53 protein-coding genes (2 of these 53 cut by a window edge) are annotated in these 54,701 nt (G+C 75.1%); 21 read left to right on the top strand and 32 right to left on the bottom strand.

The genetic code is table 11. From position 1 onward, the window contains the following. Nucleotides 1–1,267, bottom strand: partial view of a biosynthetic arginine decarboxylase gene (gene speA, locus EDC57_RS01025; protein ID WP_123399372.1) — the 5' portion only. Its footprint begins 611 nt before the window's first position; 1,267 of the gene's 1,878 nt are visible here — the first part of the coding sequence; it begins with the start codon at nt 1,265–1,267; its stop codon lies beyond the left edge, outside the window. Between the two features lie 103 nt (nt 1,268–1,370). On the opposite strand from speA, the gene speE reads away from it, so the two are divergent. Continuing rightward, on the top strand, nt 1,371–2,228 hold the full coding sequence (gene speE, locus EDC57_RS01020; protein WP_123399370.1) for a polyamine aminopropyltransferase: 858 nt from the start codon (nt 1,371–1,373) through the stop codon (nt 2,226–2,228). Between the two features lie 9 nt (nt 2,229–2,237). Here speE and EDC57_RS01015 read toward each other — a convergent pair whose 3' ends face one another. Continuing rightward, nucleotides 2,238–3,197 (bottom strand): LysR family transcriptional regulator, encoded by a 960-nt coding sequence (locus tag EDC57_RS01015; RefSeq protein WP_170165001.1) that lies wholly within the window; start codon nt 3,195–3,197, stop codon nt 2,238–2,240. A 79-nt stretch (nt 3,198–3,276) separates the two neighbouring features. Further along, nucleotides 3,277–4,293 carry an oxygen-dependent coproporphyrinogen oxidase gene (hemF, locus tag EDC57_RS01010; RefSeq protein WP_123400869.1) on the bottom strand — a complete coding sequence of 339 codons (1,017 nt, stop codon included), beginning with the start codon at nt 4,291–4,293 and terminating at the stop codon, nt 3,277–3,279. 44 nt (nt 4,294–4,337) lie between these two features. Between hemF and EDC57_RS01005 the strand changes: the two genes are divergently transcribed. The 4 genes from EDC57_RS01005 (at nt 4,338) to EDC57_RS00990 (ending at nt 8,641) form a co-directional block, all read left to right on the top strand. Then, nucleotides 4,338–5,432 carry an NHL repeat-containing protein gene (locus EDC57_RS01005; RefSeq protein WP_123399366.1) on the top strand — a complete coding sequence of 365 codons (1,095 nt, stop codon included), beginning with the start codon at nt 4,338–4,340 and terminating at the stop codon, nt 5,430–5,432. 180 nt (nt 5,433–5,612) lie between these two features. Beyond that, nucleotides 5,613–6,536 carry a cytochrome c3 family protein gene (locus EDC57_RS01000; RefSeq protein WP_211331847.1) on the top strand — a complete coding sequence of 308 codons (924 nt, stop codon included), beginning with the start codon at nt 5,613–5,615 and terminating at the stop codon, nt 6,534–6,536. 153 nt (nt 6,537–6,689) lie between these two features. Next, complete coding sequence (locus tag EDC57_RS00995; protein ID WP_123399364.1) at nt 6,690–7,250, top strand: TRAP transporter small permease subunit; 561 nt, start codon at nt 6,690–6,692, stop codon at nt 7,248–7,250. A gap of 2 nt (nt 7,251–7,252) precedes the next feature. Next, nucleotides 7,253–8,641 (top strand): TRAP transporter large permease, encoded by a 1,389-nt coding sequence (locus EDC57_RS00990; RefSeq protein WP_123399361.1) that lies wholly within the window; start codon nt 7,253–7,255, stop codon nt 8,639–8,641. A 75-nt stretch (nt 8,642–8,716) separates the two neighbouring features. Here the strand turns inward: EDC57_RS00990 and EDC57_RS00985 are convergent, their stop codons facing one another. Next, the gene (locus EDC57_RS00985; RefSeq protein ID WP_123399359.1) at nt 8,717–9,802 is read right to left on the bottom strand and encodes a TRAP transporter substrate-binding protein; all 1,086 of its coding nucleotides are present in this window, start codon (nt 9,800–9,802) and stop codon (nt 8,717–8,719) included. Nucleotides 9,803–9,942: 140 nt separating this feature from the next. Further along, nucleotides 9,943–12,090, bottom strand: a complete 2,148-nt coding sequence (gene uvrD / locus EDC57_RS00980) for a DNA helicase II (protein ID WP_123399357.1) — start codon at nt 12,088–12,090, stop codon at nt 9,943–9,945. Nucleotides 12,091–12,167: 77 nt separating this feature from the next. Between uvrD and EDC57_RS00975 the strand changes: the two genes are divergently transcribed. From EDC57_RS00975 to EDC57_RS00965, 3 genes are read left to right on the top strand one after another with little or no spacing between them, the layout of a single operon-like run. Next, on the top strand, nt 12,168–12,782 hold the full coding sequence (locus EDC57_RS00975; protein WP_211331846.1) for a class I SAM-dependent methyltransferase: 615 nt from the start codon (nt 12,168–12,170) through the stop codon (nt 12,780–12,782). Then, on the top strand, nt 12,779–13,672 hold the full coding sequence (locus EDC57_RS00970) for a fructosamine kinase family protein (protein ID WP_245995092.1): 894 nt from the start codon (nt 12,779–12,781) through the stop codon (nt 13,670–13,672). Before EDC57_RS00975 ends, EDC57_RS00970 begins: the two co-directional genes overlap by 4 nt. Beyond that, nucleotides 13,669–14,637 carry an RsmB/NOP family class I SAM-dependent RNA methyltransferase gene (locus EDC57_RS00965; RefSeq protein WP_123399353.1) on the top strand — a complete coding sequence of 323 codons (969 nt, stop codon included), beginning with the start codon at nt 13,669–13,671 and terminating at the stop codon, nt 14,635–14,637. The genes EDC57_RS00970 and EDC57_RS00965 overlap by 4 nt, the downstream gene beginning before the upstream one ends. Here the strand turns inward: EDC57_RS00965 and EDC57_RS00960 are convergent. From EDC57_RS00960 to hemH, 4 genes are read right to left on the bottom strand one after another with little or no spacing between them, the layout of a single operon-like run. Beyond that, nucleotides 14,624–15,241: a LutC/YkgG family protein gene (locus EDC57_RS00960; RefSeq protein WP_123400866.1), complete on the bottom strand. Its 618-nt coding sequence runs from the start codon at nt 15,239–15,241 to the stop codon at nt 14,624–14,626. The genes EDC57_RS00965 and EDC57_RS00960 overlap by 14 nt on opposite strands. Further along, nucleotides 15,238–16,650, bottom strand: a complete 1,413-nt coding sequence (locus tag EDC57_RS00955) for a LutB/LldF family L-lactate oxidation iron-sulfur protein (protein WP_123399352.1) — start codon at nt 16,648–16,650, stop codon at nt 15,238–15,240. The genes EDC57_RS00960 and EDC57_RS00955 overlap by 4 nt, the downstream gene beginning before the upstream one ends. Beyond that, nucleotides 16,647–17,399: a (Fe-S)-binding protein gene (locus EDC57_RS00950; protein WP_123399349.1), complete on the bottom strand. Its 753-nt coding sequence runs from the start codon at nt 17,397–17,399 to the stop codon at nt 16,647–16,649. Before EDC57_RS00950 ends, EDC57_RS00955 begins: the two co-directional genes overlap by 4 nt. Before the next feature lie 29 nt (nt 17,400–17,428). Beyond that, nucleotides 17,429–18,427, bottom strand: a complete 999-nt coding sequence (gene hemH / locus EDC57_RS00945) for a ferrochelatase (RefSeq protein ID WP_123399347.1) — start codon at nt 18,425–18,427, stop codon at nt 17,429–17,431. 105 nt (nt 18,428–18,532) lie between these two features. On the opposite strand from hemH, the gene EDC57_RS00940 reads away from it, so the two are divergent. Both EDC57_RS00940 and EDC57_RS00935 read left to right on the top strand, forming a co-directional pair. Continuing rightward, entirely contained in the window at nt 18,533–19,489 is a 957-nt protein-coding gene (locus tag EDC57_RS00940) for a 2-hydroxyacid dehydrogenase (protein ID WP_123399345.1), read from the top strand. Nucleotides 19,490–19,589: 100 nt separating this feature from the next. Next, on the top strand, nt 19,590–19,970 hold the full coding sequence (locus tag EDC57_RS00935) for a DUF2914 domain-containing protein (RefSeq protein ID WP_170165000.1): 381 nt from the start codon (nt 19,590–19,592) through the stop codon (nt 19,968–19,970). On the opposite strand, the gene EDC57_RS00930 is transcribed toward EDC57_RS00935, so the two are convergent. Continuing rightward, nucleotides 19,949–20,404, bottom strand: a complete 456-nt coding sequence (locus tag EDC57_RS00930; RefSeq protein ID WP_123399341.1) for a bis(5'-nucleosyl)-tetraphosphatase — start codon at nt 20,402–20,404, stop codon at nt 19,949–19,951. The two genes, EDC57_RS00935 and EDC57_RS00930, sit on opposite strands and share 22 nt — an antisense overlap. Before the next feature lie 56 nt (nt 20,405–20,460). Between EDC57_RS00930 and EDC57_RS00925 the strand changes: the two genes are divergently transcribed. From EDC57_RS00925 to mdh, 4 genes are all read left to right on the top strand, one after another. Further along, nucleotides 20,461–21,282, top strand: a complete 822-nt coding sequence (locus EDC57_RS00925; RefSeq protein WP_123399339.1) for an arginase family protein — start codon at nt 20,461–20,463, stop codon at nt 21,280–21,282. 14 nt (nt 21,283–21,296) lie between these two features. After that, nucleotides 21,297–22,490 (top strand): ornithine--oxo-acid transaminase, encoded by a 1,194-nt coding sequence (rocD, locus tag EDC57_RS00920; protein WP_123399337.1) that lies wholly within the window; start codon nt 21,297–21,299, stop codon nt 22,488–22,490. A 19-nt stretch (nt 22,491–22,509) separates the two neighbouring features. Beyond that, nucleotides 22,510–23,517: a pyridoxal-phosphate dependent enzyme gene (locus tag EDC57_RS00915; RefSeq protein WP_211331845.1), complete on the top strand. Its 1,008-nt coding sequence runs from the start codon at nt 22,510–22,512 to the stop codon at nt 23,515–23,517. A 94-nt stretch (nt 23,518–23,611) separates the two neighbouring features. Next, entirely contained in the window at nt 23,612–24,553 is a 942-nt protein-coding gene (gene mdh / locus EDC57_RS00910) for a malate dehydrogenase (protein WP_123399335.1), read from the top strand. 11 nt (nt 24,554–24,564) lie between these two features. Here the strand turns inward: mdh and EDC57_RS00905 are convergent, their stop codons facing one another. The 6 genes from EDC57_RS00905 to EDC57_RS00880 all read right to left on the bottom strand — a co-directional run bounded on the left by EDC57_RS00905 (nt 24,565) and on the right by EDC57_RS00880 (nt 29,106). Continuing rightward, entirely contained in the window at nt 24,565–25,068 is a 504-nt protein-coding gene (locus EDC57_RS00905) for a gamma-glutamylcyclotransferase family protein (RefSeq protein ID WP_123399333.1), read from the bottom strand. Next, nucleotides 25,065–26,558, bottom strand: coding sequence for a GGDEF domain-containing protein (locus tag EDC57_RS00900; protein ID WP_123399331.1), 1,494 nt, complete (start codon nt 26,556–26,558; stop codon nt 25,065–25,067). The genes EDC57_RS00905 and EDC57_RS00900 overlap by 4 nt, the downstream gene beginning before the upstream one ends. 40 nt (nt 26,559–26,598) lie before the next feature. Next, a complete protein-coding gene (locus EDC57_RS00895) occupies nt 26,599–27,402 on the bottom strand; it encodes an endonuclease/exonuclease/phosphatase family protein (RefSeq protein ID WP_245995091.1) in 804 nt (267 codons plus the stop codon). Nucleotides 27,403–27,415: 13 nt separating this feature from the next. Then, on the bottom strand, nt 27,416–28,033 hold the full coding sequence (locus EDC57_RS00890) for a thiol:disulfide interchange protein DsbA/DsbL (RefSeq protein WP_123399329.1): 618 nt from the start codon (nt 28,031–28,033) through the stop codon (nt 27,416–27,418). Nucleotides 28,034–28,168: 135 nt separating this feature from the next. Continuing rightward, a complete protein-coding gene (locus EDC57_RS00885; RefSeq protein WP_123399327.1) occupies nt 28,169–28,777 on the bottom strand; it encodes a c-type cytochrome in 609 nt (202 codons plus the stop codon). A gap of 26 nt (nt 28,778–28,803) precedes the next feature. Beyond that, complete coding sequence (locus EDC57_RS00880) at nt 28,804–29,106, bottom strand: c-type cytochrome (protein ID WP_123399325.1); 303 nt, start codon at nt 29,104–29,106, stop codon at nt 28,804–28,806. A 171-nt stretch (nt 29,107–29,277) separates the two neighbouring features. Here EDC57_RS00880 and yihA point away from each other — a divergent pair, with 171 nt between their 5' ends. Further along, nucleotides 29,278–29,994 (top strand): ribosome biogenesis GTP-binding protein YihA/YsxC, encoded by a 717-nt coding sequence (gene yihA, locus EDC57_RS00875; protein ID WP_123399323.1) that lies wholly within the window; start codon nt 29,278–29,280, stop codon nt 29,992–29,994. A 66-nt stretch (nt 29,995–30,060) separates the two neighbouring features. On the opposite strand, the gene polA is transcribed toward yihA, so the two are convergent. Then, nucleotides 30,061–32,772, bottom strand: coding sequence for a DNA polymerase I (gene polA / locus EDC57_RS00870; protein ID WP_123399321.1), 2,712 nt, complete (start codon nt 32,770–32,772; stop codon nt 30,061–30,063). A gap of 102 nt (nt 32,773–32,874) precedes the next feature. Here polA and EDC57_RS12710 point away from each other — a divergent pair, with 102 nt between their 5' ends. Both EDC57_RS12710 and EDC57_RS00860 read left to right on the top strand, forming a co-directional pair. Further along, nucleotides 32,875–33,207 (top strand): DUF2782 domain-containing protein, encoded by a 333-nt coding sequence (locus tag EDC57_RS12710; protein WP_170164999.1) that lies wholly within the window; start codon nt 32,875–32,877, stop codon nt 33,205–33,207. Between the two features lie 4 nt (nt 33,208–33,211). After that, nucleotides 33,212–34,156, top strand: a complete 945-nt coding sequence (locus EDC57_RS00860) for a homoserine kinase (RefSeq protein WP_123399319.1) — start codon at nt 33,212–33,214, stop codon at nt 34,154–34,156. Between the two features lie 6 nt (nt 34,157–34,162). On the opposite strand, the gene mutM is transcribed toward EDC57_RS00860, so the two are convergent. From mutM to EDC57_RS00820, 8 genes are all read right to left on the bottom strand, one after another. Beyond that, nucleotides 34,163–34,993, bottom strand: coding sequence for a bifunctional DNA-formamidopyrimidine glycosylase/DNA-(apurinic or apyrimidinic site) lyase (gene mutM, locus EDC57_RS00855; protein ID WP_123399317.1), 831 nt, complete (start codon nt 34,991–34,993; stop codon nt 34,163–34,165). Nucleotides 34,994–34,998: 5 nt separating this feature from the next. Next, on the bottom strand, nt 34,999–35,790 hold the full coding sequence (locus tag EDC57_RS00850; RefSeq protein WP_123399315.1) for a MipA/OmpV family protein: 792 nt from the start codon (nt 35,788–35,790) through the stop codon (nt 34,999–35,001). Between the two features lie 27 nt (nt 35,791–35,817). Then, nucleotides 35,818–36,309: a GlcG/HbpS family heme-binding protein gene (locus tag EDC57_RS00845; RefSeq protein WP_123399313.1), complete on the bottom strand. Its 492-nt coding sequence runs from the start codon at nt 36,307–36,309 to the stop codon at nt 35,818–35,820. A 90-nt stretch (nt 36,310–36,399) separates the two neighbouring features. Then, the gene (locus EDC57_RS00840) at nt 36,400–37,314 is read right to left on the bottom strand and encodes a DUF4340 domain-containing protein (RefSeq protein WP_123399311.1); all 915 of its coding nucleotides are present in this window, start codon (nt 37,312–37,314) and stop codon (nt 36,400–36,402) included. Then, nucleotides 37,293–38,684 (bottom strand): GldG family protein, encoded by a 1,392-nt coding sequence (locus EDC57_RS00835; protein ID WP_123399309.1) that lies wholly within the window; start codon nt 38,682–38,684, stop codon nt 37,293–37,295. Before EDC57_RS00835 ends, EDC57_RS00840 begins: the two co-directional genes overlap by 22 nt. A 13-nt stretch (nt 38,685–38,697) precedes the next feature. Beyond that, nucleotides 38,698–39,453 (bottom strand): ABC transporter permease subunit, encoded by a 756-nt coding sequence (locus tag EDC57_RS00830; protein WP_123399307.1) that lies wholly within the window; start codon nt 39,451–39,453, stop codon nt 38,698–38,700. After that, nucleotides 39,450–40,409 carry an ATP-binding cassette domain-containing protein gene (locus EDC57_RS00825; protein ID WP_123399305.1) on the bottom strand — a complete coding sequence of 320 codons (960 nt, stop codon included), beginning with the start codon at nt 40,407–40,409 and terminating at the stop codon, nt 39,450–39,452. The genes EDC57_RS00830 and EDC57_RS00825 overlap by 4 nt, the downstream gene beginning before the upstream one ends. Nucleotides 40,410–40,568: 159 nt before the next feature. Further along, nucleotides 40,569–41,768: an EAL and HDOD domain-containing protein gene (locus tag EDC57_RS00820; protein ID WP_170164998.1), complete on the bottom strand. Its 1,200-nt coding sequence runs from the start codon at nt 41,766–41,768 to the stop codon at nt 40,569–40,571. A 164-nt stretch (nt 41,769–41,932) separates the two neighbouring features. On the opposite strand from EDC57_RS00820, the gene EDC57_RS00815 reads away from it, so the two are divergent. Beyond that, a complete protein-coding gene (locus EDC57_RS00815) occupies nt 41,933–43,099 on the top strand; it encodes a DesA family fatty acid desaturase (RefSeq protein ID WP_425454788.1) in 1,167 nt (388 codons plus the stop codon). 100 nt (nt 43,100–43,199) lie between these two features. On the opposite strand, the gene rpmG is transcribed toward EDC57_RS00815, so the two are convergent. From rpmG to EDC57_RS00790, 5 genes are all read right to left on the bottom strand, one after another. Continuing rightward, complete coding sequence (rpmG, locus tag EDC57_RS00810) at nt 43,200–43,355, bottom strand: 50S ribosomal protein L33 (protein WP_123399297.1); 156 nt, start codon at nt 43,353–43,355, stop codon at nt 43,200–43,202. 13 nt (nt 43,356–43,368) lie between these two features. Then, a complete protein-coding gene (rpmB, locus tag EDC57_RS00805) occupies nt 43,369–43,605 on the bottom strand; it encodes a 50S ribosomal protein L28 (RefSeq protein WP_123399295.1) in 237 nt (78 codons plus the stop codon). A gap of 84 nt (nt 43,606–43,689) precedes the next feature. Further along, nucleotides 43,690–44,628, bottom strand: coding sequence for a dimethyl sulfoxide reductase anchor subunit family protein (locus tag EDC57_RS00800; RefSeq protein WP_123399293.1), 939 nt, complete (start codon nt 44,626–44,628; stop codon nt 43,690–43,692). Nucleotides 44,629–44,632: 4 nt separating this feature from the next. Next, nucleotides 44,633–45,364 (bottom strand): 4Fe-4S dicluster domain-containing protein, encoded by a 732-nt coding sequence (locus tag EDC57_RS00795; RefSeq protein WP_123399291.1) that lies wholly within the window; start codon nt 45,362–45,364, stop codon nt 44,633–44,635. Beyond that, nucleotides 45,361–48,258 (bottom strand): molybdopterin oxidoreductase family protein, encoded by a 2,898-nt coding sequence (locus EDC57_RS00790; RefSeq protein WP_123399289.1) that lies wholly within the window; start codon nt 48,256–48,258, stop codon nt 45,361–45,363. The genes EDC57_RS00795 and EDC57_RS00790 overlap by 4 nt, the downstream gene beginning before the upstream one ends. Nucleotides 48,259–48,445: 187 nt before the next feature. On the opposite strand from EDC57_RS00790, the gene EDC57_RS00785 reads away from it, so the two are divergent. The 3 genes from EDC57_RS00785 to pap are packed head-to-tail and all read left to right on the top strand — an operon-like array spanning nt 48,446 to nt 51,940. Further along, a complete protein-coding gene (locus EDC57_RS00785) occupies nt 48,446–49,006 on the top strand; it encodes a YfaZ family outer membrane protein (protein WP_170164997.1) in 561 nt (186 codons plus the stop codon). Nucleotides 49,007–49,031: 25 nt separating this feature from the next. After that, complete coding sequence (locus EDC57_RS12620; protein WP_170164996.1) at nt 49,032–50,468, top strand: CYTH and CHAD domain-containing protein; 1,437 nt, start codon at nt 49,032–49,034, stop codon at nt 50,466–50,468. 2 nt (nt 50,469–50,470) lie between these two features. After that, nucleotides 50,471–51,940 (top strand): polyphosphate:AMP phosphotransferase, encoded by a 1,470-nt coding sequence (pap, locus tag EDC57_RS00775; protein ID WP_123399285.1) that lies wholly within the window; start codon nt 50,471–50,473, stop codon nt 51,938–51,940. Between the two features lie 9 nt (nt 51,941–51,949). On the opposite strand, the gene ppk1 is transcribed toward pap, so the two are convergent. Together ppk1 and hemB are read right to left on the bottom strand one after the other, a co-directional pair. Continuing rightward, nucleotides 51,950–54,094: a polyphosphate kinase 1 gene (gene ppk1, locus EDC57_RS00770; RefSeq protein WP_123399283.1), complete on the bottom strand. Its 2,145-nt coding sequence runs from the start codon at nt 54,092–54,094 to the stop codon at nt 51,950–51,952. A 4-nt stretch (nt 54,095–54,098) separates the two neighbouring features. Next, nucleotides 54,099–54,701, bottom strand: the 3' portion of a protein-coding gene (gene hemB / locus EDC57_RS00765) for a porphobilinogen synthase (RefSeq protein WP_123400861.1). The gene runs 369 nt beyond the window's last position; the window shows 603 of its 972 coding nt (coding positions 370–972); the start codon falls outside the window, past its right edge — the gene reads right to left on this strand; its stop codon occupies nt 54,099–54,101.

The following is a 54,701-nucleotide window of genomic DNA, read 5'->3' as shown; positions in this document are numbered from 1 at the left end:
CGTGATAGATGCGCTCGGCGCGGGCCCGCTGGGGCAGGTCGAGGACGCCGTGGGCGTAGAGGGTGTGGGCCTCGCCGAGCCAGAAGACGGCGTCGTGGTAGCGCTCCACCGGCGAGCGGCCGCTCCCCTCGGCGAGGCAGCGCCACAGCTCCTGGATCGCCAGCGGCTCGTCCGGCGCCGGGGCGGCGAGGCCGTCGCCCTCCGGCACCCGCCCCACGTCCACCACCTGGGTCACGAGCACGGCGTGATGCGCGGTCATGGCGCGGCCGGACTCGGTGATCAGGTCCGGGTGGGGCAGGTCCTCGGCCTCGCAGGCGGCGGCGAGGGTGCGCACCACGTGCTCGGCGTACTCGCCGATGCCGTAGTTGACCGAGCAGAAGCTGCGCGAGCGCGTGCCCTCGTAGTCGACGCCGAGGCCGCCGCCCACGTCGACGCAGTCCACCGGCGCGCCGCGCCGGCGCAGCTCCACGTAGAAGCGCGCCGCCTCGGCCAGGCCGCGCTGGATGTCGCGGATGTTGGGGATCTGGGAGCCGAGGTGGAAGTGGAGCAGGCGCAGCCAGTGCAGGCGGCCGGCCCGGCGCAGGGTCTCCACCGCGTCCAGCAGCTCGTGGGCGGCGAGGCCGAACTTGGAGCGCTCGCCGCCGCTGTTCTGCCACTTGCCGGCGCCGATGGTGGCGAGGCGCACGCGCACCCCGAGGCGGGGCTCGATCCCCAGCGCCGCCGCCTCCTCCAGGACGCGGCCGAGCTCCGACGGCTTCTCCAGCACGATGTGGACGCGGTGGCCGAGGCGGGTGCCGAGCAGCGCCAGGCGCACGTACTCGCGGTCCTTGTAGCCGTTGCAGACGATGGCGCCGTCGCCGGGGCGGGCCAGGGCCAGCACCGCCGTCAGCTCCGGCTTGCTGCCGGCCTCGAGGCCGACGCCGGGCACCGCGGCGATGGCCTCCACCACCGAGCGCTGCTGGTTGACCTTGATGGGGTAGACGGGGGTGTAGCTCCCCCGGTAGCCGTGCCGGGCCATGGCCTCGGCGAAGGCCCGGCGCAGGGTCGCGAGGCGGTGGCGGAGGATGTCCGGGAAGCGCAGCAGCACCGGCAGGGCCAGGCCCTCCCCGCGCAGGCTGCAGGCAAGGGCATGGAGATCCAACGCCGGCCCCTCGGGGCCGAGCGGGCGCACCACCAGGTGCCCCCGCTCATCCACGTCGAAGTAGCCCTCCCCCCAGTGGGCGAGGTTGTAGGTGCGGCGCGCCGCGGCGATGTCCCAGCCCGTCATGGGCGCCAAGTTTCGCCGCCGGCGCGCCGCGGCACAAGCGCGGCGCCGCCCTTGCCGCTACAATGCACGCCCCTTGTTGGACCTTGCGGCGGGAGGCGGATCCATGACCCTCGATGGCCAGTGGTTCACGGAGCGGTGCAAGGAGGGCGGCTCGGCCTTCTCCTTGAAGGTGCGGGCGAAGCTGCACGAGGAGCAGACGCCTTACCAGCGGATCGAGATCTACGACACCGAGGCCTTCGGTCACCTCATGGTGATCGACGGCTTCGTCATGCTCACCGCGCGCGACAACTTCGTCTATCACGAGATGATGGCGCACCCGGTGCTCTACACCCACGAGGCGCCGCGGCGGGTGCTGGTGATCGGCGGCGGTGACTGCGGCACCCTGCGCGAGGTGCTGCGCCATCCCGAGGTGGAGCGGGTGGTGCAGGTGGAGATCGACGAGCGGGTCACGCGGCTTGCCGAGCGCTACTTCCCGGAGCTGACCGAGGCGAACGGCGATCCGCGCGCCGAGCTGGTCTTCGCCGACGGCATCCGCTGGGTCGCCGAGGCCCCGGAGGCGAGCCTCGACGTCATCATCGTCGACAGCACCGACCCCATCGGTCCCGCCGAGGGGCTGTTCAACGAGCCCTTCTACCGCGACTGCCTGCGCGTGCTGGGCGAGGGCGGGCTGCTGGTGCAGCAGAGCGAGTCGCCGCTCTACCACCAGCGCATCCTCACCGCGATGCGGCGGGCCATGCGCGCGGCGGGCTTCGCCGACCTCGCGACCCTGCACTTCCCCCAGCCCACCTATCCCTCGGGCTGGTGGAGCGCGACCATGGCGCGCAAGGGCCGGCCCATCGACGGCTTCCGCGAGGCCGACGCCGCGGCGCGGCCCTTCCCCACGCGCTACTACACGCCCGGGACGCACCGCGGCGCGCTGGCCCTGCCGCCGTTCCTCGCCGCGGCCCTCGAGGGGACCTGAGGGGCGGGCTCAGCCGCCGCCGGACTCGGCCGCGGGCTTGGACGCGGCCGGCGGGACGAGCTCCGCGGCGCGCTCGCTGGCCGGCATCCGCACCAGCTCCTTGAGGATGTTGGCGAGCTCGGTGACCGCGCTCTTGGGGCCGTAGTCGCGGGTGTAGATGAGGTAGAGGGGGACGCGCCGGCTCTTGCCCTGGGCGAGCGGCAGCGGCTTGAGCTCGCCGCGGCGCACCGCCTCCTCGATCATGTGCTTGGGCAGCCAGCCGTAGCCGGCGCCGGAGCGGATCACGGCGAGGCTCGTCTCGAGGCTCGCCACGTACCACTTCCCCGAGGTGCCGACCCAGCTCGAGTCGGCCTTGCGGCTCGCCCAGGAGTCGCTGATCACCACCTGGGTCTCCTGCATCAGGTCCTCGCGGGTGAGGGGGCGGCGCAGCTTGTGCAGCGGGTGCTCCGGATGCGCCACCGCCACCAGGCGGATGTCCAGGAGGTGGTCGGCGAGGTAGTCCTTGGGCACGGTGGAGCCGATGCCGAGGTCGGTCTGACCCCGGACCACCGCCTCCTCGACCCGGGTCGTCACCGCCTCCTCCAGGTGGACCAGGGTGTCCTTGCAGGTGCGGGCGAAGCGCCCCAGGGCCGCCACCAGGATGTCCGTGGGGAAGGCCTTGTCGACGACGAGGCGGATCTCGGCCTCGTAGCCCTCGATGTACTGCCGCGCCTGGGCCTCGAGGGCGAGGGCGTCCTGGACCAGGGCCCGGGCGCGGTCGAGGAGCGAGCGTCCGGCGTCGGTGAGGATGGCCTTGCGGCCCTCGATGGCGAAGAGCTGCACCCCCAGCCGCTCCTGCAGCTTGCCGACGTTGTAGCTCACCGCCGACTGGCTGCAGCCGAGGTACTTGGCCGCCTGGGCGAAGCCCCCCTGCTCCACCACCGCGACGAAGGTGTTCCACTGGTCCAGGGTGACGACCGGAGAGTCCATCTGCGTCTCCCTTGCTGGCATCGGCCCGATCCGCCCCTATTATGGGCGCTTTCGATGAAAAAACATAGGCGGCCTCGTCTCAATCGCGGTGCTGCCCGCCACCGGGGCCGGATCTCTCCGCATCCGCCGCGCCGCGACCGTGACGGCGGTCTCGCTGCGCCCCCTCGGCCTCCGCGAGCCAGTCCCGGGGGGTGAGGAAGCGGCGCGTCAGCTCGGCCTCGGGGCTGCCGGGCCGCGGGCGCCAGCCGTGGCGCCAGCTCGCCAGCGGCGGCATCGAGGCCAGGATCGACTCGGTGCGCCCGCCGGACTCCAGGCCGAAGCGGGTGCCGCGGTCGTAGAGGAGGTTGAACTCGGCGTAGCGGCCGCGGCGCAGGAGCTGGAAGGCGCGCTCGCGCTCGCCCCAGGGATGGTCCTTGCGGCGGGCGAGGATCGCGGTGTAGGTGCTGATGTAGGCCTCGCCCACGGCGCGCACGAAGGCCCGGCAGCGCGCCGGGTCGGGGGCGTCGAGGTCGTCGAAGAAGATCCCGCCGACGCCGCGGGTCTCGCCCCGGTGCGGCAGGAAGAAGTACGCGTCGCACCAGCGCTTGAAGCGAGGATAGGCCTCGGGGCCGAGGAGCGCGCAGGCCTCGCGGGCGGCGCGGTGCCAGGCCACGGCGTCGTCGTCGAAGCCGTAGCAGGGGGTGAGGTCGAAGCCGCCGCCGAACCACCACGCCGGGGGCTCGCCCGCGACCACGAACAGGCGCAGGTTGCAGTGGCTCGCCGGGGCGTAGGGGTTGCGCGGGTGCACCACCACCGAGAGGCCGGCGGCGCGGAAGGCGCGCCCGGCAAGCCCCGGCCGGCGCGCGCTCGCCGCCGCGGGCAGCGCCGCCCCCTCCACCCGCGACCAGTTGACCGCGGCGCGCTCGAGCACCGCCCCCTCCTCCATCACCCGCGTGCGCCCGCCGCCGCCCTCGGGCCGCGACCAGGCCTCCTCGGCGAAGTGCGCGGCCGGCTCGAGGGCCGCGAAGGCGGCGCAGAAGCGGTCCTGCAGGGCGGCGAAGGCCGCCGCCTCCTCCTCGAGGAGGACGTCCAGATCCGACGGCCAGGTCGTGCCCATCCTGTTGAGCATAGACCACGCCGGCGCGCTAGAATCGGCGGGCCATGCGGAGCAGAGGCTGGGAAGACCGCCCACGGACGCGACCGGCGGCGGCGCTGCTCGCGGCGCTCCTGCTCGCGGCCTGCGCCGCGCCGGGGCCCCGGGAGGCCGATACCGGCCCGCTCTACTTCCCCGCCCCGCCGGAGCTGCCCCGTTTCGTGCACGCGGCGACCCTGCGCAGCAACCGCTCGGTGGAGCCCGAGACCGAGGAGGAACGGCTGCGCCGGCGCCTCGGCGGCGCCGCCGACCCGGTGGTGACCATGGTCAAGCCCTATGACGTGGCCGCGCACGGCGGGCGGGTCTACGTCACCGACACCCTCGCCGCCCGGGTCCACGTCTTCGACGCCGCGCGCCGGCGCTATTTCCAGTTCGGCTACCGCCTCGAGGGCAAGCTCGCCAAGCCGTTGGGGATCGCGGTGGACGGGCGGGGCTTCGTCTACGTGGTGGACGGGCGCCAGCGTCGGGTGGTGGTCTACGACGGCCTCGGTCTCTACGTCCGCGCCCTCAAGTCCGACGAGCTCGTGCGTCCGAGCGGGGTCGCGGTGAACGCGGACGGCTCGCGCATCTACGTGGTCGACACCGGCGGCATCGACAGCGACCATCACGGGGTGGCGGTGTTCGACGCCGAGGGGCGCCTCCTCCGCTTCATCGGCGGGCGCGGCCGGGAGCCCGGCCGGTTCAACCTGCCGGTGGATGCGGCGGTGGGACCGGGCGGCGCGCTCCACGTCCTCGACGCGGGCAACTTCCGGGTCCAGGTCCTCGACCCCGAGGGCCGCTTCCTGAGGGCGTTCGGCGAGGTGGGGGATGGACCGGGACAGCTCGCGCGCCCGCGCGGCATCGCCGTCGACGACGAGGGTCTGATCTACGTCTCGGACGGCTCCTTCGCCAACGTCCAGGTCTTCGATCCCGAAGGCCGGCTCCTCCTGCCCCTGGGCAGGAAGGCGGTGGAGGACGGCCGCGCCCGCCTCGCCCTGCCCTCCGGGCTCGCCGTGGACGAGAAGCGCTTCCTCTACATCGTCGACCAGTATTTCGCCAAGGTGGAGGTGCTGCGCCGCCTCACGGAGGCGGAGGGGCGCGCCGCGGCCGCCGCCTCCAACTGACGGGAACGCCGTTCCCGGATCCGGGAACGCCTTCGGGGCGTCCGGCCGGATCCCGCCGCCGTGCGCCTTGCGCATCATGCGCTTGGCGGCGGCGCGGGATTGCCGTTAACGCCCTGTTAATTGGCTTGTTTCTTGCAAACCTCAGCGCAGGCGTGCATGCACGGGGTATCGGAGCGGTCCATGCGGACGGGGAGGCGCAACGTCGTAGTCGTCGCGGCTGCCGCGGCGGTGCTGGTCGCGGCCGGGATCGCCCGCGGCGCAACGGCCTTCACCAACCAGGGCGGCATCGTCAACACCCGCCACAACCTGGCTCAGAGCACGATCCCTGCCAAGAACGCGATGGATCCCTATCGCAACGACTACGGCGAGGTCTGCGTCTACTGCCACACCCCCCACGGCTCCAACAGCCGGCTCGACGCGCCGCTCTGGAACCGCACCTTCAATGGCAACACCTACACCACCTACGACACCCTGGGGACCGCCACCCTGACCTCCGACGTGCAGCAGCCGGGGATCAACTCGCTGACCTGCCTGTCCTGCCACGACGGCACCGTGGCGGTGGACTCCATCATCAACATGCCGGGCTCGGGCCGCTACAGCGCGACCCAGGAGACGTCGCAGGACGGGGCCTTCCTGGACGCCTGGGCGGGGAGCGGCATCGGCACCGCGAGTGCGTTGCACTGGACCCTGAACGCGGACACCAGCAAGGGCTTCGCCGAGGACTCCTCGTGCCTGGTCTGCCACAGCACCAGCGGCTTCGTCCCGAGCGCGCCGTTCGACGTCTTCGCCATCGGCACGGATCTCACCAACGACCATCCGGTGGGCATCGCCCTGCCCGCCAGCCGCATCGGCGTCGACTTCTTCGATCCGAGCGGGAGCTTCCGGGGCATGCGCTTCTACGACAAGGACGGCGACGGGCGCCCCGACAGCAACGAGGTGCGCTTCTACCCGGACGGCAGCGGAACGGTGCGGGTGGAGTGCGCCTCCTGCCACGACCCGCACGGCGTGCCCTCCACCGGCAACTTCGGCGACACCATCAACCCGACCTTCCTGCGCGTGAACAACCAGGGCAGCCAGCTCTGCCTCACCTGCCACAACTTCTGAGCCGGCCCGCCGCCGTTTGACGGTGCGGGGGGCGCCCCGTATCATCGCGCGCAGCCCACGGCCGGCGGCCGCGCTCCACGGAAGGAAACCCAAGGCGGCGACACGGCATGGCCGCCCCGCGCGGGCGGCGCATCCACGAGGGGCCCCCGCAGCATGAAGGCACTGTTGCGCCTGTCCGGCTGGATCGACGCGGTCAACGATCAAGTCGGCCGCCTCGTCTCCTGGCTCGTCCTCCTCATGACCCTGCTCGGGGTCTACAACGCGGTCACCCGCAAGCTCAGCCGCGCCATCGGCATGGACCTCAGCTCCAACGCCTACATCGAGGCCCAGTGGTACATGTTCAGCCTCGTCTTCCTGTGGGCGGCGGGCTATGCCCTGCGCCACGGCGTCCACGTGCGGGTGGACCTCTTCTACGGGCGCGCCTCGCCCCGCACCCAGGCCTGGATCGACATCCTGGGCACGGCGCTGTTCCTGATCCCGTTTTGCCTGCTGCTTCTGTGGGTGAGCGTGCCCTATGCGTGGGAGTCGTGGGCGATCCTGGAGCAGTCGGCGGACCCCGGCGGGCTGCCCCGCTACTGGATCAAGAGCGCCATCCCCGTCACCGGTGTGCTGCTGCTTGCGCAGGCGGTGAGCGAGCTGGTGCGCAACATCGCCTTCCTGCGCGGCCACCTCTCCGCCGAGGAGCTGGAGGAGCACGGCGAGGGGGGCCTCTGAGCATGGAGTGGTTCAACCCCGACTGGCTCGGGCCCATCATGTTCTTCGGGGCCCTGGTGCTCATCTTCACCGGCTATCCCGTCGCCTTCGCCCTCTCCGGCACGGCGCTGGTCTTCGCCCTCGTCGGGATGAAGCTGGAGCTGCTGGACTTCGCCCTCCTGCAGGCCCTGCCCCAGCGCATCTTCGGCGTCATGCAGAGCTACACCCTGCTCGCGGTGCCCTTCTTCATCCTCATGGGCACCATCCTCGAGCGCACCGGGCTGGCGGAGGACCTGCTGCGCACCATGGGGATCGCCTTCGGGCGCCTGCGCGGCGGGCTCGGGCTGTCGGTGGTGATCGTGGGCACGCTGCTTGCCGCGGCCACGGGCGTGGTCGGGGCGACGGTGGTGGCCATGGGCCTCATCGCCCTGCCGGTGATGCTCCAGTACGGCTACTCGCGCTCCCTCGCCACCGGCGTCATCTGCGCCTCGGGGACGCTGGGGCAGGTGATCCCGCCGAGCATCGTGCTCATCGTCCTCGCCGACCAGCTCGGCGTCTCCGTGGGCGACCTCTTCGTGGGCTCGCTGGTCCCGGGGCTGATGCTCGCGGCCATGTACGCGGTCTACGTGGCGGCGGTGGCGCTGCTGCGCCCGCAGGCCGCGCCGGCGATGCCCGCGGAGGCACGCGACCTGGGCGGCTGGGCCCTGTGGGGCCAGATCCTCAAGGTCATGATGCCGCCGCTGGTGCTGATCGTGGTGGTCCTCGGCAGCATCTTCATCGGCTGGGCCACCCCCACCGAGGCCGGCGCCTTCGGCGCCCTGGGGGCGATGCTGCTCGCCTTCGCCAACCGCCGCCTGACCTTCCGCTCCGTGCTGGAGAGCATGGACAGCACCGCGCGCTTGACCAGCATGGTGCTGTTCATCCTCGTCGGCTCGCAGATGTTCTCCCTGGTCTTCCGCGGCCTCTACGGCGACCTCTGGGTGGAGGAGCTGCTGACCAACCTGCCGGGGGGCGAGATCGGGTTCCTGGTCCTCACCAACCTCGCCGTCTTCGTCCTCGGCTTCTTCATCGACTTCTTCGAGATCGCCTTCATCATCGTGCCGCTGCTGGCGCCGGTGGCCGGGCGCATCCTCGCGCCGCTCTTTCCCGAGTTCGACGAGCCGGCGCGCATGGCCCTGGTCTGGTTCGGGGTCATGATCGGCATGAACCTGCAGACCTCGTTCCTGACCCCGCCCTTCGGCTTCTCTCTCTTCTACCTGCGCGGCGTCGCCCCGCCCCAGGTGAGCACCGGCGACATCTACCGCGGCGCGGTGCCCTTCATCGTGATCCAGCTCCTGGGGCTGCTCGCCATCGTGTGGGAGCCGCGGCTGGTGACGAAGCTGCTGGAGCTGGGCGTCGGCTCGCAGTACTGAGGGGATCGCGCCCCCCCTGGCATGACAAAAAACCCCCGCCCGGGGGCGGGGGTCGCGGCTCGCGCCCGAGGCCGGTCAGCCCTGGCGGAAGAGGAACTCGCCGAAGCCGAGCTCGGCGGTGCTGAACCAGCGGTTGGAGTCGGCCCGGAACTTGTTCCAGTTCTCCAGGATCTCCTTGAACCGCGCGTCCTTGCCGGCCAGCTCCTCGAGCAGCCCGTCGGCCTCGCGCTTGGCCGCGGCGAGGATCTCCTTGGAATAGGGCCGCAGCTGCACGCCCTTGTCCAGGAGCCGCTTGAGCGCGGCCGGGTTCTTGGCGTCGTAGTCCACCTGCATGTCGAGGTTGGCCTGGGCGCAGGCGGTCACCAGCATCTCCTGGTACTCCTTCGGCAGCCCCTCCCACGCCTTGGTGTTGACGTAGACGCTCAGGGTCGGCGCCGGCTCCCACCAGCCCGGGTAGTAGTAGTACTTGGCCACCTTGTAGAAGCCGAGCTTCTCGTCGTCGTAGGGGCCGACCCACTCGGTGGCGTCGATGACGCCGCGCTCCAGCGCCGGGTAGATGTCGCCGCCGGCGAGCACCTGCACGGTGACGCCGAGGCGCGCCATGACCTTGCCGCCGAAGCCGGGAATGCGCATCTTGAGGCCCCTGAGGTCGTCGACGGTGTTGACCTCGCGGCGGAACCAGCCGCCCATCTGCACGCCCGTGTTGCCGGCGGGGAAGTTGATGATGTTGAACTCGGCGTAGAGCTTGCGCATCAGCTCCAGGCCGCCGCCGTTGTAGAGCCAGGCGTTCTGCTGGCGGTAGTTGAGGCCGAAGGGTACGGTGGTATCGAACTGGAAGGCCGGATGCTTGCCGATGTAGTAGTACGAGGCCGTGTGCCCGGCCTCCACCGTGCCGCGGGAGACGGCGTCGAAGACCTCGAGACCGCCCACCAGCTCGCCGCCGGCATAGGGGATGATCTCGAACCGGCCGCCGCTCATGGCCTTGACGCGGTCGGCCACGGTCTGCGCGCCGCCGTAGATGGTGTCGAGGGCCTTCGGCCAGCTCGTCGCCATGCGCCAGCGCACGCGCTTGGCCGCATGGACCGCGGGCGCCCCCGTGATCGCCGCGCCGGCGGCGACGGTGCCGGCACCGACCTTCTTGATGAAGTCGCGACGCTTCATTGTCATTGTGCTTGTGCCTCCTTCGTTGCTCGTGAGGACGACGGCGGCCCCTCCGGGCCGCGCAGGGAACCGGCCGCGGGTCGCGGGCCCGCGCGGTCGCGCCGATTATAGACGAGCGCACTCGAATTTCTGCGCGCGCCTCAGCCGAGGCACTGCAGGCGCGCGTAGGCGAGGGCGAGCCACTTGGTCCCGACGGTGTCGAAGCGCACCTGCACGCGTGCGTGCTCGCCCTGGCCCTCCTGCTCGACGACGATGCCCTCGCCGAAGCGGGGGTGGCGCACGCGCCGCCCGAGCAGCCCCTGCGCGGCCGAGGCGGTGGCCGCTGCCTCGGCCTGCGGGCCGCGGCCGCCCACCGGGGCGACGAGTTCCGGCGGGATCTCGTCGATGAAGCGCGAGCGGATGCCGAACCGCTCCTGGCCGTGCAGGCGCCGGTGCTGGGCGTGGCAGAGGTAGAGCCGCCGCCGCGCCCGCGTGATGCCCACATAGGCCAGGCGCCGCTCCTCCTCCAGCGCCTCCTCCTCGCCCATGGAGAGCTCGTGGGGAAAGAGCCCCTCCTCCATGCCGCAAAGGAAGACCACCGGGAACTCGAGCCCCTTGGCCGCGTGCAGGGTCATGAGCTGCACCGCGGGGCCCGCCGCCGCCCCCTGCGCCTCCCCCGCCTCCAGCGCGGCGTGGGCGAGGAAGGCGGGCAGCGGCGCGAGCTCCGGCTCGGCCTCGGCGAGCTCGGCCTCGAACTGGCGCGCCGCGTTGGCGAGCTCCTCCAGGTTCTCCAGGCGCGCGCGGCCGCGCTCGCCGGGCTCGCGGGCGTGGTGCTCGGCGAGGCCGCTCGCCTCCACCGTGCGCCGGACCGCGGTCTCGAGGTCGGCGCCGTCGAGGTCCGCGGCCAGCGTCTCCACCAGCTCCAGGAAGGCGGCCACGGCGGGGGCGGCGCGGGCCGCGAGCTCCCCCCGTGCGAGCAGGTCCTGCGCCGCCCGCCACAGGGAGGTCCCCGCGCTTCGGGCGCGGGCCCGCAGCGCCTCCAGGGTGCGGGCGCCGATGCCGCGCGGCGGCAGGTTCACCACGCGCTCGAAGGAGGCGTCGTCGTCGCGGTTGGCGACGAGGCGCAGGTAGGCCAGGGCGTCCTTGATCTCGGCGCGCTCGAAGAAGCGCAGGCCGCCGTAGACGCGGTAGGGGATGCCGGCCCGCAGCAGGGCCTCCTCGATCACCCGCGACTGGGCGTTGGAGCGGTAGAGGACGGCGAAGTCCGAGGGGCTCGCGCCGGCGGCCAGCTCGGCGGCGACGGTCTCGGCGACGAAGCGGGCCTCCTCGCGCTCGTCGGCGGCGCGAAAGAGGCGCAGCGGCTCGCCCCGCTCCCCTGCGGTCCAGAGCCGCTTGCCGAGGCGGCCGCGGTTGTTCGCGATGAGGGCGTTGGCGGCGTCGAGGATGACCTGCGTCGAGCGGTAGTTCTGCTCCAGGCGATAGACGCGGGCGCCGGGGAAGTCCTCGGGGAAACGGCGGATGTTCTCGATGCGAGCGCCGCGCCAGCGGTAGATGGACTGGTCGTCGTCGCCCACCACGAAGAGGCTGCCGGCACGCCCTGCGAGCAGGCGCAGCCAGTGGTACTGGATGGTGTTGGTGTCCTGGAACTCGTCGACGAGGACGTGGCCGAAGCGGCGGCGGTAGTGGGCGAGCAGGTCCTCGTCGCGCGCCAGCAGCTCGTAGGCGCGCAGCAGCAGCTCGCCGAAGTCCACGAGGCCGGCGCGGGCGCATTCGGCCTCGTAGGCGGCGTAGATGCGCTCGAGCTGCGCGGCGTGGGGATCCGGCGCCTGGTCGGGGGGCTGCGGGCGCGCCCCCTCGTCCTTGCGCGACTGGATGTGCCACTGGACGCGCCGCGGCGGCCAGCGCGCCTCGTCGAGGCCGAGGCCGCGGATGACGCGCCGCAGCAGGCGCTGCTGGTCGTCGGCGTCGAGGATCTGGAAGTCCTCGGGCAGCGCGGCCTCGCGCCAGTGGGCGCGCAGCAGCCGGTGGGCGAGCCCGTGGAAGGTCCCCACCCACATGCCGCGCGCGGGGAAGCGCGTGAGCGCCTCGATGCGCCCGCGCATCTCCGCCGCCGCCTTGTTGGTGAAGGTCACCGCCATGAGCCCGAGGGGCGAGGCCCCCTCGACGCGGATCAGCCAGGCGACGCGGTGGGCCAGCACCCGGGTCTTGCCGCTGCCTGCGCCGGCCAGGACCAGGGTCGGGCCGGCGGGCGCGGTGACCGCCTCGCGCTGGGCCGGATTGAGGGGCTCGAGCAGATCGGTGACGTCCATGCGCCGCCATTCTAGCGCCCCGCCCCGCCGCAGCGGGGCGCGCTATCATGGAAGCATCCTGCCGGAGGATGCCCGGGATGGAACGCCATCGCCACTGGGAGCAGGTCTATGCCGAGCGCGGCCCGGACCGGGTGAGCTGGTACCGGCCGCGCCTGGAGACCTCGCTGGGGTTGATCGCGCGGGCGGCGCTGCCCCCCGAGGCCCCCATCGTGGACGTGGGCGGCGGCGCCTCCACCCTGGTGGACGCCCTCCTCGCGGAGGGCCGGCGCGACCTCACCGTGGTGGACCTCTCGCCGCGGGCCCTGGCCACGGCGCGCGCCCGCCTCGGCGAGGCCGGGCGGGCGGTCTGCTGGGTGTGCGCCGATCTGCTGCGCTGGCCGCTGCGGCGCGGCTTCGCCCTCTGGCACGACCGCGCGGTGCTGCACTTCCTCACCGACGAGGCCGAGCGGGCGCGCTACCGCGAGGTCCTGGCGCAGGCGGTGGTGCCGGGCGGCTGGGCGGTGATCGCCACCTTCGCCCACGACGGGCCGGAGCGCTGCAGCGGCCTGCCGGTGCGGCGCCACGCGCCGGAGGAGATCGCGGCGCTGGCGGGGCCGGAGTGGAGCCTGGAGGCGGCCGAGCGCGAGCTCCACCTCACCCCCGCCGGGGCGGCACAGCCCTTCGCCTACGCGCTGCTGCGGCGACGGCGGTGAGCGGGGGGTTCTGGGGCGGGGTGGAGGCGGCGATCGCCGCCGCCGCGGGGCGGCCCTTCCGCATCGGCCGCCGCCGCGAGGTGGGCGGCGGCTGCATCCATCGGGCCGCGGTGGTGGAGGGCGAGGGCGGCCGCTGGTTCGTCAAGCGCAACCGCGCCGCCGCCCTGCCGCAGTTCGAGGCCGAGGCCGACGGGCTCGCCGCCCTCGCCGCCGCCGGCGCCCTGCGCGTGCCGCGGCCCCTCACCTGGGGCGAGGCCTGCGGCGAGGCCTACCTGGTGATGGAATACCTGCCCTTGGGGCGGGCCGGGCCGCAGGCCGAGGAGGCGCTGGGGCGGGGCCTCGCCGCCCTCCACCGCTGCGCCGGCGAGGCCTTCGGCTGGCATCGCGACAACTTCATCGGGGCGACGCCCCAGCCCAACCCGCGCGAGCGCCGCTGGGCCGTCTTCTTCCGCGAGCAGCGCATCGCGCACCAGCTCCGCCTCGCGCGCGAGCGCGGCGCCCCGGGCGGGCTGCTGCGCCGCGGCGAGGCGCTCCTCGCCGCGATCCCGGCCCTGCTCGCCGGGCACGACCCCGTCCCCTCCCTGATCCACGGCGACCTCTGGGGCGGCAACTGGGCCGCCGACGAGGACGGCCGCCCCGTGATCTTCGATCCCGCCGTCTACCACGGCGACCGCGAGGCCGACCTCGCCATGACCGAGCTCTTCGGCGGCTTCGGCCCGCGCTTCCATGCCGCCTACCGGGAGGCCTGGCCCCTCGATGCCGGCTACGGGGTCCGGCGCACCCTCTACAACCTCTACCACGTGCTCAACCACTTCAACCTCTTCGGCGGCGGCTACGCGGCCCAGGCCGAGGCCATGATGGAGCGGCTCCTGGCCGAGGTCCGGGGGTGAGCCTGCCGCCGGCCTTCCTCGCCCGCCTCGAGGCCCTCCTCGGCGCCGAGGGGGCGGCGGCGCACCTGGCCGCGGCGGCGGCGCCGGGGGCGCTCGCCTTCGTGGTGCCGCCGGCCCTCGGCGCCGCCGGCGAGGCCGCGGCACGGCTCGCCGCCGACGGCATCCCCGCCGCGCCCCTCGACTGGTACCCGGAGGCGGTGGCGGTGCCGGCCGCGGCGCGCGCGGCCCTCCTCGCCCACCCCTGGGCGGCGGCGCGCCGCATCCACCCGGTCAATCCTTCGAGCCTGGTGCCGCCGTGGGTCCTGGACGTGCGCCCGGGGCAGCGGGTCCTGGATCTTGCCGCCGCCCCCGGGGGCAAGACCGTGGCCCTGGCGCGGCGCCTCGCGGGGGCGGGCGAGCTGGTGGCGGTGGAGGCGGTCCGGGGGCGCTTCCACAAGCTGCGCGCCACCCTCGCGGCGCAGGGGATCGAGGGCGTGCGCACCTGGCTCGGCGACGGACGCCGCCTGCCGCGGAGCTGGAGCGAGTCCTTCGACCGCGTGCTCCTGGATGCGCCCTGCTCCTCCGAGGCGCGCATCCACCCCGGCGAGCCGGACTCGGCCCGCCACTGGAGCGAGCGCAAGATCGCCGAGCAGGCGCGCAAGCAGCGCGGCCTGATCGAGGCCGCGCTGCGCTGCCTGCGCCCGGGCGGCCGGCTCGTCTACAGCACCTGCACCCTGGCCCCGGAGGAGAACGAGGCGGTGATCGCCCATGCGCTCGCGCGCTTCGGCCACCGCCTGCGGGTGATCCCCTTCGCGCCGCCGGCGCCGGCCTGGGACGAGGGCCTGGCGGGCTGGCGCGGGCGCGCCTGGCCGCCGGCGCTGCGCGGGGCGCGGCGCATCCGCGCCGGCGCGGGTTGGGAGGCCTTTTTCGTCTGCCTCCTCGAGAAGACCGCCTCCACGGCGCCGCGTCGGCTCAGCCGACGATGAGGATGTGCAGCGCCCGCGGGCCGTGGGCGCCGAGCTGGATGGTCTGCTCCACGTCGGCGGTGCGCGAGGGGCCGCTCACGAGGTTCACCGTGCGCGGCATGGCGCCCAGCTCGGCGGCGAGCAGCGCCCATGCGGCCTCGAGGTGGGGCAGGATGCGGTCGGCCTCGAGGACCGCGCACTCGGTCTCGGGCAGGAAGTGGGCCCCGGTGGGGGCGTGCACGCCGCTGGCGAAGACCAGGCTGCCGGTCTCGGCGACCCCGGCGAAGGCCCGCGTCAGGGTGATGCGGTCGTCCCCGCTCGGCGGGCGGCAGGCCGGGCGCCCCCCGGCGGGCCAGGGCAGGGCGGCGAGGCTGGGGTCCGGGCAGACCGGGGTTGCGCCCGCGGCGACGGCCGCCACCGCGGCCGGCACCTCCTCCATGCGGGCGAGGCGGTGGACCACGGCGGCCTGGGCCTCGGCGCGGGCGGTGAAGCGGGCGACGAGGTCGCCCTCCACCCGGGGGCACGGGTGCGCGGGCGGCGCCGCGATGCGGGCCTCGGCCGCGTCGGGGCCGCCGCGGGCGAGGCGGCGCAGCCGCTCCAGGATCGCCGCCCGTGCCTCGCTCATCCTGCACCCCCCCGGCGCCGCCACTGGGTCACGAAGCTCTCCGGGGCCGGCGCCGGCAGGTCGCGGTGGGCGCACCAGGCGCGCGCGAGGGGAAGCCGCGAGAGGGCGCCGCGGCCGCGCGCACGGCGCGCGAGGAGGCGCCCGGCGAGGTCGGCGAGGCGGCGGTAGAGGGCCGGGCGCCGGGCCGCGAGGGCCCAGAGGGCGAGGCCCCAGCGCTCGCCGGCACGGGCGAGGCCCGCCGCTCGGGTGCGCTCGCGCAGCCGGCGCAGCAGTGCGGGCAGCGGGATGCGCACGGGGCAGACCGCCTCGCAGCGGCCGCACAGGGTGGAGGCGGCGGGCAGGTCCGCCGCCTCGCCGACGCCCAGCATCAGGGGGGTGAGCACCGAGCCCATGGGGCCCGGGTAGACCCAGCCGTAGGCGTGGCCCCCCACCGCGGTGTAGACCGGGCAGTGGTTGAGGCAGGCGCCGCAGCGGATGCACCGCAGCATCGCCCGGAACGGCCCCTCCAGCATGCGGCTGCGCCCGTTGTCCACCAGCACCACGTGGAAGGCCTCGGGGCCGTCGGGGTCGGCCGCTCGGCGCGCCCCGGTGAACAGGGTGGTGTAGTTGGACAGTTCCTGCCCGGTGGCGCTGCGCGCCAGCAGGCGCAGGAGGACGCCGGCGTCGGCCAGCGTCGGCACCACCTTCTCGATGCCGGTGATGACGATGTGCAGCCGCGGCAGGGTGGCGGCGAGGTCGCCGTTGCCCTCGTTGGTGACCAGGACCACGCTGCCGGTCTCGGCCACCAGGAGGTTGGCCCCCGTGATCCCGGCGTCGGCGGTGAGGAAGTGCTCGCGCAGCACCCGGCGCGCCTCCGCCACCAGGCCGGGGACGTCCTCGATGCGCTCGGCCAGGCCGTGGTGGCGCTGGAAGAGATCGGCGATCTCGTCGCGGCGCTTGTGTACGGCGGGGGCGATGATGTGGCTCGGGGGCTCCTTGGCGAGCTGGATGATGTACTCGCCGAGGTCGGTCTCCACCACGGTGTGGCCGGCCGCCTCCAGGGCCTCGTTGAGGGCGACCTCCTCCGAGACCATGGACTTGCCCTTGAGCACCTTGCGGGCGCCGGCGCGGTGGAGGAGGTCGAGGACGATCGCCCGCGCCTCGGCGGCGTCGCGGGCCCAGTGGACCGCGCCCCCGGCCTCGCGCACGCGGGCCTCGAAGCGCTCCAGGTAGTGGGCGAGGTGGTCGAGGCTGTGCTCGCGCACCTCCACCGCGGCATCGCGCAGGGCCTCGAACTCCGGCAGCGCCGCCACCGCCGCGGCGCGCTTGGCGACGAAGCCGCCGCGCGCCCGCGCCAGGGCCTCGCGCAGCCCCTCGTCGAGCAGCGCCTCGCGGGCGCGGGCGCGAAAGTCGCGGCAGGCCGGCCTCACGGCGCCGGCTCCCCGATGGCCGGCCCGTCGGTCATGCCGGCCAGCGCCTCGGCGACGTGGAAGAAGCGCAGCGGCAGCCCCAGGCGGCGGGCGCGGCCGGCCTGGTGGAGGAGGCAGCCGAGATCGCCGGCGAGCACGACACGGGCGCCGGTGGCGGCGAGCCGCGCCACCTTGTCGGCGCCGATGCGGGCCGAGATCTCGGGGAACTTGACCGCGAAGGCGCCGCCGAAGCCGCAGCAGCCCTCGGCGTCCTCGGGCTCGCGTACCTCGCAGCCGCAGACCTCGGCGAGCAGCCGCCGCGGCTCCTCGCGCACCCCGAGCTCCCGCAGCGACGAGCAGCTGTCGTGATAGGCCACGGGCCCGGCGAGCGGCGCCGGCGGCAGCCGGCCGGGGCCCTGCGCGGCGAGGAAGGCGGTGAGCTCGTGGGTCCTGGCCGCCACCGCCTCGGCGCGGCGGCGCCAGGCCGGGTCGTCGGCGAACAGCGCCGGGTAGTGGTGACGGATCATGCCGGCGCAGGAGCCCGACGGGACCACCACCCGGGCGTAGGGCTCCAGCACCGCGATGGTGTGGCGGGCGACGGCGCGGGCGCGCCGGGCGTCGCCCGCGTTCCAGGCCGGCTGGCCGCAGCAGGTCTGTTCGATCGGCACCACGACCTCACAGCCCGCCGCCTCCAGCAGGCGCGCCGCGGCGAACCCGGCCTGGGGCCGGAAGAGGTCGACGAGGCAGGTGGCGAAGAGGGCGACGCGCATCGGTTCGGCTCCCGGCTCGCGGGGCAAGCCTAGCACGGCGGCGCCCAGGCGCGCAGGCGGCGGGCGCAGAGGGCGGCGAGGAAGTCCAGGTGGTCGGCGCGGTCGTTGAGCGCGGGCACGTAGCCGAAGCGCTCGCCGCCGGCGGCGAGGAAGGTCTCGCGCCCGCGCACCGCGATCTCCTCCAGCGTCTCGAGGCAGTCGGCGGCGAAGCCCGGGCAGAGGACCTGCAGCGTGCGCACCCCCCGGGCGGGCAGCTCGGCGAGCACCGCCTCGGTGGCGGGCTCGAGCCAGGCGCCGGGGCCGAAGCGGGACTGGAAGGCCACCGACCACGCCTGCGGCGCGAGGCCGAGGCGGGCCGCCACCGCCGCGGCGGTGGCGCGGCACTGCACGGGGTAGGGGTCGCCGGCGGCGGCGTAGCGCCGGGGCAGGCCGTGGAAGGAGAAGAGCAGGTGCCCGGCGCGGCCCTCGCGGTCCCAGGCCTCGCGCACGCTCGCCGCGAGCGCGTCGAGATAGCCCGCCTCCGCGTGGTAGCCCGCCACCAGGTGCAGCTCAGGCAGCCGGGGGCGTCCGGCGAGGGCGGCGGCGAGGGCGTCGAAGGTGCTGGCCACGGTGGTGGCGGAGTACTGCGGGTAGAGGGGCAGCACCAGGAGGCGGCGCACGCCCGCGGCGAGGAGCCGATCCACGGTCTCGGCGATGCCCGGCTCGCCGTAGCGCATCGCCACCGCCACCTGGACCTGCAGCCCCGCGGCGGCGAGGCGCGCCGCCACCCCCTCGGCCTGGCGGCGGGTGACGGCCACCAGGGGGGCGCCGTCCTCGCGCCAGATGCCGCGGTAGAGGGGCACGGTGCGGCGGGGGCGCACGCGCAGGACGATGCCGTGCAGGATCGGCAGCCAGAGCCAGCGCGGCAGGTCGACGATGCGGGGATCGGCGAGGAACTCGCCGAGGTAGCGGCGCACCGCGGCGGGCGTCGGCGCGGCGGGCGAGCCGAGGTTGGTGAGGAGGACCGCGGTGTCGGCGGGTGTGGCCATGACCGCGCAAGCCTAGCCGCCCGCGCCGTGGCCGGTCCAGGGCTGGCGCGACGGCGCGTGCTGTGCTTGACTGGGCGGCGTCGGCGGAGCCAGCGAGGAGCGACGGTGCGCGGCGTCTTCCTGGATCGCGAGTCCCTCGATCCGGGGGATCTCGACCTCTCGGCCCTGGAGGCCACCCTGCCCGAGTGGCGCATGTTCGAGGCCACGGCGCCGCAGGAGGTGCCCGAGCGCATCGCCGGTGCGGCGGTGGTGATCACCAACAAGGTGGTGCTGGATGCGGCGGCGATCGAGGGCGCCGACGCCCTGCGGCTGATCCTCGTCGCCGCCACCGGGACCAACAACGTCGACCTCGAGGCGGCGCGCCGGCGCGGCATTCCGGTGGCCAACGTGCGTGCCTACGGCACCCCCTCGGTGGTGGAGCACGTCTTCGCCCTGGTGCTGACCCTGATGCGCAGCCTCGACGACTACCGCCGGGCGGTGCGCGAGGGGCGCTGGGCGCAGGCGCGGCAGTTCTGCCTCCTGGACTTCCCGGTGCGCGAGCTCGCCGGGCGGCGCATGGGCATCGTCGGCCTCGGCGAGCTCGGCCGCGGGGTGGCCCGCGTCGCCGAGGCCTTCGGCATGGAGGTGCTGGTGGCCCAGCGCCCGGGGGGGGCGCCGCAGCCCGGGCGCCTGCCCCTGGAGCGGCTCCTGCCGGAGGTGGACGTGCTCTCCATCCATTGCCCCCTCACCGAGGAGACCCGCGGCCTCATCGGCGAGCGGGAGCTGCGGGCGATGCGGCCGGATGCCATCCTCGTCAACACCGCCCGCGGCGGCATCGTGGACGAGGAGGCGCTGGCGCGCGCCCTGCGCGAGGGCTGGATCGGGGGGGCGGCGGTGGACGTGCTCACGCGCGAGCCGCCGCGGGAGGGCAACCCGCTGCTGGCGCCGGATATCCCGAACCTGATCCTGACCCCGCACGTGGCGTGGGCGAGCCGCGAGTCGCGCCAGCGTCTCGTGGACCAGATGACGGGGATCCTGCGCGCCTTCCTCGAGGCGGGGCGGGTGGAGAACCGCGTCGCCTGAGCCGGGTCCGTGACCGCGGTCGCGGCGTGGCGCAGGGCGCGCGGCCGGAATCGGGGCGGGTCGGACGCGCGGGGAGGGCAAGGCCATGGGGGGATGGCGCATGCGGTGGGCGGTCGCGGCCCTGGTGCTGGCGCTTGCCGCGGCGCAGGCGGGCGGTGCGGTGGCCCGCGCGGTCTTCACCACCGGGATCACCGGGCGCGAGCCGGTGGACCGGGTGGTGGAGCTCCCCAACGACCAGCGGCGGGTCTACTACTTCACCGAGCTCGTGGGGCTCGCGGGGCAGACCGTCACCCACCGCTGGGAGTACGGCGGGCGCGTCATGGCGGAGGTCGCCTTCCGCGTCGGCGGCCCGCGCTGGCGCGTGTGGTCCAGCAAGAACCTGCTGCCGCAGTGGACCGGCGAGTGGCGGGTGGCGGTGGTGGACGAGGCCGGCCGGGTGCTGGCCGAGGACCGCTTCAACTACGTCGACGCGGCCCGCTGAGGGTCGCCGATGCGGTCGGCGGCCCAGGCGAGGACCGGGACCAGCCGCGGCGGGGCGAGGCGCAGCGCCTCGGCGAGGTCGACCCAGCGGTACTCGTCGTGCTCGGGGCGGCCGAGCTCGGGGCTGACCGGCAGCACCACCGCGCCCCGCGGGGCCTCGGCGAGGTAGTAGCGGGCCACCTTGCCGCGGCCGTAGGGGCCGGTCTCCACGTAGTCCTCGCCCCAGCGCAGGACGAGCTCGTCCAGCCCGGTCTCCTCCGCCACCTCCCGCCGCGCCGCCTCCAGGGGCGACTCGCCCGGCTCCACCAGGCCCTTGGGGAAGTCCCAGTTGCGGTAGGCGCGCAGCATCAGGTAGCGCCAGCCGCCGTCGCCGCGGCGCACCAGCACGAAGCCGGCGGAGAGCCGGGGGGCGGCATGTGGGGGGGTGCGGGCCATCGCCGCGATTATAGGGGATGGGGGAATCCGCCGCCGGCGCCGGCATCTAACCGGGCATGGAGGCCGTCGTCCCCATCGCGCTGCGGCCGTACCGGATCGAGGCCCCCTTCGCCCACGGCGGGCGGGGGACGGGCCCCGCCGCCGCCCCCGCCTGCCTGCGGCGTCACCTGGGCGGCACCGCGCGCGGGCGCGTCGCGCCGGAACGCGACGCCGCCCGCTTCTGCCGCCGCCTCGCCCGCCGGGTGGCGGCGGCGGTGGCGGCGGGCGGGCCCTTCCTGGTCCTGGGCGGGGACCACACCATCGCCGTCGGCACCTGGGCGGGGGCGGCGGGGGCGCTGGGCCGGCCCCTGGGCCTGCTCTGGATCGACGCCCACCTCGACGCCCACGACCAGGCGAGCTCGCCGAGCGGGGCCCTGCACGGCATGCCGGTGGCCTGCCTGCTGGGCGAGGGGCCGCGGCCGCTCGCGGCGCTCGCCCGCGGGGCGGTGGACCCGCGCCGGCTGGTGCTGCTGGGGGTGCGCAGCTACGAGCCGCCGGAATGGGCCCGGCTCGCCCGCCGCGGGGTGCGCGTGATCGGCGCCGGCGCGGTGCGCCGCCGCGGCTGGGGGGCGGTGATGGCGGAGGTGCGGGCGCGGCTGCGCGGCGGCCCCTGGGGCCTGAGCCTCGACGTCGACGCCCTCGACCCGCGCCAGGCGCCGGGGGTGACGACCCCGGTGCCCGGGGGGCTCGACGCCGTGCGCCTCGCCCGCGTCCTGCACGGCATCGGCGGCGAGGCCGGGTTCGTGGGCATGGAGGTGGCCGAGCTCGACCCCGGCCGCGACCGCGGCGGGATGACGGCGCGCGCGGTGGCGCGCATCGTCCGCGCGGTCTTCAGCTGACGAGGAGGACGGACATGCACGAGGCGGCGGAGCTCGAGCGGCGCTACGGGGCGCACAACTACGACCCCCTGCCGGTGGTGCTGGTGCGCGGGCGCGGGGCCGAGGTCTGGGACGCCCAGGGGCGGCGCTACATCGACATGATGTCGGCCTACTCGGCGGCGAGCTTCGGCCACGCCCATCCGCGGCTGGTGGCGGCGCTGGCGGCGCAGGCGGGGCGCCTGGCGGTGGTCTCGCGGGCCTACCACACCGACCGCCTGGGCCCCTTCCTGGCCCGCCTCTGCGCCCTCACCGGCCAGGAGGCGGCGCTGCCCATGAACACCGGCGCCGAGGCGGTGGAGACCGCCCTCAAGGCCGCGCGCAAGTGGGCCTACGAGGTCAAGGGTGTGCCCCCCGGGCGGGCCGAGATCGTCGTCTGCGAGGGCAACTTCCACGGCCGCACCATCGCCATCGTGGGCTTCTCCTCGGAGGCGGCCTATCGCGAGGGCTTCGGCCCCTTCCCGCCCGGCTTCGTGCGCATCCCCTACGGTGACGCCGAGGCCCTGGAGGCGGCGATCACCCCGCACACCGCGGCCTTCCTCGTGGAGCCGGTGCAGGGCGAGGCCGGGATCGTCATCCCCCCGCGGGGGTATCTCGCCCGCTGCGCCGAGATCTGCCGCCGCGAGGGGGTGCTCCTCATCGCCGACGAGGTGCAGACCGGTCTCGGCCGCACCGGGCGGCTGCTCGCCTGCGAGCACGACGGGGTGCGCCCGGACGGGCTGATCCTGGGCAAGGCCCTCGGCGGCGGGCTGCTGCCCGTGTCGGCCTTCCTCGCCCGGCGCGAGGTGATGGACGTCTTCCGCCCCGGCGACCACGGCAGCACCTTCGGCGGCAGCCCCCTGGCCGCCGCGGTGGGGCTGGAGGCGCTGGCGGTGCTGGAGGAGGAGGGGCTCGTGGCGCGCAGCGCCGAGCTCGGCCGCCACCTCCTGGAGCGGCTCCAGCCGCTGCGCCGCAGCCCGCGGGTGCGGGCCGTGCGCGGCCTCGGCCTCTTCTGCGCCGTCGAGCTGGACACCGACCGCATCGACGCCCGCACCGCCTGTGAACGGGTGATCGAGGCTGGCGTGCTCACCAAGGACACCCACGGGCGGGTCCTGCGCCTTGCGCCGCCCCTGGTGATCGACCGTGCGCTCCTGGACGAGGCGGTGGAGCGCATCGCCTCGGTGCTCGCCTGAGGGCGCCTATACTGGCGCCGTGGACGGCGAGGACGGGCATCGCGAGGGGCTTCCGGATGCCGTCGCGGTGGCGCGGGCGGCGAGGCGCCTGCGCGGGCGCGTGCGGCGCACGCCGCTCCTGGGCTGCGCCCTCCTCGACCGCCACCTCGGCCTGCGCCTCCTGGTCAAGGCCGAGTCGCTCCAGCACACCGGCTCCTTCAAGATCCGCGGCGCCCTCAACCGCATCCTCGCCATCCCGCCGGCGCGGCGGCGCCGCGGCGTCGTCGCCTACTCCTCAGGAAACCACGCCCAGGCGGTGGCGGCGGCGGCCGCCGCCCTGGGCGTGCCGGCCACCGTGGTGATGCCCGCGGACGCGCCGCCCATCAAGCTCGCGCGCACCCGCGCCCACGGCGCCCGGATCGTCACCTACGACCGCCGGCGCGAGTCGCGCGAGGCCATCGGCGAGGCGCTCTCCGCCGAGCTCGGCGCCACCCTCGTGCGGCCCTACGACGACCCCGAGGTGATCGCCGGCCAGGGCACCGTGGGGCTCGAGATCGCGGCCCAGTGCGAGGCGGCGGGGCTGCGCCCCGACGCGGTCCTGGTGCCCTGCGGCGGGGGCGGTCTGGCGGCCGGCTGCGCCCTCGCCCTCCCCGGGACCGCGGTGCTGGCGGTGGAGCCCGCCGCCTGCGACGACACCGCGCGCTCGCTGGCCGCGGGCCGGCGCGTGCGCAACCCCGCCCTCGCGGCGACCCTGTGCGATGCGCTGCAGGCCCCGGAGCCGGGCGCCCTCACCTTCGAGATCAACCGCCGCCTCCTCGCCGGCGCGTGCACGGTGGAGGACCGCGAGGTGGTGCGGGCGATGGCGGTGGCGGCCGAGGCCCTGCACCTGGTGCTCGAGCCCTCGGGGGCGGCGGCCCTCGCCGCCGCGCTCGCCGGCCGCCTCCCGGAGGGGACGCGCACGGCGGTGGTGGTGGCCTCGGGCGGCAACGTGGAGGGGGCGCGCCTGGCCGCGCTGCTGCGCCGGGCCGGACCGGTGAAATGGTTATGACCCCCATAACGGATTGTGCGGACGCCCCCCCTTCCGTAGAATCCGGGCGTCGCCCGGCGGGGGCGAAGGACTCCAACCGAGGGGGAGACGACCCATGAAGATCGCGGTGCTCGGCGCGGCGGGCGGGATCGGCCAGCCGCTCTCGCTGCTGCTCAAGAACCAGCTCCCGGCCGGCTCGGAGCTGGCCCTCTACGACGTCAACCCGGTGGTGCCCGGGGTCGCCGCCGACCTCAGCCACATCCCCACGCCGGTGAAGGTCACCGGCCACGGCAAGGACGCCCTCGGCGAGGCGCTCTCGGGCGCCGACATCGTCGTCGTCCCGGCGGGGGTGCCGCGCAAGCCGGGCATGACCCGGGACGACCTCTTCAACGTCAACGCCGGGATCGTGCGCGATCTCGCCCGCGCCGGCGCCGAGGCCTGCCCGCAGGTCTGCTGGCTGATCATCACCAACCCGGTCAACTCCACCGTGCCCATCGCCGCCGAGACCCTGCGCCAGGCCGGGGTCTACGACCGGCGCAAGGTCTTCGGCGTCACCACCCTCGACGTCATCCGCGCCAACACCTTCGTCGCCGAGGCCAAGGGCCTGGACCCGCGCGACCTCGACGTGCGCGTCATCGGCGGCCACAGCGGCAACACCATCCTGCCGCTGCTGTCGCAGATCCCCGGGGTGTCCTTCAGCGACGAGGAGGCGCGCGCCCTCACCGCGCGGATCCAGAACGCGGGCACCGAGGTGGTGGAGGCCAAGGCCGGCGCCGGCTCCGCCACCCTCTCCATGGCCGAGGCGGCGCTGCGCTTCACGCTTGCGGTGCTGCGCGGGCTCGAGGGGGAGGAGTCGGTGATGTGCAGCTACGTCCAGGTGGACGGGATGCCCACCGAGTTCTTCGCCACCCCGGTCCGCCTCGGCCGCGGCGGTGTGGAGGAGATCCTGCCCTACGGCGAGCTCAGCGCCCTCGAGCGCGAGCTCTACGAGGCCATGCTCCCCACCCTCGAGGCCAACATCGAGAAGGGGCTGGCCTTCGCCCGCCAGGGGGGCTGAGGCGGGACGCCTCAGCGCAGGCCCGCGAGGGCGCGGTGACGCGCGGCGCGGGCGCGGTCGGGATCGGCGCGCACCGGCAGGGCGGCCAGCGCGGCCAGATAGGCGGCGGGGGCCGCGGCCGCCCGTGCCCCGGCGAGGACGAGATCGCGGTACCAGTCGAAGGGGCGCAGGGCGGGGTCGCACCAGCCCTGGCGGGCGAGGTAGGTCCAGGCGACGATCCATTCCCCCGCGAGGGTGCGTACGCGCACCCGCACCCGCCGGTAGCCCGGCCCCTCGATGGCGTCAAGGCGGTCCAGGCCGGGTGCCGCCACGCGATAGAGGAGGCCGTGGACGCGGCCGGCGGGGTCGGGGGCCGGCCGCGCCTTGCCCGAGCCGTCGCCGCCGCGCTTGTCGAGGCGGAGCCGATGCCCCGGCAGCTCGGCGGCGGCGAGCACCGGCACCGCACCCAGCCGCGCCCGCAGCCGCGGCGGATGCAGGTTGGAGCCGTAGGCGAAGTAGGGCGGGTGCGCGTTCACGCCGCGACGACCCGGTTGCGCCCGGCCCGCTTGGCCTCGTAGAGGGCGCGGTCGGCGCGCTCGAAGGCGCTTTCCGCATCGTCGCCCTCGCGCAGCTCGGTCACGCCGATGGACACCGTCACCGGCACCGGGCGCTCGCGGTAGTGGAATCCGAGGGCGGCCACCGCCTCGCGCAGCGCCTCGGCGAGCCGCCGTGCCGCCTCCAGATCCGTCTGCGGCAGCAGGATGGCGAACTCCTCGCCCCCGTAGCGGGCGACGAAGTCGCTGCGGCGCAGCCGCCGCCGCAGGTACTGGGCCAGGGTGCGCAGGACCTTGTCGCCGGCGCGGTGGCCGAAGCCGTCGTTGATGGCCTTGAAGCGGTCGACGTCGGCCACCGCCAGGGCCAGCGGCGTGCGGTAGCGGCGCCAGCGCTCGACCTCCTCGCCGAGGCGCGCCTCCCAGGCCCGCCGGTTGGCGATCCCGGTCAGGGGGTCGACCCCGAGGGCCCGCTCGGTGTCGCCGAGGCGCTCGCGCAGGCCGCGGATCTCGCCCTCGGCCTCGCGCAGGCGGGCGAGCAGGCGCCGCACCAGGCCCTCGGCCCGCTCTTCCCGCGCCCGCTCCCGGGCCCCGTGCTCGCGCAGGTGCCGCTCGATGGCGGTGAGACGGGTCTCGATGGAGCGGCGCAGGGCCTCGAGGTCGGTGGCCGCGGCGGCCTCGGCGCGCAGCCCGGCGGTCTCCCGGTGCACCGCGGCCTCGAGGCTCTCCGCCGCCTCGCGGCGCTCGGCATCCAGCGTGCGCACGCCTTCGGCGGCCTCGGCCAGCTCGGCGAGGCGCTCGTCGACGCCGGCGAGGAGCCGGGCGACGTCGTCGCGGGCGTGGCGCAGGGCGTCGATGGCGGCGCCGACGAGGTCGGCCGCCTCCTCGAGCAACACCGCCAGCGCCCCGTCGCCTTCCGCCTCCTCGATGCGCCGCGCAAGCCCCTGCCCCTGCACCGCCACCGGCTCGCACCCCTCGAGGCGCGCCACCAGGCCCAGCAGCGCGGTGCGCAGCCGCTCCGCACTCGGGGCCGGGGCGGCCTGCGGTGCGGCGGCGCGGCGGGTTGCGGCCTCGGCGAGGGCGCGGGCGAGGGCGGCGAGCTCGCGCCGGCGCAGGCGCCCCTCGGCGAGCTGCGCCAGCGCCTCCGGCGGCTCGGTACCGCCGTGGGCGCGCAGGGCGTCGAGGAGCGCGGCGGCGAACTCCGCCGCGCTCACGGGAGGCTCGCCGAGGTCGCGCGAGCGCAGCAGGGCCTCGAGCTCGTGGAGGGCGCGGTCCACCGCGGCCGCGTCCTCGTCGCGCAGGGCCCGGCGCAGGTCGGCGAGCAGCGGATCGACGTCCGGGTAGACGCCCTCGGCGACGAGGGCCAGCCGCGCCGCCACCCGGTGCAGCAGGTGCTGGGCGCGCTCCAGCGCCTTGAGCTCCTCCTCGCTCTCGCGCACGAGGTCGAGGTAGCGGCGCTTCCAGTCGTCTTCCATGGCGGCCTCCCTTCCCGGAGAGGATAGCCGCCGCGGCGGCTCAGGTCGCGGCGAGATCCACGCGACAGGCGGCCACCGAGGCGGCGAGGTCCGGCGGCAGGTCGATCTCGGCGGCCACCGGGAGGTGGTCGGAGCAGGTGCAGGGCAGGACCTCGAGACGGTGCACGCGCAGGCTCGGCGAGACGAGGAGGCGGTCGATGCACCGTCGCGGTGCCCAGCTCGGAAAGGTGGGCCCGAGCCCGGGCGGCTCCTGCAGGCCGGTGCCGGCGAAGGCGTCGGTCTCGTCGAGGGGGCTCGCGCGGCAGTTCATGTCCCCCATGAGGACGACGTGGGGGTAGCGGCCCGCGAGCTCCGCGACGTAGGCGAGCTGGGCCCTGCGCGCGCGGGCGCCGAGGGCGAGGTGGAGGATCAGCAGCACCAGCGGCGGGTCGTCGCCGTAGCGCACGAACAGCGCGCCGCGCCCCGGGATGCGGCCGGGGAGGCGGTGCTCGCGGATCTCGGTGGGCCGCAGGCGGCTGAGCAGGCCGTTGGCGTGCTGGGCCAGGCGCCCGAGGTTGCGGTTGATCTGGCTGTGCCACCAGGGGAAGCCGGCGCGCAGGGCGAGGTACTCCACCTGGTTGATGTAGCCCGAGCGCAGGCTGCCGCCGTCCACCTCCTGCAGGCCGACGACGTCGTAGGCCGCCACCACCTGGGCGATGCGGTCGAGGTTGGCCTGGCGCCGTGCCGAGGGCAGGACGTGGCGCCAGCCCTTGGTCAGGTACTCGTGATAGGCGCGGGTGCTGATCCCGGTCTGGATGTTGTAGCTGAGCAGGCGCAGGCGCATGGCGGCCGCCGCTGCCGGCACCCGTGGCCCGCCCTCAGCGGCGCAGCGCCTCGGCCTCCCGCTCCACCAGCTGCTGCACCACGCGCACGAGGTCGGCGTAGCTCCCCGCCATGCTGCCGTCGGTGCGGTACTTGCCGTTGACGATCACGGTGGGGGTGCCCTGGACCCCGTAGCGCTGCATCAGCGCCCGCGCCTGGCGCACCCGGGTCTCCACCGCGAAGGAGCGGAAGGTGCGGCGGAAGGCCTCGCGGTCCACCCCGTGCTCGGCGAAGAAGTCCTCCAGCGCCTGCTCGGTGTCCAGGGGGCGGCGCTCGGCGTGGATGGCGTCGAAGAGGGGGCGGTGCAGCTCGTCGGCGACGCCGAGGATCTCCGCCGTGTAGTAGGCGCGCGCGTGCAGGGCCCACTCCGGGCGGAGGATCCCGGGCAGGCGGCGGTAGAGCACGTAGTCGGGCTTGTGGCGCAGCCAGCGCTCCATGTACGGCAGCAGCCGGTAGCAGTGGGGGCAGCCGTACCAGAAGACCTCCACCACCTCCACCTTGGCGGGGTCGGCGGTGGGCAGGGGCTGCGCGAGGGGCTCGTACTCGGCGGCGCCGGCCGCGCGGGCGAGGCCGAGGACGAGGACGAGCGCGGAAAGGATGCGCCGGATGGTCATGGCCTGGCTCCGTGGTTCATGGCAAGCGTGGTGACGAGTCCGGAAGGTATCGGGCGTCGGCGTGCCGTGCAAGGGCCGGAAGCGGAAGGGCGGCCGCACGGGCCGCCCTCCGCAGGCTCGGTGGGGGATCGGCCGTCAGCGCAGCGAGGCGATGTAGGCGGCGACCGCCGCGATCTCGGCGTCGGTCATCCGCTTCGCCACGTCGCGCATCATGCCGTTGGGGTCGGTGGCCCGTGTCCCGGCGCGGAAGTCCTTGAGCTGCTTGGCCACGTACTGGGCCTTCTGGCCCGCGAGGGCCGGGAACCCGGCCGGGCCGTTGCCCTGGCCCCGGGGGCCGTGGCAGCCGGCGCAGGCCGCGGTGCGGGTCTCCGCGATGCCGCCCAGATAGATCTTGCGGCCCTCCGCCAGCACCTCCTCGGAGGCGGTGACGGCGGACGCCTTGACCGTCTGGGCGGCGAAGTAGGCGGCGATGTCCGGGATGTCCCCGTCCTGGACCGTGGCCGCCATGGGGCTCATGGTGGGGTCCTTCCGCGCCCCGGACTTGAAGGCGCGAAGCTGCGCCTCGAGGTACTTCGGATGCTGGCCCGCGAGGTTCGGCCACAGCGGGTTGACGCTGTTGCCGTCGGCGCCGTGGCAGCCCGCGCAGAGCTGCGTCTTGGCCTTGCCCGCCTCCGGGTCCCCGGCGGCGTGGGTCAGGCCCACGACGCCCATCGTGAGCAGCACCAGGCTCGCTACGCGCCACATGGTCTCGATCCCTCCCCCGGCGCCGGTCACTTGGACTGGCTCACCATGTACTCCACCACGGCGCGGATGTCCGCCTCCGAGCACTGGCCGCAGGTCCCCTTGGGCGGCATCGCGTTGAAGCCGTTCATGGCGCGCTGCACCAGCGTGTCCATGCCCTGGGCGATGCGCGGGGCCCAGGCGGCCTTGTCGCCGACCTTGGGCGCGCCGGCGGCGCCGGTGGCGTGGCAGGCGAAGCAGACCTGCTTGTAGATCTCCTCGCCGCTGGCGGCGTGGGCGGCGCCGGCGCCGAGGGCGGCGGCGGCGGCGAGACCGATGGCGAGCTTCCTCATCTTGCTCCCTCCTCGTCGTTGACGGATGCTTGTCCGGCGGCGCGCGCCGGGCCCCCCGGATCACGGAAAAAAGGCCCGGACTGTATACCAGCAGGCCGATGGGGGGTCAAGGCCGGCGCGCGCGCTTTATCCGGCAATAAGTTTTTGTGCCGAGGGAGGTTTTGCGCGGTCATGGGCGGCATCGAGGCGGATCCGCGCCTTGCGGGGGTGCGCTACCTGGGCGGCGCCCTGGCGCTGCGCGACCTGCCCGCGGACGAGGGCGCGGAGGTGGCCTTCGCCGGCCGCTCCAACGCCGGCAAGAGCTCGGCCATCAACGCCCTGGCGGCGGTGCGGGGCCTTGCGCGCACGTCGAAGACGCCGGGGCGGACCCAGATCCTGCACTTCTTCGCGGTGGGCGATCCGGGGCGGCGGCTGGTGGATCTCCCGGGCTACGGGTTTGCGCGGGCGCCCCTCGCCCTGCGCCGCCGCTGGGAGGCCGCCATCGGCGCCTATCTCCAGCGGCGGCGGAGCCTGCGCGGGCTGGTGCTGCTCAGCGACGTGCGCCATCCCCTGCGCGAGAGCGACCGCCTGCTCCTCGGCTGGTGCGCCGAGGCGGGGCTCGCCGTGCACGTGGCCCTGACCAAGGCCGACAAGCTGCGCCGCGGCCCGGCGGCGGCCGCCCTGGCGCGGGTACGGCGCGAGCTGGCCGATGCAGCCTCGGTGCAGCTGCTCTCGGTGGTGGACGGCACCGGCGTGGGGGAGCTGCGCGACGTGGTGGCGGCCTGGCTCGAGCTCGGCACGCGCGCAAAAAAGGACCCCGGCCAAAAGGGGGGGAAAACGCCGGGGTCCCAGGACCGCCCGGCTGGGGAGACCGGGCGAACGACCCGCCAAGGGAGGGATAGCGGGTGAGCATCGGGCACCGACACTCGTCTTTATAGACCCGCGCGGGCGGAAAAAGTTTTCTCCCGCGGCGGCTCAGTGGGCCTCGTCCCAGTTGCGCCCGACGCCGGTCTCCACCACCAGGGGCACGCGCAGCCGTCCCGCCTCGCGCATGCAGCGCACCACCGCCTCGCGCACGCGCTCCACCTCCGCCTCCGGCACCTCCAGCACCAGCTCGTCGTGGACCTGCAGGATCAGGTGAGCCCCCGAGCCGGTCTCGCGCAGCCAGCGGTCGATGGCGATCATGGCGCGCTTGATGAGGTCGGCGGCGGTGCCCTGCATGGGGGCGTTGATGGCGGCGCGCTCGGCGGCGGCGCGGCGGGCGGCGCTCGCCGCGCGCAGCTCCGGCAGATGGAGGCGGCGGCCGAAGAGGGTGGTGACATAGCCGTCGCGGCGGGCCTGCTCGCGGGTGCGCTCCATGAACGCGGCCACCCCGCGGTAGCGCGCGAAGTAGCGGTCGATGTAGGCCTGGGCCTCCTCCCGCGGGATGCCCAGCTGGCGCGCGAGGCCGAAGGCCGACATGCCGTAGATGAGGCCGAAGTTGATGGCCTTGGCGGCGCGGCGCTGCGCCGGCGTGACCGCCTCGGGGGCCACCCCGAAGACCTCCGCCGCGGTGGCCTGGTGGATGTCGCGTCCCTCGGCGAAGGCGCGCAGCAGGCCCTCGTCGCCGGAGAGGTGGGCCATGATCCGCAGCTCGATCTGCGAGTAGTCGGCCGACAGCAGCAGGTGCCCGGGCGGGGCGATGAAGGCCTGGCGGATGCGCCGCCCTTCGGGGGTGCGCACGGGGATGTTCTGGAGGTTGGGGTCGGCGGAGGCGAGGCGGCCGGTGGCGGTGCCGGCCTGGTGGTAGGAGGTGTGGACGCGCCCGGTGCGGGGGTGGATGCGCTCGGGCAGGCGGTCGATGTAGGTGCCCTTGAGCTTGGCGAGGGCCCGGTGCTCGAGGATGACGCGCGGCAGCGGATAGTCGAGGGCGAGCTCCTGCAGCGCCTCCTCGGCGGTGGAGGGCTGGCCCTTGGGGGTGCGGCGCCGCACCGGCAGGCCCAGCTCGCCGAAGAGGATCTCCTGGAGCTGCTTCGGGGAGTTGAGGTTGAAGGGGCGGCCGGCGAGGCGGTGGGCCTCGCGCTCGAGCTCGGCCAGACGCGCGGCGAGCTCCTCGCCCTGGGCCCGCAGCAGCGCCGCATCCACCAGCACGCCGTGGCGCTCCATGCGCGCCAGCACCGGCACCAGCGGCATCTCGATCTCCTCGTAGACGCGGCGCAGATCGGGCTCGGCGGCGAGCCGCGGCCACAGCACCCGGTGCAGCGCCAGGGCCACCTCGGCGTCCTCGGCGGCGTAGGGGGCGGCGTCCTCGATGCGCACCTGCCCGAAGGGGATCTCGCGCGCGCCCTTGCCCGCCACCTCCTCGTAGCGGGTGGTGCGCCGGCCGAGATGGCGCAGGGCCAGGGTGTCGAGGTCGTGGCGGGCGGCGGCGGCGTCGAGGACGTAGGACTGGAGCATGGTGTCGTGGGCGAGCCCCGCGGGCTCGATTCCCGCGCCCCACAGCACCGCGAGGTCGTACTTGAGGTTGTGGGCGAGCTTGGGGCGCGCCGGATCCTCCAGGATCGGCCGCAGCCGCGCCAGCACCGCCTCGCGCGGAAGCTGCGGCGGCGCATCGGCGTAGTCGTGACCGAGGGGCAGGTAGGCCGCGCGCGTCTCGTCCACCGCGAAGGACAGGCCCACGATCCGCGCGTCCAGGGGGTCGAGGCTGGTGGTCTCGGTGTCGATGGCGACGAGCTCGGCGGCGGCGAGCCGCTCGAGCCAGCGTGCCAGCGCCGCCTCGTCGAGGATCACCTCCACCTCGGCCCGCGGCGCCGCCTCGGCGCGCTCGGCGCCGTCCCCCGGCGCGCCTTCCTCCTCCTCGAGGGCGCGCAGCAGGCGGGCGAGCTCGAGGCGCTGGTAGATCGCGCGCAGCCGCCCGCGGTCGGGCGGGCGAGGGCGCAAGTCGTCGAGATCCGTCTCGAGGTCGAGGTCGCGGCGGATGGTGGCGAGCTCGCGCGAGAGGGCGAGCTGGTCCAGATGGGCGCGCAGGCTCTCGCCCGCCTTGCCCGGGATCTCGTCGGCGTGGGCGAGGAGCGCATCGAGCGAGCCGTAGTGCCGGAGCCAGCGCGCCGCGGTCTTGGGGCCCCAGCGCGGCACCCCCGGGATGTTGTCGCTGGCATCGCCCATGAGGGCGAGCAGGTCGACGATGCGCTCGGGCGGCACGCCGAAGCGGGCCTCCACGCCCGCGGCATCGAGGACGGTGCCGGTCATGGTGTTGACCAGCGTCACGTGCGGCCCGACGAGCTGGGCCATGTCCTTGTCGCCGGTGGAGATCACGGTGTCGAGGCCGCGGGCGGCGGCGCGCCGGGCGAGGGTGCCGATGACGTCGTCGGCCTCCACCCCCGGGACCCGCAGCAGCGGCAGCCCCATGGCCTCGATGGCCTCCAGCAGCGGCTCCACCTGGGCGGCGAGGGCCTCGGGCATGGGCGGGCGCTGCGCCTTGTAGCGCTCGAAGAGGTCGTCGCGGAAGGTCCGGCCGGGGGCGTCGAAGACCACGCCGATGCGCTCCGGGCGCAGGTCGGCGAGGAGCCGGCGCAGCATGGTGAGGACGCCGTGGATCGCGCCGGTGGGCTCGCCGCGGGAGTTGGCGAGCGGCGGCAGGGCGTGGAAGGCGCGATAGAGATAGGAGCTGGCGTCGACGAGGACGAGCGGGGTCGGCTTCTCGCGCATGGCCCGTTCCGGCGGCAGGGAAGGCCCATTATAGGAAGCCGGCGGCGACGGCGTCGCGGCGGCTTGGTAAACTGGCGCCGGGTCGAGGAAGGGGGCTCCGGGTTGAGAGGATGGGCGCCATGGCTGGCGGCGGCGTGGGCCGGGGCGGTGCTCGGCGCCCCGCCGTCGTGGCCCGAGGAGCCGCCCCCGCCCCTGCCCGCCGGGGCCGAGGAGGCGCCGGCGGCGCCGCGGCCCGAGGTGACCATCCGCCCGAGCGAGGGCGGCGTGGTGGAGGAGTACCGCATCCGCGGCAGGCTCTACATGGTGCGGGTGGTGCCGCGCCGGGGGCGGCCCTACTTCCTCATCGACACCGACGGTGACGGCGAGCTGGAGACGCGCCGCTTCGAGCTCGCCCCCGAGGTGCTGGTGCCCGGCTGGGTGATCCGGAGCTGGTGAGGCGATGGCGGTCTACACCGAGGTCGGCGAGCGGGAGGTGGCGGCGCTGCTCGCGCGCTACGACCTCGGCGCGCTCATCGCCCTCGAGCCCATCGCCGAGGGCATCGAGAACACCAACTACTTCGTCACCGCCGAGGGCGGCCGCTTCGTCCTGACCCTGTTCGAGTCCTCGGTGCCGCGCGAGGACCTGCCCTTCTTCGTGGCCCTGACGGGACACCTGGCGGCGCGGGGCATCCCCTGCCCGCGGCCCCTCGCCGACCGCGGCGGCGCCTGCCTGCAGCGGCTCGCCGGACGGCCGGCGGTGCTGGTGGAGCGCCTGCCCGGGGCCAGCGTGACAGCGCCGAGGCCGGCGCACTGCGCCGCGGCGGGCGAACTGCTCGCGCGGCTGCACGCCGCCGCCGCCGACTTCCCGCGCCACCGCCCCAACCCGCGCGGCGCGGCCTGGCGCGAGGCGACGGCGGCGCAGGTCCGGCCCCGCCTCGACCCCGTGGCCTCGCGGCTGCTCGCCGAGGAGGTGGCGGCGCAGGCGCTGCCCCCGCCGGCGGGGCTGCCGCGCGGCATCGTCCACGCCGACCTCTTCCGCGACAACGTCCTCTTCGAGGACGGACGCCTCTCGGGCGTGATCGACTTCTACTACGCCTGCAGCGACGTGCTGCTGCTGGACGTGGCCATCGCCGTCAACGACTGGTGCGCCGTGCCCGGCGGCGGCCTCGACGAGACGCGGGCGGCGGCCCTCGTGGGCGCCTACGCCGCGGTCCGCCCCTTCACCCCCGAGGAGCATGCCGCCTGGCCGCGCATGCTGCGCCTCGCCGCCCTGCGCTTCTGGCTGTCGCGGCTCTACGACTGGCACTTCCCCCGCGAGGGGGTCCTCGCCCGGCGCAAGGACCCCGACGAGTACCGCCGGCTGCTCGAGGCGCACCGCGCCGCGGCGCCGCCGCTGGCGGCCTGAGCCGGCTCAGCGCTGGCAGCGCGGGCAGTAGTAGGTCACCCGCTGCGCGAGGAGGCGGCGGCGGATCGCGCCGCCGCAGCGGGGGCACGGGGCGCCCGCGCGGCCGTAGACGCGGAAGCGGTGCTGGAAGTAGCCGGGGCGGCCGTCGCCGCCGACGAAGTCGCGCAGGGTCGAGCCGCCGGCGGCCACCGCCTCCGCCATCACCGCACGGAGCGCGCCGGCAAGCCGCGCGAGCCGCACCGGGGCGATCCGCCCCGCCGGTCGCGCCGGGTGGATGCCGGCCTCGAAGAGGGCCTCGCAGGCGTAGATGTTGCCGACGCCCGCCACCACCTTCTGGTCCAGCAGCGCCGCCTTCACGGCGCTGCGCCGCCCGTGCAGGGCGGCGGCGAGGGCGGCGCCGTCGAAGCCGGGGTCGAGGGGTTCGGGGCCCAGCCCCGCGAGCAGCGGGTGGGCCGGCGGGTCGCCCGGGCAGAAGAGGACGAGGCCGAAGCGGCGCGGGTCGCGCAGCCGCAGCGCCCGGCCCCCTTCCAGCCGCAGATCGACGTGGTCGTGGGGGCCGGGCGGGGCGTTCGCGTCGAGCACGCGCAGGCTCCCGGACATGCCGAGGTGGATCAGCAGGGCGCCGGCAGGGCTGTCCTCCCGGATCAGCTCCAGGATCAGGTACTTGGCCCGCCGCGCCACCGCCCGCACGCGCGCCCCGGCGATGCGCCGGTGCAGATCGGGCGGCACCGGCCGCCGCAGCCGCGCCTCGCGCACCACGGCGCCGAGGAGCCGCCGCCCCTCCACGTGCGGGGCGATGCCGCGCCGCGTCGTCTCGACCTCGGGCAGCTCAGGCACCGGCGCTACTCCGCGGCCGGCGCGGTGCCGCGCCGCCAGAGGATGCGGGTGACGGCGAGCCCCCCCTGGAGGTGGCCGCGGCGCCGCACCAGGGGGCTCGCCTCGAAGGCCGCCCCGTGCAGGTCGTCCCAGCGCAGGTAGGCGCCAAGGATCCAGCGCGGGCCGCGCCGGCCCCAGGCGACCTGGAAGCGGGCGCCGCCGTAGCCGCCCGGGGCGCGGAAGGCAGGCCGGGCCGGCGCGGCGAAGGGCGGGTCGACGTCGTAGACGTAGCCGTGACGGCGGCGGTCGCGCCAGGCCAGCCCCAGGGAGAGGGTGAGACGGCCGCCCGCCCAAGGGGTGCGCCGGGCCAGGGCGGGGGCGAAGGTCAGGCCCTTCGGGCGCAGGCTCCGCAGGTCCGTGGCCCAGGCCAGGCGCAGGGGCAGGAGGAGCCGCCAGCGCCCTGCCGCATCGAGCCGGATCCGAAGCTCCGGGCCCGCCTCCAGCAGGGGGTCCAGCGCCGGCATCCCGGCGCGCGGCCCGTCGTCACGGCGGCGCACCGGGACGCTGCCGAAGAGGCTCAGCTCCAGCCGCGCGCGCGGACCGGCGAAGAGGCGCTCGCGGGCCTGCGCGCCGTCGATGCGCAGCCGCTCGCCCTGGTAGGCGAGGTAGGGGAAGGGCAGCAGGTGGTCGCGCGCATCGGGGGCGCCGGGATAGTCGGGGAGCCGCAGCGCCGCGGCGCCCACCCCCGCCGTCCAGCGGGGCGCGGCCTGGGCGGCCTGGGCGCAGGCGAGCAGGAGGGCGAGGGCGGCGCGGGTCATGGCCGCCCATGGTACCCGGCGCGGCGCTCAGAAGTTGATCTCGTCCTCCACCGCGGCGATGCCGTCGCGGGCGCAGCGGGCGTCGAGCTCGCCGCCGGGGGCGCCGGAGACGCCGATGCCGCCGACGATGCTGCCGCCCGCCTCCACCGGCAGCCCGCCGGCGAGCATGAGCGCCCCGGGGATGTCGCGGGCCGCGGACTGGACCTTGCCGGCCTGGGTGACCTCGGCCAGGGTCGCGGTGTCGGTGCGGAAGCTCACGGCGGTCCAGGCCTTGCGCCGCGCGGTCTCCGGGGTGTGCGGACCGGCGAGGCGGTCGCGCAGGAGGACCTGGGTCACACCCATGCGGTCCACCACCGCCACCGCGACCTGGAAGCCGGCCTTGCGGCAGCTCTCCAGCGCCGCCTGGGCCATGCGCAGGGCGGTCTCGGGGCGGAGCATGCTGTACTGGACGAGGCCCTCGGCGGCGCCCGCCGGCGCGGCGGCGAGGGCGGCGGCGAGGGCGAGGGCGGTGCGCTGCATGGCGGCTTCTCCCCCGGGGTGATCCCGGGGGAAGTCTCCCCGGCGGCGCGGCGCCGCGGCCATACCCCCGACGGGAGGTGCGCAGCCGGCTCAGCCGCTTTCCCGCCCCTCCGACGCCTTCCCGCCGGCCGCCTCGCCCTTGGGCGGGGCGAGGAGCCGCTCGGCGGTGAAGCGGGTGAAACGGTAGCGCACGGGCAGGTCGAGGCGGCGCAGGACGAGCTCGGGCTCGCGCTGGACGATGACGAAACGGCGCTCGCCGAGGCCTTCGAGGACGAGGGTCACCACCTCTCCTGCGGGCGGCGGGTCCGCGTCCATGCCGGCCTCGAAGGCGCGCGCAAGGCGCCAGCCGTCGGCGAAGTCGGCGAGGGCCGCCTCCCCGACCCCCTCCGCCTGCGGCTCCCGGGCCCAGCCGCCGTCGGTGCGGCGGACGGTGACGCCGTCGGGCAGGCGCACCGCCTCGAGCTCGGCGCCCTCGGGGACGAGCTGGGGGCTGATCCAGGCGTCGCGCCCGGCGGTGAGGGTGGCGAAGACGCCCGTGGAGACGAGGTGCAGGGTGTCGCCGACGCGGATGTAGCGCCGTCCGCTGATGGGCTCGGCATCGCCGAGGGCGAGCTCGGCCTCTCCCAGGCGCAGCGTGACCCGCGGCGGGTCGAGGCCGAACTGCGTGAGATCGAGGTCGGCCACCGGGTAGCGCTGCTCGCTGGGCGTCGCGGCAAGCCCGAGCACGCTCTCCACCTTGGCCCCGTCGGCGGGCAGCCGCGGCGTGCCGGCAAGCCACCAGCGCCCGCCCTCGTCCCGCTCCACGAGCAGCGTGTCGTCGCCGCGCACGATCTCGATCCGCCGCACCGCGTCCCGCTGGACGGCGGCGAGCGGCGGGGCGGGCGGCTCCGCGCCCCGGCGCTGCGGCCACCACGCGAGGGCGGCGAGGACCGCGACCAGGGCGAGCAGCGCGAGGTTGAGAAGCCAGCGCCCGCGCATCGGAGTCAGGCCCTGCGCCGCCGCCACCAGACGAGGGTCCCGCCGCCCGCGAGGAGGAGCGGCAGCCCTACGAGGAAGCCGACGCCCATGAGCGAGAGCGCCTGCCGCGAGAGCGCAAGCTGCGTGTCGGGGGCGGTCTTGGGCGGGATCCGGATCAGGGCGTCGTCGTGCAGCAGCCAGTTGAACAGGCTCGCGCCGAAGGCGAGGTTGCCGCCGTTGCCGACGAAGGCGTTGGCGAGGAAGTCGCCGTCGCCCACCACGGCGACGCGCTGCCGGGGCGCCGGCGGTTCCGCCGGCGCCTCGTCGCCGGCCTTCGCTTCGGGCTGCGGACGCGGCCGCGTGAGGGTCACCGCCAGGGTCAGCGGCCCCGGCTCGTCGCCCTCGGCGGGGTCCAGGGTCACGACCCCTTCCAGGGGGCCCGACTCGGCCCAGGCCCGGGCGAGGGTGCGCAGCAGCGGCTGCCCCTCCCAGCCCTCCGGGGCCTCGTGGCGCAGCGCCACCGGCTGGGGGAAGAGGGTGAGGTCGGTGAAGCCCTCGGTCACGGGGTGGAAGGGATACTCGGGGACGAGGATGAAGTCGGGCTGGGCGATGCCCACCATCTGCCCGGTGGGGTCGACGACGTGGCCGGGGACGGTGGCAAGGCCCAGGTCCCGGGCGAGGGCGTCGAGGCCGTGCAGGCCGTCGGGCTCCAGGAGCCAGAGGAGGTTGCCGCCCTCGCGGACCCAGCGGCGCACCACCTCCACCTCGCCCGGCAGGTAGTCGCGCTGCGGCCCGGCGATGACGAGCAGGGTGGTGTTGTCGGGGATCCGCGGGTCGCGGGCGAGGTTGAGCGTGCGCAGCCGTACGCCCTTGCCCTCGAGCTCGCGCGAGAAGGTGCCGAGGTCGAAGTTGCGCTCGCCGAGGGGGTCGCGCTCGCCGTGGCCGGTGAGGAAGACCACCCAGCGCTCGCCGCCGCGGGCGAGCCGCTGCAGGGCGTTGGTGAGGGCCTCCTCGGTGAGCTGGCGGACGTGCTCGCTGCGGCCCTGGTAGCGCACCAGGAGCTCGCCGTCGACGGTGATGTTGAGGCTGCGGACCTCGGCCGGGGCGGTGTCGGGGTTGACGAAGCGCAGCGAGACGTCCTCGCGCGCCCGCCGGTAGCGGTCCACGAGGTCGCGGATGCGGGTGCGCAGGGCCTCGTTGGGCCGCACGTAGGCGGTAATCTCCACCGGCCCCTCGAGCCGCGCCAGGAGCGTGCGGCTCGCCTCCGAGAGGGTGTTGCGCCCGCCCGCGGTCCAGTCCCACTGGACCCGGTGCTGGTGGGTGAGGTAGGCGGCGAGGCCCACCGCGCCCAGCAGCAGCGCGACGAAGAGCAGGCCCTGGATGCGCAGCGTGGCGCGGGTGCGACGGTTCACCTCCATGCCGCGGCCTCCGTCAGCGGACGAAGCGGTCGCCGTCGAGGCGCCGCACGGTGAGGGCGAGGAAGGTCACCACCAGCAGCCCGTAGTAGGCGAGGTCGCCGGTGTCCACGAGCCCCTTCAGCAGGTTCTCGTAGTGGCGCACCAGCGAGAGGTAGCCGAGCACCGTGTCCACCTCCGGGCGCACGTTGCGCGCCCAGTCGGCGATCCAGAGCAGGAGCAGGACGCCGAAGGTGCTGACCGCGGCCACCACGGGCTGGGCCGTGAGCGAGGACATGTAGAGTCCGACGGCGGCGAAGGCGGCAAGCAGCAGGGCGAGCCCGAGCAGCCCGGCCGCCACCTTGCCGCCGTCCAGGGCGCCGCCGGCGAGAAGCGCCAGCGGCATGAGGGCGACGAGGCCCACGGCGCAGAGCAGGAACAGGATCACGCCCAAGTACTTGCCGAGCGCGATCTCGGTCATGGAGACCGGGGCCGAGTAGAGCAGGGTCAGGGTGCCGGCGCGGCGCTCCTCCGCCACCAGCCGCATGGTGATGAGGGGCGTGACCAGCAGCAGCACCACCGCGGCGTTGCCGAGCAGCGGCGCCACCACCACGTCGGTCACCCCCGGCGCCCCCTCCATCGTCATGAGCTGCGGCTGCAGGAGGAGGAAGGTCTCCACCTGGGCGAGGAACATCCAGGCGAGGAGGAACTGGAGCACCGCCAGGATCGCCCACGCCATGGGCGAGAGGAAGAGCGAGCGCAGCTCGCGCCGCGCGATGGCCCACACCGTCATGCCGCCGCCCTCCCCGGCTCGGCCGCATCGCCGGTGGTCAGCTCCACGAAGACCTCCTCCAGGCTCTTGCGCTCGGGGACCAGCTCCACGAGGCCCCAGCCGCCCGCCGCGGCGCGCTCGACGAGGGCCTCGGCCGCGGTCTCGGCGGCGCCGTCGGCGAACACCAGCCGCAGGCGGTCCGGGCCGAGAGGCTCCACCGAGGCCACCCCCGGAAGGGCGGCAAGCTCCTGCTCCGCCGGCGGCCGGCGCAGGCGCACGCGCAGGGTGCGGGCGGCGGCGCGCTCGCCGAGCTCCGCCATCGCCGCGGCGTAGACCAGGCGCCCGTCGCGGATGATCTGCACGTGGGTGCAGATGCTCTGCACCTCGGCGAGGATGTGGGTGGAGAGGATGACGCTGTGGTCGCGGCCGAGCTCGCCGATGAGCCGGCGGATCTCGATGATCTGGATCGGATCGAGGCCCACCGTGGGCTCGTCCAGGATGACCACGTCCGGCTCGTGGAGGATGGCCTGGGCGATGCCGACGCGCTGGCGGTAGCCCTTGGAGAGATTGCCGATGAGGCGGCGGCCGACGTCGGCCAGACCGCAGCGCTCCCTGGCCCGTGCCACCGCCTCGCGGATCCGCCGCCGCGGCAGGCGCCGCAGGCGCGCGCAGTGGGTGAGATACTCGTCCACCGTGAGCTCGCGGTAGAGGGGCGGCGTCTCGGGCAGGTAGCCCAGGCGCGCCTTGGCCTCGCGCGGCCGCTCCAGGAGGTCGATGCCGGAGATCTCCACGCGGCCGGCGCTCGGGGCGAGGTTGCCCGTGATCATCTGCATGGTGGTGGACTTGCCGGCGCCGTTGGGCCCGAGGAAGCCGAGCACCTGGCCGCGGCGCAGCTCGAAGCCGACGCCGTCGACCGCGAGCCGCTCGCCGTACCAGCGCGTCAGCCCCTCGACCCGGATCAGGGTGTCGTCGCTCATGGCTCGGGTTCCCCTCGGCGGGTCCGGCCCGGCGGGCCGGGTGCGATGCGGCCGCCCTCGGGCGGCGGCCGGGTGTTGTGACCGCGGCGGACGGGCCCGGGTTCCGGCCCCGCCCGCGCCGCGCATTCTATCCCCTGACGGAGGCGCGGCAAGGGGCGGTCAGGCCGCCCCCAGGAGCCCCGCGCGGACGCGGTCGGCCCAGTCCAGGGCCTCCACGTAGATCTCCGCCGCGGTCTCCGGCAGCAGGGTGCGGGCCCGCGCCCAGTCGCCGCGCTCGTAGGCGAGCACGCCGGCAAGCAGCGTCCCCAGCGGCCCCTCGTGGCGGGCAAGCGCGGCGCGCAGCTCGGCGGTGAGCGGCAGCGCCTCCACCACCGCCTCCATGGGCTGGTCGAGGTAGGCATCCACGGTGGAGAGGAGGCCGGCGGTGAAGGCCGCCTGGGGCTCGAGGTCGGCCCGGGAGGCGAGCCGCTCGGTCATCCGTGCCCGCACCAGGGAGGTGGTGAGCAGCTCCGACGGCTTGTCGTCGACGCTGGCGAGCGCGAGCACCGTGGCCCAGCCGCGCAGGTTGCGCTCGCCCAGGTAGATCATCGCCCGCTCGATGCTGTCCACCTCGACGCGCAGGCCGAAGAAGGCCGAGTTGATGTAGCGCAGCAGCCGGTAGCCGAGGGTGACGTCGCTGCGGACGATCCCGGCGAGTTCGTCGAAGCCCGCCTCCGGATCCTGCAGGCGGGCGATGAGCCGCATGAGGGCGGTGCGCGCCGCAGGCGCCCGGCGGCTGCGCATGAGGTCCGGGCGGGCGAAGAAGTAGCCCTGGAAGAGCTCGAAGCCCAGCGCGCGGCAGCGCTCGAAGGTCTCGCGGTCCTCCACCTTCTCGGCCAGCAGCTCAACGCCCAGGGGCCGCAGCGCGCGCGCCGATTCGGCGACCCGCGCGGCGTCGAGGGCGAGGACGTCCACCTTGACGATGTCGGCGAGTCGCAGGAGCGGTGCCCGCTCCGGCTCCAGCACGTAGTCGTCGAGGGCGATGCGGTGGCCCGCCCGGCGCAGGGTCTCGAGCCCTGCGAGGACCTCCGCCGTGGGGTCCACCGTCTCCAGCACCTCCAGCACCACCCGCCCCGGCGGCAGCGGCACAGGCCCGCCGCCGACGACGAAGCGCGGGGTGACGTTGACGAAGGCGGGCAGCGTCCCCGCCAGCCGCTCGAGGCCCACCTCCATGAGCAGGCCGGCGAGCACGGTGCCGGTGGCGGCGTCGCCGTCCTCCACCTCGGCCGCCGCGGTGGGCCCGCGCCGGTAGAGGAGCTCGTAGGCGCGGACGCGCAGATCGGCGTCGTAGATGGGCTGGCGGGCGACCAGGAACTCCATGCGTGCCTCTGCCTCGGCCGGGGTGCCGCCCATTAGAGCGGCGGCGGAGGCCGCCGGCAAGTGCGGCGCGATTGACCGGCGTCGGGGCGCGGGAGGCGGCGGTGGTCTATATTCGGCGTGCGTCGACGGGACGCGAAGCGAAGCGAACGACCGGCATGAACGATCTGCTCGACGGCGTCACCGGCCTCGGCTGGGGCGGCATCGTCCTCTATGTGCTCGCCACCACCCACGTCACCATCGCCGCGGTGACCATCTTCCTGCATCGCGCCCAGGCCCACCGCGCCCTGGACCTGCACCCGGCGGTGAGCCACTTCTTCCGCTTCTGGCTGTGGCTCACCACCGGCATGGTCACCAAGGAGTGGGTCGCGGTGCACCGCAAGCACCACACCCACTGCGAGACCGAGGACGACCCCCACAGCCCCCAGGTGCTGGGGCTGCCGGCCCTGCTCACCCGCGGCACCGAGCTCTACCGGGCGGCGGCGGCCGATGTGCAGACCCTCGAGCGCTTCGGCCGCGGCACCCCCGACGACTGGCTCGAGCGCCACCTCTACAGCCGCCACCCGACCCTCGGCATCACGCTGCTCGCGCTCGCCGACCTCGTCCTCTTCGGCCCCCTCGGGCTCACCGCCTGGGCGGTGCAGATGCTGTGGATCCCGGTGCTCGCCGCGGGCGTCATCAACGGCATCGGCCACTACGTGGGCTACCGCAACTTCGCCACCGAGGACGCCTCCCGCAACATCCTCCCCTGGGGCGTGCTGATCGGGGGCGAGGAGCTGCACAACAACCACCATGCCTACCCGGGCTCGGCGCGGCTGTCGGCGCGCCCGTGGGAGTTCGACATCGGCTGGCTCTACATCCGCATCCTCGAGATGCTGGGGCTGGCGCGGGTCAAGCGCACGCTGCCCCAGCTCGCCTGGCGCGGCGAGGGCGAGGCCCTGGACCTGGAGGCGGCGCGGGCCTGCGCCGCGGCGCGCCTGGAGCTCGCCTCGCGCTACGTCCGGCACGTGCTCGTGCCGGTGCTGCGCGAGGAGCTGCGGGGTCCGGCGTGGCGGCGCCTGGCGCGCCGGCTGCGGGGGCTGCCCGCCGACCTGGACGGCGCCCTGCGGCGGGAGCTGGAGACGGCGGCGGCGGCGAGCCCGCGCCTGCGCGCGGCCTGGGAGGGCTATCTGGAGCTCAAGGCCCAGTGGGCCTCGGCGGGCAGCTACGAGCGGCTGCGCGATGCCCTGGAGGCGTGGCGGCGCCGGGCGGAGGCCTCCGGGGTGGAGGCGATGCGGCGCTTCGCCCGGGAGCTCGCGGGCCTGCGCCTGCGCGGGGCGAAGGCGCTCGCCTGACCCCGCGGCGGGGGCGCCACCCGCGGAGGCGCCGGGTGCGGACGCGAAGAGGCCCGGCGCCGGGCCGGGCCTCGCGGGATCCGCGGCCGCAGCGCGCGGGCTACTTGATCTTGGCCTCCTTGTAGATCACGTACCTGCGCACCACCGGGTCGAACTTGCGCATCTCGAGCTTGTCGGGCGTGTTGCGCTTGTTCTTGGTGGTGGTGTAGAAGTGGCCGGTGCCGGCGCTGGAGACGAGCTTGATCTTCTCGCGCATGGTGCCGCCCCCCTCAGACCTTCACGCCGCGCGCACGCAGGTCCTTGAGCACGGCCTCGATGCCGCGCTTGTCGATGATGCGCATGCCCTTGCGCGAGACCCGCAGCCTGACCCAGCGCTTCTCGCTCTCGACCCAGAAGCGGTGCGTGTGCAGGTTGGGCAGGAAGCGCCGCTTGGTCTTGTTGTTGGCGTGCGAGACGTTGTGCCCCGTCATGGGGCGCTTGCCGGTGACCTGGCAGACTCTCGACATGGTTCCGTCCTCGGGTGAAGCCGGCGCCGTGCAGGCGAAGGCGCGCTTTTCTACCACAAAGTCCCCGCGCCGACAAGCGCGGGCTCAGGCCACGGCCTCGCAGTAGACGTTCTGCGGGTGGCGGGCCTCGGCGAAGAAGGACCAGCGCTCGAGCAGAAGGCCTGCCGCCTGCACCGCGGTCGCGGCCCAGGCCGCGGCGGCCGCGCCCGTCAGGGCGGCGACGCCGGCGAGGATGGCGGGGAGCACGAAGGCGGCCAGCGGGAAGGCGGCGCGCACCGCGCGCACGACGCCCGCGCGGCGGCCGTGGAAGAACTCCCGGGTGGGGAAGCCGGGGGCGGTGGTGCCGCGGGCGATCTGGCGGACCCGGCGGTGGTGGAGGCCGATGGCCGCCGCCGGGGCGACCGGGGGGCCGAGGCGGGCGTTGCGCAGCAGCACCGCCCCGCGCCCGGCGAGGGCCGCCAGCGCCAGCACCGCCGCCGCGCCCGCGAGGGGCGGGAGCAGCGCCGGGGCCTGCGCCGCCGCCAGCGCGGCCGCGAGCGTCGCCCCCGAGGCCAGCCCCACGAGGGTGAAGTTGAGCACCGTCAGCGGCGTGTGCCACTCCCGCAGGAAGCGGATCGAGGCGTAGATCATGGCGGTGCAGAGGTAGAGCGCGAGGGCCGCCGCGGCGGCGAGGGCGCCTGCCGCCGCGGCCCAGGCCGGGGCGGCCAGGGCGGCGGCGCCGTAGGCCGCGGTGGCGGCCATGGCCACGGGCAGGGCGATGACCTCGCGCGACAGCCACGAGGTGCGCCAGCCGCTCGCGGCGCGCCAGGCCCGCGCCGGCCGGCCGAGGTGGAAGAAGGAGGCGGCGAGCCCCGCCGCCATGAGGGCGACGGCCACCCCCGCGCCGACGGCGTGGAGGCCCTCGGGGGCGGCGGGGACGAGGGCGGCCCGCGCCGCCAGGCGGGCGCCGTAGAGGGCGAGGAGCAGGCCCTGGCCGGCGCCGATGAGGGTGGTGAGGAGGACGACGGAGATCGCAGGACGCATGGGCCTACCAGCTCGTGGTCTCGTCCAGGGTGGGTGCGTCGGCGGGCGGCGCCGGCAGCTCGCCCTCCTTGCGCAGCGGGTTGTCGGCGCGCACCAGCTCGTCGGGGTGGATGCGCATCTCGGTGCGCCGGCGCGGCAGGTAGTGGTTCGCCGGGCGCGTGCCGAGCTCGGGCATGAGGGTGTAGCCGCCATGCGCGCGGATGGCGCGCGAGGCCTCGGAATCGGGGTCGTGGATGTCGCCGAAGATGCGCGCCCCGGTGGGGCAGGCGAGGACGCAGGCGGGCCTGCGCCGCTCCGGGGGCAGGGTCTCGTCGTCGAGGCGGTCGGCGCACAGGGTGCACTTGGCCATGACCTTCTCCCCCGCGTCCAGCTCCCGCGCCCCGTAGGGGCAGGCCCAGGCGCAGTACTTGCAGCCGATGCACTTGTCGTGGTCGACGAGGACGATGCCGTCCTTCTCCCGCTTGTAGCTCGCCCCGGTGGGGCAGACGGGGACGCAGGGCGGGTCCTCGCAGTGCAGGCAGCTCTTGGGGAAGTGGATGGTGTCCACCTCCGGGAAGCGGCCCGCCTCGTAGGTGAGGACGCGGTTGAAGAAGGTGCCGCCGTAGCCCGGCCCGTAGGGGTCGGGGTCGGTCATGGGGCCGGCCTCGCCGAAGCTGTTCCAGGCCTTGCAAGAGGTGACGCAGGCGTGGCAGCCGACGCAGACGTTGAGGTCGATGACGAGGGCGAGCTGGGTCACGGGCGGCGCCTCCCCAGGCGGCGAAGGCGCGCCACCCGGTCGCGGGTCCAGGCATGGCCGGCGAGCCCCGGGGGCTCGGCGGGCGGGGCGAACTGCGGCGCGCTCTCCCCGGCCTCGGCGGGGCCGGCCGGATCCAGGCGCACGCGCAGGTCGTACCAGCCCGCCTGGCCGGTGACGGGATCGGCGTTGGACCACGGCGGGCCGCCGTCCTCGGCCGGGAGCTCCTCGGTGATGAGGTGGTTGAGGAGGAAGCCGATGCGGGCCTCGTCCGCCCGCGGGTCGAGGGCCCAGGTGCCGGCGGCCTTGCCGACGGCGTTCCAGGTCCAGACCGTGCCGGGCTCCACCGCCTCGCTCAGGCGCACGCGGCAGCGCACCCGTCCGTGGGGGGATGCCAGCCAGGCCCAGCCGCCGTCGGCGACGCCGCAGGCCGCGGCGGTGGCGGGGTGGACGAAGAGGCTGTTGTGGCCGTGGATCTGGCGCAGCCAGGCGTTCTGCGAGTCCCACGCGTGGTACATGGCCATGGGGCGCTGGGTCACCGCGCGCAGCGGGTAGCGGCCGGTGTCCACGGCCTGGCTCTGCAGCGGCTCGGCGTAGAAGGGCAGCGGATCGAACCAGGTGCGCACGCGCGCGCGCAGCCGCTCGGGGGGCCGGCGCCCGTCCCAGCGGCCCTCGGCGGCGAGCCGGAACTTCTGCAGCACCTCGGAGTAGAGGTGGATCAGGATCGGCTCGGCGTAGCGGATGAGCCCGTGGTGGCGGGCCCACTGCAGGTAGCCCTTGTTCCAGTTGCGCATGTAGCGGTACGAGGGCGGCAGCGGGTGGTGGAAGTGGCAGCCGTTGGCCTCGTACATCTCCCACTGGCGCGGGTTGGGCTCGCCGCGCATGAACCGCTCGCCGCCCCGGCCGCGCCAGCCGGCGAGGAAGCCGATGCCGGAGCCGGGCTCGGTCTCGTAGCGCAGCACGAAGTCGCGGTAGTCGCGATAGCGCGGGCGCCCGTCGGCCTCGGTGAAGGCGGGCAGGCCGAGGCGGGCGCCCAGCTCGATGAGCACGTCCTGGAAGGGGCGGCAGCCCGCGGGGGGCGCCACCACGGGCACGCGCACGGCGTCCATGGGGCCGTCGAACTCCGAGATCGGGCGGTCGAGCATGGACATGACGTCGTGGCGCTCGAGGTAGGTGGTGTCGGGCAGCACCAGGTCGGCGAAGGCCACGGTCTCGGACGCGAAGGCATCGCAGACCACGAGGAAGGGGATGCGGTACTCGCCGTGCTCGTCCCTGTCCACCAGCATCTCGCGCACGCGGCCGGTGTTCATGGACGAGTTCCAGGCCATGTTGGCCATGAACAGCATCAGGGTGTCGATGGGGTAGGGGTCGCCGCGCCAGGCGTTGGTGATGACGTTGTGCATGAGCCCGTGGACGGCGAGGGGGTACTCCCAGGAGAAGGCCTTGTCGATGCGCAGCGGCTCGCCGTGCTCGTCCACCGCGAGGTCCTCGGGCTCGGCCGGCCAGCCCAGCGGCATCGCCGCGAGCGGCTCGCCCGGGCGCACGTCCCCGGGCCCCTTCGGGGGCTTGGCGCAGGGCGGGATCGGGCGCGGGAAGGGCGCCTTGTGGCGGAAGCCGCCGGGGCGGTCGATGACGCCGAGGAGGGTTATGAGGATCGAGAGGGCGCGGACGGCGTGGAAGCCGTTGCTGTGGGCGGCCAGCCCGCGCATGGCGTGGAAGGCCACGGGGTTGCCGGTGACCGATTCGTGCTCCCGCCCCCAGACGTCGGTCCAGGCGATGGGCAGCTCCACCGTGCCGTCGCGGGCGGTGATCCCCATCTCGTGGGCCAGCCGCCGGATCGTGTCGGCGCCGATGCCGGTGATGCCCTCGGCCCACTCGGGGGTGTAGCGCTCGACCCGCTCCTTGAGGAGCTGGAAGGCGGGCTTGACCGGGGTGCCGTCGGGGAGGCGGAATCTGCCGAGCAGCCGCGGGTCGGCGCCCTCGCTGTGGGTCGGCACCGGCCGGTCGCGGAGGCGGTCCCACCAGAGCTTGTTCTGGGGGTCGAAGCAGCCCTCCTCGGGGGGGACCTCGAAGCGCACGAAGAGGCCGTACTCGGCGCTCGCCTCGTCCTGGTTCACCAGCTGCGCCGCGTTGGTGTAGCGCACCAGGAAGTCGCGGTCGTAGAGGCCGAGCCGGACGAGCTCGTGGATGAGGGCGAGCAGCAGCGCGCCGTCGGTGCCGGGCCGGATCGGCACCCACTCGTCGGCGATGGCGGCGTAGCCGGTGCGCACGGGGTTGATGGCGATGAAGCGCCCGCCCGCCCGCTTGAAGCGTGAGATGGCGATCTTGAGGGGGTTGGCGTGGTGGTCCTCGGCGGTGCCGAGCATCACGAACAGCCGCGCCCGCTCCAGGTCCGGGCCGCCGAACTCCCAGAACGAGCCGCCGATGGTGTAGATCATCCCCGCGGCCATGTTGACCGAGCAGAAGCCGCCGTGGGCGGCGTAGTTGGGGGTGCCGAACTGGCGGGCGAAGAGCCCCGTGAGGGCCTGCATCTGGTCGCGGCCGGTGAAGAAGGCGAAGCGCTTCGGGTCGGTGGCGCGGATGCGCCCGAGCCGCTCGGCCAGCATCTCCATGGCCTCGTCCCAGGAGATGGGCTCGAAGGCGCCCTCGCCGCGCTCGGCCCCGTCGCGGCGGCGCAGCGGCTGGGTCAGGCGCGCCGGCGAGTACTGCTTCATGATCCCCGACGCCCCCTTGGCGCAGATCACGCCCTGGTTGAGGGGGTGGTCGGGGTTGCCCTCGATGTAGCGCACCATGCCGTCGCGCAGGTGCACGCGGATGCCGCAGCGGCAGGCGCACATGTAGCAGGTGGTGTGGCGGATCTCGTCGCCGGGGGCGGCGGGCCGGGGCTGGGCGGGCATGGGGGCTCCTGGTGCCGACGTGACGGGGGGCGAGTCTGCCTCCACGGCCGCCGCGCCGCGAACGGATTTGTTCTATCGGGACATCGGCGCGGCCTATGGCGTGCTGCGGCGCAGCAGACCCCGGCCGCCGCGGGGGCGGCTACAATGGCCGCGGCTTTCGCAACCATTGGGGCAACAGGGGGACATCATGAAGGCACGTCATCTCGCCGCGCTGCTGCTCGGTGCGGCCGCCCTCGGGGTGCGGGCGCAGGGGCTCGACATCAGCCTGAGCGACGATGCGGTGCGCGCCGCCTACACCAGCGCGGTGGCCGCGAGCAGGCTCGGCAACGCCCAGTGGAACATCGGCCTCATCGCCAACGACGGCGACGACGCCCTCGCCCACGGCGGCCTCGAGGTGGTGGGCGATCCCGCGCCGGGGTCGGGCTTCACCGCCGCGGCGGGGCTGCGCGCCTACCTCGGGACCGCGGGGGACCAGGACGTCCTCGCGCTGGGTCTCGGCGGGCGGCTGCGCTACGTCTTCCCCGCCGCCAACCGCTTCGCGATCCAGGCCGAGGCCTTCTACGCGCCGGGGATCGTCTCCTTCCTCGACAGCGACGGCCAGTCCGACTTCTCGATCCAGGGCGAGTACGAGATCCTGCGCACGGCCATCGTCTACCTCGGCTACCGGCGGGTGCGCAGCGAGCTGGAGGCCCATCGCGACGTCGACGTGGACAAGGGCGGCTACTTCGGCCTCCGCCTCATCTTCTGAGCGTGGCAGCGCCGGCGCGGTCCCCGTGGGCGTCGAGACCGAGCTGAAGCTGCGCTGGGCGGGCGCGGGGACGCCGACGCCGCAGGCGGTGGCGGCGCCGGACTGGCCTGCGCCGCGCCGCCGGCGCCTCGTCAGCGTCTACTACGACACCCCCGAGGGCGCGCTTTGGCGGCGCGGCGTCGCCTGGCGGGTGCGCCGGGCCGGCCGCACCTGGCTCCAGACCGTCAAGTGGCGCGGCGAGCAGCAGGCGGCGATGGCGGTGCGGCGCGAGGTGGAGGTCCCGCTGGCGGGGCCGGAGCCTGCGCCCGAGCGGCTCCCGCCCGAGGCCCGGGCGGTGGTGGCGGCGGTCGCGGGGCGCGCGGGGCCGGTGTTCGAGACCCGGTTCGAGCGCTGGACCTGGCGCCTCGCCCCCGAGCCCGGGCTCGAGGTGGAGCTTGCCCTCGACCTCGGCGAGCTTCGCGCCGGCGCCGCCCGCGAGCCCATCGCCGAGCTCGAGATCGAGCTCCTGCAGGGTCCGCCCGAGGGCCTCTACCGCGTCGGGCGCGCCCTCGCCGCGAGGCTGCCGCTGGCCCTGGGGCACGCGAGCAAGGCCGAGCGGGGCTACCGGCTCGCGGGCCTTGCGGCGGAGGCGCCGGCGCCGGCGCCGTGGAGCCCGCCGGCGCTGGACCGGGAGGCCGACGCCGCCGAGGCGGGGCGGATCCTCACCCACGATCTCGCCCGCCACCTCGACGCCCACCTCGAGGCCGCCCTCGCCGGCGACGCCGAGGGCCTGCACCAGGTGCGCCTCGCCCTGCGCCGGCTGCGCACCCTGCCGCGGCTGCTGCCGGTGGCCTGGGCGGAGGACGAGGCGCTGGCGGACGACCTGCGCGCGCTCGCCCGGGCCACCGGGCCGCTGCGCGACCTGGACGTCCTCGGCGAGGCCTGGGGGGCGGTGGCGGCGCGCTGCCCCGGCCTGCCCGGGCCCGGGCCGGGGTTCGAGACCGCCCGCGCCGAGGCCCGGGCCGCGGCCCGGGCGGCCCTCGGCGGCCCCGCCTCAGCGCGCGCGGTGCTCGGCCTCATGGCCGCGGGGGAGGCCGCCCGTGCCGGTCCCTGGCGCCGGCACGGTGCGCGCGTGCTCGAGCGCCTGCACCGGCAGGTGCGAAACCGGGGCGGAGGCTTCGCGCGCCTCGGCCCCGAGGATCGCCACCGCCTGCGCATCGCGGTCAAGCGGCTGCGCCTTGCGGCCCAGCTCGTGGCCGGGCCCGAGCCGCGCGGGCGTGCGCGGCGCTACCTGCGGCGGTTGACGCGGCTCAACGAGGCCCTCGGCGCGCTCCAGGACCTCGCCGTGCAGCGCGGGCTGGCGGCGCGCATCGGCGCGGGTGCGCCCCTTTGCGCCTGGCTCGAGGGGCGCGCGGAGGGCTGGGAGGCGGCGGCGCGGCTGGCCTGGCGGCGCTGGCGCGAGGCCGCGCCCTTCTGGGACTAGCCGTGTTCGAGGCCGCCGAGCTCGGGCGCAAGGTGGCGAAGGCGGAGTTCCGCCGGCGCGAGGCCGGCCTGCGCCTGGAGCTGCTGGAGCTGCAGCAGGCGCTGCGCGGTGCGGACTTCCCGGTGCTCGTGCTCTTCGGCGGAGTGGACGGCGCCGGCAAGGGCGAGATCGTCAACCTGCTCAACGCCTGGATGGACCCGCGCTGGATCGTCACCGAGGCCTTCGGCGAGCCCTCGGACGAGGAGCGCGAGCGTCCCCCCTACTGGCGCTATTGGCGGGCACTGGCGCCGCGCGGGCGCATCGGGCTCTATCTCTCGGCGTGGACCTCGCCGCCGCTGCTGGCCCGCGCCTACGGCGAGCTGGACGTGGCCGCCTACGACGAGGCCCTGGAGCGCATCGCCGCCTTCGAGCGCACCCTGGCCGAGGACGGCGCCCTGATCGTCAAGTTCTGGCTCCACCTCGGCCGCGAGGCACAGAAGCGGCGCTTCCGCAGGCTCGAGAAGGACCCGCTGACGCGCTGGCGGGTCACGGAGCGGGACTGGCGCCACTGGCGGATGTACGACGACTTCGTCGCCGCCGCCGAGCGGCTGATCCGGCGCACCGACGCCCCGGACGCCCCCTGGCACGTGGTGGAGGGGACGGACCTGCGCCATGCCGCCCTGACCGTGGGCGAGACCCTGCGCGATGCCATGCGCCGGCGGCTGGAGACGCCGCCGACGGCGCCGTCGCCGCCTCCGCCCGCGCCCGATCCCGGGCCCACGGTGCTGTCGCGGATCGATCTCGGCCGGCGGCTCGACAAGGCCCGCTACCGCCGCGAGCTCGCCCGCTGGCAGGGGCGGCTGGCCGAGCTCGGGCGCGAGGCGGCGGTCGCAGGGGTGTCGACGGTGGTGGTCTTCGAGGGCTGGGACGCCGCCGGCAAGGGCGGCGCCATCCGCCGCCTCACCGCCGCCCTCGACGCCCGCCGTTACCGCGTCGTCCCCGTCGCCGTCCCCACCGACGAGGAGCGCGCCCACCACTACCTGTGGCGCTTCTGGCGCCACCTGCCGCGCGCCGGGCGGATGGTGATCTTCGATCGCTCCTGGTACGGGCGGGTCCTGGTGGAGCGCGTCGAGGGGCTCGCCCCGCCCGAGGCGTGGCGGCGCGCCTACGGCGAGATCAACGACTTCGAGGAGCAGCTCGTGGAGCACGGGACGGTGCTGGTCAAGCTCTGGCTGCACATCAGCGACGAGGAGCAGCTTCGCCGCTTCCGCGAGCGTGCCGAGACCCCCCACAAGCGCTGGAAGCTCACCGACGAGGACTGGCGCAACCGCGAGCGCCGCGCCGACTACGAGCGCGCCGTGCACGAGATGGTGCAGCGCACCAGCACCACCGCGGCGCCGTGGACCCTGGTCGCCGCCGAGGACAAGCGCCACGCCCGCGTCGAGGTACTGCGAACCGTGTGCGGGGCGCTGGCCCGGCGCCTCGAGGGCTGAGGCCGCCGGTCAGGCGCCGCGCACGACGCGCCGGGCCCGGCTGCCCTGGGATCGCGGCGTCGGCCGGGCGAGCCGCTCCAGCAGCAGCACCTGCGCCGCGCGCGGCCGCTGCCGCCCCGGGCGCAGGCGGCGGTAGCTGCCGTCGGGCAGGAGCTCCCAGGCCTGGGTGTTGTCGCGCAGGTACACCGCCAGCCCCTCCTCCCAGACCCTGCGCCGCAGGGCCTCGTCCTCCACCGGGAAGCAGGTCTCGACGCGGCGGAAGAAGTTGCGGTCCATCCAGTCGGCGCTGGAGAGGTAGAGGGCGGGGTCGCCGCCGTTCTCGAAGTAGAAGACCCGGTGGTGCTCGAGGAAGCGGCCGAGGACGGAGCGGACGCGGATGCGCTCGGAGACCCCCGCCACGCCCGGGCGCAGGCAGCAGATGCCGCGCACGATGAGGTCGATCTCGACCCCGGCCTGCGAGGCCTCGTAGAGGGCGCGGATCACCTGCGGCTCCACCAGCGCGTTCATCTTGGCGACGATGCGCGCCGGACGCCCGGCGCGGGCGTGCTCGGCCTCGCGGCGGATGTGGCCGAGGATGGCGCCGTGGAGGGTGAACGGCGCCTGCAGCAGCTTGCGCAGGCGCACCGCCCGGCCGAGGCCGGTCAGCTGCTGGAAGATGCGCTGCACATCGTCGGTGACGGCCGGGTCGGCGGTGAGGAGGCCGAAGTCGGTGTAGGCCCGCGCCGTGCGGGCGTGGTAGTTGCCGGTGCCGAGGTGCGCGTAGCGGCGCACGGCGCGCCCCTCGCGGCGCACGATGAGCAGCATCTTGGCGTGGGTCTTGTAGCCGACGACGCCATAGACCACGTGGGCGCCGGCCTCCTGGAGGCGGGTGGCGAGGTCGATGTTGGCCTCCTCGTCGAAGCGCGCCCGCAGCTCCACCACCACCGCCACCTCCTTGCCCGCGCGCGCAGCCTCCAGCAGCGCCTCCACGATCGCCGAGTCCTCGCCCGTGCGGTAGAGGGTCTGCTTGATGGCGAGGACGTCGGGGTCGGCGGCGGCGCGGCGCACCAGCTCCTGCACCGGGGCGAAGGACTCGTAGGGGTGGTGCAGGAGGATGTCGCCGCGGCGGATGGCCTCGAAGGGGTCGCCGTCGCCGGCCAGCGCCTCCGGCACGCCGGGGGTGAAGGGCGGATACTTGAGATCCGGGCGGTCAACGAGGTCGGGCAGCGTCACCAGCCGGTTGAGGTTGACCGGACCGTTGACGCGGTAGAGGTCGTCGGGCCCGAGCGCGAACTGGCGCAGGAGGAAGCGCGCCATCGCCGGCGGGCAGTTGTCGGCGACCTCCAGGCGCACGGCGTCGCCGTACTGGCGCGAGGGCAGCTCGCCGGCGAGCGCGCGCAGCAGGTTGTCCACCTCCTCCTCGTCGACGAAGAGCTCGCTGTTGCGGGTGACACGGAACTGGTAGCAGCCGGTGACCTCCATGCCCGGGAAGAGCTCGTCCACGTGGGCGTGGATCACCGAGGAGAGGAAGACGAAGTCGTAGGGCGCCTCGGCGACGCCGGCGGGCAGCTGGATCAGCCGCGGCAGCGAGCGCGGCGCCTGCACCACGGCGATGCCCGCCCGGCGCCCGAAGGCGTCCTCGCCCTCCACCGAGACGATGAAGTGCAGCCCCTTGTTGAGCACCCGCGGGAAGGGATGGGCGGGGTCGAGGCCGATGGGGGTGAGCACCGGCAGCACCTGGCGCAGGAAGTGGCGCCGGATCCAGGCCGCCTGGCGCGGGTTCCACTGGTCGCGGCGCAGGAAGCGGATGCCCTCGGCGGCGAGCGCCGGCAGCAGCGACTCGTTGAGGACCCGGTACTGCTCGTCGACGAGGGCGTGGGCGCGCTCGGCGATGCGGGCGAGCTGCTCCTGGGGCGTGAGCCCGTCCGGGCCCGGCTGCACCGCATCGTGCGCCGCCTGCTGCTTGAGGCCGGCGACGCGGATCTCGAAGAACTCGTCCAGGTTGCCCGAGCAGATGCAGAGGAAGCGCAGCCGCTCGAGCAGCGGCACCTCCGGGTCGCTGGCGAGCGCCAGCACCCGGCGGTTGAACTCCAGCCAGCTCAGCTCGCGGTTGATGTAGAGGGCCGGATCGGCGAGGTCCGGTGCCGCCCCTGCCCCGTCCGCGGCCTCGCCCACCGGCTCAGCCCTCGCGCAGCCAGCGGGCCGCCTCGCGCGCGAAGTAGGTCAGGATGGCGTCGGCGCCCGCGCGCTTGATGGCGAGCAGCGACTCCATCACCACCGCGCGCTCGGCGAGCCAGCCGTTGGCGGCGGCGGCCTTGAGCATGGCGTACTCGCCGCTGACCTGGTAGACGAAGGTGGGGGCGCCGAACTGGTCCTTGATCCTGCGCACCACGTCGAGATAGGGCATCCCCGGCTTGACCATGACCATGTCGGCGCCCTCCTCGAGGTCGAGGGCCACCTCCCGCAGGGCCTCGTCGCTGTTGGCCGGATCCATCTGGTAGCTGTGCTTGCCGGCGCCGCCGAGGTTCGCGGCCGAGCCCACGGCGTCGCGGAAGGGGCCGTAGAAGCTCGAGGCGTACTTGGCCGAGTAGGCGAGGATGCGGGTGTTGACGTGGCCCTCCTCCTCCAGCGCCTCGCGGATCTCGCCGATGCGCCCGTCCATCATGTCGGAGGGGGCGACGATGTCGGCGCCGGCCTCGGCGTGGGACAGGGCCTGGCGCACGAGCACCTCGACGGTCTCGTCGTTGAGGACGTAGCCGTGCTCGTCCACGAGCCCGTCCTG

The organism is Inmirania thermothiophila (assembly GCF_003751635.1).
GTDB classification, from domain to species: Bacteria; Pseudomonadota; Gammaproteobacteria; order DSM-100275; family DSM-100275; genus Inmirania; species Inmirania thermothiophila.
The sequence above is the reverse complement of the archived record's forward strand: the minus strand, read 5'-3'. Positions and strand labels throughout refer to the sequence as shown.

Excerpts from the sequence above, each read along its gene's own strand:
- EDC57_RS01005 (WP_123399366.1), top strand. The coding sequence starts at position 4,338 with ATGCGGAGCAGAGGCTGGGAAGACCGCCCACGGACGCGACCGGCGGCG.
- EDC57_RS00925 (WP_123399339.1), top strand. The coding sequence starts at position 20,461 with ATGGAGGCCGTCGTCCCCATCGCGCTGCGGCCGTACCGGATCGAGGCC.
- speE (WP_123399370.1), top strand. The coding sequence starts at position 1,371 with ATGACCCTCGATGGCCAGTGGTTCACGGAGCGGTGCAAGGAGGGCGGC.
- EDC57_RS00990 (WP_123399361.1), top strand. The coding sequence starts at position 7,253 with ATGGAGTGGTTCAACCCCGACTGGCTCGGGCCCATCATGTTCTTCGGG.
- rpmB (WP_123399295.1), bottom strand. The coding sequence starts at position 43,605 with ATGTCGAGAGTCTGCCAGGTCACCGGCAAGCGCCCCATGACGGGGCAC.
- polA (WP_123399321.1), bottom strand. The coding sequence starts at position 32,772 with ATGCGCGAGAAGCCGACCCCGCTCGTCCTCGTCGACGCCAGCTCCTAT.
- EDC57_RS00950 (WP_123399349.1), bottom strand. The coding sequence starts at position 17,399 with ATGCGCGTCGCCCTCTTCGCCACCTGCCTCGTCGACCTCTTCCGGCCC.
- EDC57_RS00820 (WP_170164998.1), bottom strand. The coding sequence starts at position 41,768 with ATGGAGTTCCTGGTCGCCCGCCAGCCCATCTACGACGCCGATCTGCGC.
- hemF (WP_123400869.1), bottom strand. The coding sequence starts at position 4,293 with ATGGGCACGACCTGGCCGTCGGATCTGGACGTCCTCCTCGAGGAGGAG.
- EDC57_RS00860 (WP_123399319.1), top strand. The coding sequence starts at position 33,212 with ATGGCGGTCTACACCGAGGTCGGCGAGCGGGAGGTGGCGGCGCTGCTC.
- EDC57_RS00995 (WP_123399364.1), top strand. The coding sequence starts at position 6,690 with ATGAAGGCACTGTTGCGCCTGTCCGGCTGGATCGACGCGGTCAACGAT.
- EDC57_RS00800 (WP_123399293.1), bottom strand. The coding sequence starts at position 44,628 with ATGCGTCCTGCGATCTCCGTCGTCCTCCTCACCACCCTCATCGGCGCC.
- EDC57_RS01015 (WP_170165001.1), bottom strand. The coding sequence starts at position 3,197 with ATGGACTCTCCGGTCGTCACCCTGGACCAGTGGAACACCTTCGTCGCG.
- rpmG (WP_123399297.1), bottom strand. The coding sequence starts at position 43,355 with ATGCGCGAGAAGATCAAGCTCGTCTCCAGCGCCGGCACCGGCCACTTC.
- hemH (WP_123399347.1), bottom strand. The coding sequence starts at position 18,427 with ATGGCCACACCCGCCGACACCGCGGTCCTCCTCACCAACCTCGGCTCG.
- EDC57_RS00930 (WP_123399341.1), bottom strand. The coding sequence starts at position 20,404 with ATGGCCCGCACCCCCCCACATGCCGCCCCCCGGCTCTCCGCCGGCTTC.
- EDC57_RS00845 (WP_123399313.1), bottom strand. The coding sequence starts at position 36,309 with ATGCAGCGCACCGCCCTCGCCCTCGCCGCCGCCCTCGCCGCCGCGCCG.
- EDC57_RS00835 (WP_123399309.1), bottom strand. The coding sequence starts at position 38,684 with ATGGAGGTGAACCGTCGCACCCGCGCCACGCTGCGCATCCAGGGCCTG.
- EDC57_RS00880 (WP_123399325.1), bottom strand. The coding sequence starts at position 29,106 with ATGAGGAAGCTCGCCATCGGTCTCGCCGCCGCCGCCGCCCTCGGCGCC.
- rocD (WP_123399337.1), top strand. The coding sequence starts at position 21,297 with ATGCACGAGGCGGCGGAGCTCGAGCGGCGCTACGGGGCGCACAACTAC.
- yihA (WP_123399323.1), top strand. The coding sequence starts at position 29,278 with ATGGGCGGCATCGAGGCGGATCCGCGCCTTGCGGGGGTGCGCTACCTG.
- EDC57_RS00885 (WP_123399327.1), bottom strand. The coding sequence starts at position 28,777 with ATGTGGCGCGTAGCGAGCCTGGTGCTGCTCACGATGGGCGTCGTGGGC.
- mdh (WP_123399335.1), top strand. The coding sequence starts at position 23,612 with ATGAAGATCGCGGTGCTCGGCGCGGCGGGCGGGATCGGCCAGCCGCTC.
- EDC57_RS01000 (WP_211331847.1), top strand. The coding sequence starts at position 5,613 with ATGCGGACGGGGAGGCGCAACGTCGTAGTCGTCGCGGCTGCCGCGGCG.
- EDC57_RS00960 (WP_123400866.1), bottom strand. The coding sequence starts at position 15,241 with ATGAGCGAGGCACGGGCGGCGATCCTGGAGCGGCTGCGCCGCCTCGCC.
- EDC57_RS00890 (WP_123399329.1), bottom strand. The coding sequence starts at position 28,033 with ATGACCATCCGGCGCATCCTTTCCGCGCTCGTCCTCGTCCTCGGCCTC.
- EDC57_RS00830 (WP_123399307.1), bottom strand. The coding sequence starts at position 39,453 with ATGACGGTGTGGGCCATCGCGCGGCGCGAGCTGCGCTCGCTCTTCCTC.
- EDC57_RS00985 (WP_123399359.1), bottom strand. The coding sequence starts at position 9,802 with ATGAAGCGTCGCGACTTCATCAAGAAGGTCGGTGCCGGCACCGTCGCC.
- EDC57_RS00785 (WP_170164997.1), top strand. The coding sequence starts at position 48,446 with ATGAAGGCACGTCATCTCGCCGCGCTGCTGCTCGGTGCGGCCGCCCTC.
- EDC57_RS00935 (WP_170165000.1), top strand. The coding sequence starts at position 19,590 with ATGCGGTGGGCGGTCGCGGCCCTGGTGCTGGCGCTTGCCGCGGCGCAG.
- EDC57_RS00850 (WP_123399315.1), bottom strand. The coding sequence starts at position 35,790 with ATGACCCGCGCCGCCCTCGCCCTCCTGCTCGCCTGCGCCCAGGCCGCC.
- EDC57_RS00900 (WP_123399331.1), bottom strand. The coding sequence starts at position 26,558 with ATGGAAGACGACTGGAAGCGCCGCTACCTCGACCTCGTGCGCGAGAGC.
- EDC57_RS00825 (WP_123399305.1), bottom strand. The coding sequence starts at position 40,409 with ATGAGCGACGACACCCTGATCCGGGTCGAGGGGCTGACGCGCTGGTAC.
- EDC57_RS00975 (WP_211331846.1), top strand. The coding sequence starts at position 12,168 with ATGGAACGCCATCGCCACTGGGAGCAGGTCTATGCCGAGCGCGGCCCG.
- EDC57_RS00790 (WP_123399289.1), bottom strand. The coding sequence starts at position 48,258 with ATGCCCGCCCAGCCCCGGCCCGCCGCCCCCGGCGACGAGATCCGCCAC.
- uvrD (WP_123399357.1), bottom strand. The coding sequence starts at position 12,090 with ATGGACGTCACCGATCTGCTCGAGCCCCTCAATCCGGCCCAGCGCGAG.